Raw genomic sequence first — 55,147 nt, forward strand, 5'->3', positions numbered from 1 at the left:
AGGCCGCGCCGCCGGCCGCCAGGGCCGCCGCCCCGCAGCCGGTGATCGACACCTGGCGGGTGGCGGCGGACGGCGGCGCGGTCGTCTCGGGCAGCGCCGCGCCGGGTTCAACGGTCGAGGTCATCGTCTCGGGCGCCGCCGTGGCCAGCGGCACGGCCACCGCCTCGGGCGACTTCGCGCTGCTGTTCACCCTGCCGCCGAACCCCGAGCCCAGCCTGATGTGGCTGTCGATGACCCTGCCGGGTCAGGCCCCGGTGGCCTCGGCCCAGATGGTCGCGCTCGGGCCGATCGCGGGGCCGCAGCCGCCCCCCGTCGCAGCGCAGGAGGGGCCCGCCGAGACCCAGGTCGCCACCGCCGAGCCGCCCGCTGCCCCGCCGGCGCTGCTCTTGTCCGATCAGGGCGCGGTCGTGTTGCAGGATCCGGCCGCCCCCGTGCCGGGTTCAGGCGGGAAGGTCCCGGTCATGATCGACACGATCACCTACACGCCGGACGGCGCGGTCCGGATCGGCGGGCGCGCCACGGGGGGGGCCGCGCTGCGGCTCTACCTCGACAATGCCGAAAAGGTGACCCTTTCGGTGCCTGCGTCAGGCCAATGGCTGACCACGCTGCCCGACACGCCGCCCGGAGTCTATACCCTGCGCGTTGACCAGCTGGACGGCGCGGGCAAGGTCACGTCGCGGTTCGAGACCCCGTTCAAGCGCGAGACGCTCGAGGCCCTTGCCGCCGCTGCGGGAGCGGCGGGTCCGCAGACCGCCGCCGAAGCGGCCCCGATGACCGCCGCCGCAGCCCTTCCCGAACCGGGCGCCGCAGCACTCCCGGAAGCCGCCGCCGAAAGCACGCCCGCCGAAAGCCCCGCCGAGGCGGCCCCGCAACCTGCGCCTGCACGGATCGCCAGCGCCGATCCGCTTGCCGACCCCGTGGCGGCGACCGAGCCCGAGCCCTCGGCGCCCGACGCCCCGAGGACCCCGGTCCTCGCGGTCGAGCCCGCCGCCGCTGCCAAGGCCCCGGCTGTCGCGCAGGCCGATGCCCCTGCCGCCGCGCCGGCCCCCGTCACCATCACCGTGCAGCCCGGCTTCACGCTCTGGGGCATCGCGCAGGAACGCTATGGCGACGGTGTGCTCTATGTGCAGGTGTTCGAGGCGAACCGCGACAAGATCAAGAACCCGGACCTGATCTACCCCGGTCAGGTCTTTTCGGTCCCCGAACTGACCGCGCCCTGACCCCCCGCGACGCCATGCGTGCAGGCCGCCCGCACCTCCGGGTGGTCGCAGCAGCAATGGTTCAGGACATAGGCCATGGTCGATCCGATTGCGCGCACATCCACGCTGTAGAACACGTTCCGCGCCGCCTTGCGCGACCGCAGAAGCCCGGCCTGTTCCAGCGCCGCCAGATGGAACGAAAGCCGTGGCGCGGCTATGCCCAGGGTCTCGGCGATCTGGCCCGCAGCCATGCCTTCCTCACCCCGCGGCGTGAGCAGCCGGATCAGATCCAGCCGGGTTTCGTGCGCAAGGGCCGAGAGGGCGGCGAGGGCTTTACTTCGGTCCATGGTTCAACTATTCAAGAAGCCTTGAAATGACCATAACCGAACCGGGCCCGCCGCGCAATCGCTGACAGGCTCCTGGGAAAGACGATGCGCCGCACGACCTCGACCGCGACTTCCGCCGATGCCTCCACCGCCAGCGCCCCGGCCCTGACCACGATCCGCCGCGTGGCGCCCTATCTCTGGCCCGACGGCCAGGCCTGGGTGAAGCGGCGCGTGGTGCTGGCGATGCTGTTCCTGCTGGCGGCAAAGCTCGTCTCGGTGGCCACGCCCTACATCTACAAGCTGGCGGTGGACAGCCTGTCGGGCGAGGCGGGCTCCGACCCGCGCGCGCTGATCGGCCTGGGTGCGGTGGGTCTGGTGGTGGCCTACGGCCTGGCGCGGCTGGGCGCGGTCCTCTTCGGCGAACTGCGCGATGCCGTTTTCGTCCGCGTCGGCCAGCGCGCGATCCGCCGACTGGCGATCGAGACCTTCACCCATATCCACCAGCTGTCCCTGCGCTATCACATCACCCGCAAGACCGGGGGCCTGTCGCGCATCATCGAACGCGGGGTGAAGGGCGTCGATTTCCTTCTGCGCTTCATGCTTCTGTCCATCGGGCCCCTGATCCTGGAACTGACCATGGTCTCGGTCATCTTCGCGCTGGTGTTCGGCTGGACATATGCCGCCGTCGTCGTCGTCACCATCGCACTTTACGTCTGGTTCACCTTCACCGTCACCGAATGGCGCGTGAAGCTGCGGCGCGAGATGAACGACCAGGACACCGACGCCAACCAGAAGGCCATCGACAGCCTCCTGAACTTCGAAACCGTCAAATATTTCAACGCCGAGAGCCGCGAGGCCGACCGCTACGACGGCGCGATGCGTCAGTATGAGACCGCCGCCGTCAAGACCGGCCTGTCGCTTTCCTTCCTGAACGTCGGACAGGCCGCGCTCATCACCACCGGCCTCGTCATCGTCATGGGCATGAGCGCGCTGGGCGTCCGCGCAGGCACGCTGACCGTGGGCGATTTCGTCATGGTCAACGCCTACATGATCCAGATCACCATGCCGCTGAACTTCCTCGGCACCGTCTACCGCGAGATCCGCCAGGCGCTGGTGGACATGGGCGAGATGTTCGGCCTTCTCGGCCAACCGGCCGAGATCGTCGATGCCCCCGACGCCAAGCCCCTGAAGGTCACGGCGGGCGAGATCACCTTCGACAACGTCTACTTCGGCTATGAAAGCACCCGCGAGATCCTGAAGGGGGTCTCGTTCACCCTCAAACCCGGCCAGAAACTGGCGCTGGTCGGCCATTCCGGCAGCGGCAAGTCCACCATCGCGCGGCTTCTCTTCCGCTTCTACGACGTGACCTCGGGATCCATCCGCATCGACGGGCAGGACATCCGCGACGTGACGCAATCCTCGCTCCACGCCCAGATCGGCGTCGTGCCGCAGGACACGGTGCTGTTCAACGACACGATCCGCTACAACATCGCCTATGGCCGCGCGAACGCCACCGAGGACGAGATCATCGCCGCCGCCAAGGCCGCCCGCATCCACGATTTCGTCATACGACTGCCCGAAGGCTATGACACCAGGGTCGGCGAACGGGGCCTGAAACTCTCGGGCGGGGAAAAGCAGCGTGTGGGCATCGCCCGGACCCTGCTGAAGAACCCGCCGATCCTGATTCTGGACGAGGCGACCTCGGCGCTGGACACCCAGACCGAACGCTCGATCCAGGAAAGCCTGGCCGAGATGGGGCAGGGCCGCAGCGTCATCACCATCGCGCACCGGCTGTCCACCATTGCCGATGCCGACCAGATCCTCGTGCTGGACGAAGGCCGGGTCGTCGAAGGCGGCACCCATGACGAACTCCTTGCGCTGGGCGGCGTCTATCATGCCATGTGGCAACGCCAGGTGATGGAAGGCGAGATCGAGGTCGAGGATACCCCGGCCGAGGCCCCGCCCGTGCCCGTCGCGCTGGCAAAGGCCGCGGCCGGGGCCTGAGGGCCGTCGCACTCTGCCCGCCGTCCGGACCGGGCAGGGCTTGGCAACGCGCGGCCTTTGCCTGTAAGACGGGGCAAACGACAAGCGAGGCACCGCGTTGAGCAATCCCGACAGCTTCATCGAGGAAGTCACCGAAGAGGTGCGCCGGGATCGGCTGTTCGGGCTGTTCCGCAAGTACGGCTGGATCGGCCTTGTGGCGATCCTGGCCCTCGTCGGCGGCACGGCCTGGACCGAATGGCAGAAATCCCGCGACACCGCGCGCGCCCAGGCCTTCGGGGATGCGCTGATCGACGCGCTGGACCATGGCCTGCCCGAGGAACGGCGCGAGGCGCTGGCCGCCGTGCCGGTCCGGGGCCAGCAGGCCGCGATCCTGAACCTGATCCTCGGCTCCGATACCGCAGGGGACAAGGCCGCCGCCCTGGCCGCGCTTGACGCCGTGGCCGGTGATCCGACGCTCTCGCCCGCCTACCGCGACCTTGCGGTCCTGCGGCGCGTTCTGCTTGGCGGGGCCGACCTTCCCCTTGCGGACCGTCGCGCCGCGCTGGACGGCATCGCCCAGGTCGGGCGCCCCTACCGGACGCTGGCGGTCGAACAGCTGGCCTATCTGCTGATCGAGGAGGGCAAGCCGGACGAGGCCATCGCCACCCTGACCACGCTGATGCAGGACCAGGAGGCCTCGGCTGCGCTCCGGGCGCGGGCGGGCCAGGTGATCACGGCGCTGGGCGGCGCGCTGCCCGAGGCTTCGGACGGCGGTTGAGACGCGGATGGGCACTAAGGCAAGCGAAAGGTCCTTTCAGGTGGCAGTCATGAAGGTCAGACGGATGGGCGGCAGGCTGATGACCGGCGTCGGGCTTCTGGCGCTTCTGGCAGCTTGCGGCGACAAGGAAGTGATCCTGCCCGGCGAACGCTTTCCGGTGCGCGCCGATCTTGCGGCCAGCCTGCCCGTCGAGGGCCAGCCCGCACCCACCGCGCCTGCGGCGCCCGAGAACCGGAGCGTCGCGATCTCGCTGGGGCCGCAGACCGGCGGCGACTGGACCCACCGGGCCGGCAATGCCCGCCACCTGATGCCGCATGCCGCGCTGTCGGCCACGCCGCAGCGGGTCTGGTCCGCCAATATCGGCTCCGGCTCCAGCCGCAGGAACCGCATCGCGGCGGCGCCGGTCGTCGCCGATGGCCGCGTCTTCACCATCGATTCCGGCACCATCGTCACCGCCACCTCGACCGGCGGGGCGACGCTCTGGACCGCGGACCTCACCGCGCCTTTCGACCGGGGCGGCGGCCAGTCGGCCGGGGGCCTTGCCACGGCGGGCGGGCGGGTCTTTGCCACCACCGGCTACGGCGAACTCGTCGCGCTGGATGCAGGCACCGGCGCGGTGGTCTGGCGCCAGCGCGTGGACGCTCCGATCAGCGGCGCCCCGGCAAGCGACGGCAACGCGGTCTATGTCGCGGGCCGCGACGGCTCGGCCTGGGCGGTGGATGCGAAGGACGGCAAGGTGATCTGGCAGGTCGTGGGGACGCCCGGCAAGGCCGCTTATGTCGGCACCGCCGGCCCCACCATCGGCGACCGTGCGGTGATCTTCCCTTCGTCCGGCGGTGATCTCCTGGCGGTGCTGAAGATCGGCGGCGGCACCAAGGTCTGGCAGGCTTCGCTGGCGGGCAAGCGGCTGGGCCGGGCCTATGCGTTGACCCCCGACGTGACCGGCGACGCCGTGATCGCGGGCAAGACGCTTTATGCCGGCTCGGGCTCGGGTCGCACGGTGGCGATGTCGGCCTCCTCGGGCGAACGGATCTGGTCGGCGGGCGAAGGCGCGCTCGGCCCCGTCGCCGTCGCGGGCGGCTCGCTCTTCCTGGTGAACGACGAGGCCCGGCTCGTCCGCCTCGACGCCGCCAGCGGAGAGGTGATCTGGTCGGTCGAAATGCCCTATTTCACCAAGGACAAGGTCAAGCGCCGCAAGGGCATCTTCGCCCATTACGGCCCGGTGATGGCGGGCGGGCGGATCATGGTGGTCTCCTCGGACGGCCTGTTGCGCGCCTTCGACCCGACCGACGGCACGTTGACCTATACCGCCGAAATCCCCGGCGGCGCGGCCGCGCAACCCGCGGTGGCGGGCGGCACGCTGTATGTCGTGGGCGGCAACGGGCAACTTCACGCTTTCCGTTAGGGGCGAACCCGTGTATCGGGGGCGCTTCGTCTGGAACGGACCTGAGACATGACCTTCACCCTCGCCATCGTGGGCCGCCCCAATGTGGGCAAATCGACGCTGTTCAACCGGCTCGTCGGGCGCAGGCTGGCGCTGGTGGATGACCAGCCCGGCGTCACCCGCGACCTCCGCGAGGGCGATGCAAAGCTCTTCGACCTCCGCTTCACCGTGATCGACACCGCGGGCCTGGAAGAGGTGACGGACGACTCCCTGCAAGGCCGGATGCGCCGCCTGACCGAACGCGCGGTGGACATGGCCGATGTCTGCCTGTTCCTGATCGACGGGCGTGTCGGCGTCACACCCTCGGACGAGGTCTTCGCCGACATCCTGCGCAAGAAGGCCGCCCGTGTCCTTCTGGGCGTGAACAAGGCCGAAGGCAAGGCGGGCGATGCCGGCGCGCTGGAAGCATACTCCCTCGGCCTGGGCGAGCCCATCCGCCTCTCCGCCGAACATGGCGAGGGGATGGACGACCTCTACCGCGCGCTCAAACCCTTCGAGGCGGAATTCGCCCCCCGCGAAGCCGAGATGCTGCCGGAAACCGACACCGACATCTCGGAAGCAGACGCAGAGCTCGAGGTGGACGAGAACGCCCACCGTCCCACTGCCGCGAAGCCCCTCCAGATCGCCGTCATCGGCCGCCCCAACGCCGGAAAATCCACGCTGATCAACAGGATCCTCGGCACCGACCGGATGCTGACCGGGCCGGAGGCCGGGATCACCCGCGACGCGATTTCCGTCCGCGCCGACTGGATGGGCACGCCGATCCGCATCTGGGACACCGCCGGCATGCGCAAGAAGGCAAAGGTGGTGGACAAGCTGGAGAAACTCTCGGTCGCCGACGGGTTGCGCGCTGTCCGCTTCGCCGAGGTGGTGGTGGTCCTCCTTGACGTCGAAATCCCCTTCGAAGTGCAGGACCTGCGCATCGCCGATTTCGCCGAAACCGAAGGCCGCGCCGTCGTGGTGGCGGTGAACAAATGGGACCTCGAGGACGACAAGCAGGAAAAGCTGGCCGAACTGAAAGAGATGTTCGAACGCCTTCTCCCGCAGCTGCGCGGCGCGCCCCTTGTCACCGTTTCAGCCAAGACGGGCAGGGGGCTTGACCGGTTGCACGACGCGATCCGACGGGCGCACGATGTCTGGAACCGCCGCATCCCCACGGCCAAGCTGAACACCTGGCTGGGTGCCATGACCGAAGCACACCCCCCGCCCGCCCCGGGCGGCCACCGGATCAAGCTGCGCTACATGACCCAGGCCAAGACCCGGCCGCCGGGCTTCGTCATCAAATGCTCGCGCCCCGACGAGCTGCCGGAAAGCTACAAGCGCTATCTGGTCAATGGGTTGCGCGACCATTTCGACATGCCGGGCACGCCGATCCGGCTGTTCCTGCGCAGTCAGGGCGACCAGAACCCGTTCAAGGACCGCAAGTTCCACACGCCAAGCCGCCTGCGCAAGCACAAGGAAAAGAACACCGGCCAGTAGGGGCGCAAAAGTTTTCGAAAACTTTTGCAAAATCCTTCGAAGGATTTTGGCCCCACCTCACCCCTTGCGCGCCATCCACCCCAGCGCGCCCAACATCACCGCCGCGCCCCCCGCCGCCGTGCCTGCGACCAGCATGTTGTCCGCCCAGTTCACCACGATCACCCCCACCAGAGCCCAGACCACGGTCAGCCCATAGACCGGCATCCGGGGCTTCTGCCCCTGCACCGCCAGCGCGATCCCCAGCACCAGCCCCAGCATCGCCAGCGCCGAAGCCGTGTTCGACAGCACCCCATGGCCCGCGATCAGCACCCCCGTCGACACCGCCGCCGCCGCCGTCAGCCAGCCCGCGAATATCGCGAGCGGCCCCGACAGCAGCCACCGATCCGGCTCGGTCGGCGCGCGCAGGAAGGCCATCAGCGCGCCTGCCGCCATGATCCAGATCGTCACCGTGCCCCAGACCGCACTTTGCCCCGCGATCCACAGCCAGACCACACCGACGCCGATTGCCACGGTCAGCGGCAGGCGCGAAGGCGCCCAGACCGGGTCCTCGGCCCGCTTCCACAGCCCGAAGACGGCATGAGCGATCAGCCACAGATAGATCACCGACCAGATCGCGAAGGCATAGCCCGCAGGCTGGATCGCCGGACGCCCGATATCCACCGGAAACAGCGCCGGGTCATAGCCGGTGAACGGAGGCGTCACCAACGGCGCAAGCCCGAAGGCAATCGTCGCCAGAAGCAGGATCAGGGGGGCAGGTCGGGGCATCACTCACTCCGGTAAAGGGCAGGGCGCAGCGAAAACGGTCAGCCCCGCCAATGGGTTCCCGGATGTCAGACCAGCACGCCGTCCGACGTGATCCGGGTCTTGCCTCCCAGATAGGGCCTCAGCGCCGAAGGCAAGGTCACGCTGCCATCGGCCTCCTGTCCGTTCTCCAGCACGGCGATCAGGCAGCGCCCGACAGCCAGGCCCGAGCCGTTCAGGGTGGCCACGAACTCCGGCTTGCCGCCTGCCGGGCGATAGCGCGCATTCATCCGCCGCGCCTGGAACTGGCCGCAGGTCGAAACGCTGGAAATCTCGCGATAGGTGTTCTGCCCCGGCAGCCAGACCTCAAGGTCATGGGTCTTCTGCGCCCCGAATCCCATGTCGCCGGTGCACAGGAAGATGGTCCGGTAGGGCAACTCCAGCCGCTCCAGCACGGCTTCCGCGCATTTCGTCATGCGTTCGTGTTCCGCCAGCGCGGTTTCCGGCGTGCAGATCGTCACCATCTCGACCTTCTCGAACTGATGCTGGCGCAGCATCCCCGTGGTGTCCTTGCCCGCGCTGCCCGCCTCGGACCGGAAGCACTGCGTGTGCGCCGTCAGCCGGATCGGCAGCGCCGCCTCTTCCAGGATGTCCCCGGCGACCGAGTTGGTCAGCGTCACTTCCGAGGTCGGGATCAGCCACCAGCCGTTCGTCGTCTGATAGCTGTCCTCGGCGAATTTCGGCAGCTGGTTGGTGCCATACATGGCCTCTTCCTTGACCAGGACCGGGGTCCAGGTCTCGGCCAGCCCATGCTCGGAGGTGTGCAGATCCAGCATGAACTGCGCCAAGGCCCGGTGCACCCGCGCCACCGCGCCGCGCATCACCACGAAGCGGCTGCCCGACAGCCTGGCCGCGGTGGCGAAATCCAAACCCCCCCTCGCCGCCGGAATCTCGAAATGCTCCAACGGCTTGAAGTCCATGACCCGAGGCGTCCCCCAGCGCCGGATTTCCACGTTGCCGCTTTCGTCCGGCCCCTCCGGCACCTCGTCCAGCGGCAGGTTGGGGATCCGCATCAGGGCATCGCGCAGCCGGGCATCCTCGGCCGCCGCTTCCTCGGTCAGCCGCGCGCCTTCGGCCTTCTTCTCGGCCACCAGCGCGCGCAGCCGCTCGAACTCCGCGTCATCCCCGCGCGCCTTGGCCGCGCCCACCTCTTTCGAGGCCGCATTCTGCGCCGCCGCCGCGGTTTCCGCCGCCAGGATCCTTGCCCGCCGCGCCTCGTCGATGGCCAGCAGCTCTGCCGACATCGGCGCCAGGCCCCGACGCGACAGCGCCTTGTCGAACGCGGCCGGGTTCTCGCGGATGAAGCGGATGTCGTGCATGGGCGGGCCTCTCTGACTGTTCCGCCGGCGCTTATGCCCGATTACGCGGCAGGGGGGAAGGCAGGCCAGCCGCGCGCGCCCTCTGGCAAAGCCGCGCGAAAGGCCTTACATGAGCCGACAATCGCAAACGGGGCGGCACAAGACGCCTCCCGATCCGGCCAGAGAGGATGTCCATGTTCGCCACCCCCGCCTTCGCGCAAGCCGCAGGTGCCGCCCCCGGCGGTGCCGCCGTCTTCGCGCAGTTCCTGCCGATCATCCTGATCTTCGTGATCTTCTACTTCCTGCTCATCCGCCCGCAGCAGAAGAAGATGAAGGAACACCGCGCCATGGTCGATGCGCTGCGCCGCGGGGATGAGGTCATCACCGCGGGCGGGATCATCGGCAAGGTCTCCAAGGTCCAGGACGACGGCAAGGTCGAGGTCGAGATCGCCGATGGCGTCAAGGTGAAGGTCGTCAAGCACACCATCACCCAGGTGCTGAACAAGACCGAACCCGCCGCAAGCTAAGGCCTGACCCATGGAACCGATGGCGCTCTGGAAGCGGATCCTCGTCCTGCTCGTCTGCGGCTGGGGAATCGTCGCCGCCACCCCGAACCTGTTCTACGACCGGGTGGAGCGTCACAATGACGCCGTGGTCGCCATCGAACGCGCCGGCGGCGCCGCCACCCCGGAACAGGAGGCCGCCCGCGCCGCCTGGCCGGACTACCTGCCCTCGGCGCTGGTGAACCTGGGCCTCGACCTGCGCGGCGGGGCGCATCTGCTGGCCGAGGTCCGGGTCGAGGATGTGTACAAGGCCCGGATGGATTCGCTCTGGCCCGAAGTGCGCGACCGGCTGCGGTCGCTGCGCGATCAGGTCGGCGCGGTGCGGCGCGCGCCCTCGCCCGACGACGTGCTGCGCGTGACGCTGGAGAACCCCGCCGGCATGGCCGCCGCGGTCGAGGCGGTGCGCGGCCTCGGCACCGGCGTCATGTCGCTGACCGGCCTGGGGCAAAGCACGCTGGAGGTGACCGCCGAAGGCAGCGACATCGTCGTCCGCCTGTCGGATGCCGAAAAGCAGGCCACCGACCAGCGCACCATCCAGCAGTCGCTGGAGATCATCCGCCGCCGCGTGGACGAGGCCGGGACCCGCGAACCCACAATCCAGCGCCAGGGCGAGGACCGGATCCTGATCCAGGTGCCGGGCATCGGCTCGGCGCAGGAGCTCAAGGCGCTGATCGGCCAGACCGCGAAACTGTCGTTCAACGCCGTCGTCAGCCGGACCACCGATGCCGCCGCCTCGCCGGGCCCGCGCAACGTCCTTCTTCCCTCGATGGACGAGCCCGGCATCTACTACATCGTCGAGGACGCCCCCGTGGTCTCGGGCGATGATCTGGTGGATGCACAGCCCACGTTCGACCAGAACGGCCGCCCGGCGGTCAGCTTCCGCTTCGACACCACCGGCGCGCGCAAGTTCGGCGACTACACCGCCGCCAACATCGGCGCCCCCTTCGCCATCGTGCTTGACGGCGAGGTGATCTCGGCCCCCGTGATCCAGAGCCACATTCCCGGCGGGTCCGGCATCATCACCGGCAATTTCAGCGTCGAGGACTCGACCCGCCTTGCCGTCCTTCTGCGCGCCGGCGCCCTTCCGGCCGAGATGACCTTCCTCGAGGAACGCACCATCGGCCCGGAACTCGGCGCCGATTCCATCGCCGCCGGCAAGGTTGCGGCCATGGTGGCGGGCGTGGTCGTCGTGCTGTACATGATCGCCAGCTACGGGCTTTTCGGCCTCTTCGCGACCGTGGCCCTTGTCGTCAACATGGCGCTGATCTTCGCGGCGCTGTCGTCGGTGGGCGGCACGCTGACCCTGCCGGGCATCGCCGGGATCGTGCTGACCATCGGCATGGCGGTGGACGCCAACGTGCTGGTGTTCGAACGCATCCGCGAAGAGCTGCGCAACAACAGGAACCCCGGCCGCGCCATCGAACTGGGCTATGAACGGGCGAAAAGCGCGATCGTGGACGCCAACATCACGACCTTCATCACCGCGGTGGTGCTGTTCACCGTGGGCGCCGGCCCGGTGCGCGGCTTTGCGATCACGCTTGGCATCGGCATCATCACCTCGGTGTTCACGGCGCTCTTTGTGACGCGGCTCTTCATCGAACTCTGGTATCACCGGCGCCGCCCGGCGACCGTCGTCGTGTAAGGGGATCAGAACCATGGCATTCCGGCTTCGCGTCGTCCCCGAAAAGACCAACATCGACTTCTTCCGCGCCCAGTGGCTGACCTTCGGCGGCTCGATGGCCCTGACGGTCCTGTCCATCCTGGTCTGGATCTTCATGGGGCTGAACTTCGGCATCGACTTCCGCGGCGGCACCACCATCCGGACCGAGGCGACCCGGTCCGTCGATGTCGGGGCCTACCGTCAGGCGCTGTCGGGGCTCGATCTCGGCGATGTCGCCATCACCGAGGTCTTCGACCCAACCTTCGCCGCCGACCAGTTCGTCGCGCAGATCCGCATCGCCCCCCTGGACGGGGAAGAGGCGGTCACACCCGAAGTCCTGTCCCAGGTCGAACAGCGGCTGAAGGCGGTCGATCCCTCGCTCACCTTCGCCTCGGTCGAATCCGTCGGCCCCAAGGTCTCGGGAGAGCTGATCTGGAAGGCGATCACCGCCATGGTCGCGGCCTCGGTCTGCATCCTGATCTACATCTGGCTGCGCTTCGAATGGCAGTACGCCGTCGGCAGCGTGGTGGCGCTCCTGCACGACATCTTCATCGTCATCGGCATCTTCGCGCTGTTCCAGATCAAGTTCGACCTGACGATCATCGCCGCGCTGCTGACCATCCTCGGCTATTCGATCAACGACACCGTGGTCGTCTTCGACCGGCTGCGCGAGAACCTGTTGAAATACAAGTCGATGCCGCTGAAGGATGTGATGAACCTCTCGGTCAACGAAACGCTCAGCCGGACGATCATGACCTCGGGCACCACGCTGATGGCGCTGGGGGCGATGCTGATCTTCGGCGGCGACGTGATCCGCGGCTTCACGCTGGCCATCTTCATCGGGGTGGTGCTGGGCACCTATTCCTCGGTCTTCGTGGCCAAGAATCTGGTGCTGTTCATCGGGCTCGACCGCGGCGACAAGCCGAAGAAGGCGGGCAAGAACGAATTCGCCGACGTGGACGCCTGAGCTGGGGGGGGGGGCGATGCGCCTGACCGAAGTCACCTACGGCAGCGCCAAGGCGATCGAGGGCTACGGCCCCGGCTTCTTCCGTGTGGCCGGCCATGTCCTGCGCGGCCCCTGCCTGATCACCCCCTGGGACGCCGGCCCCTGGGGCGGTCTGGCAGACAGTGCGGCACCCCTCGCGCTGGCCGGCAGGATCGACGTCCTCTTCGTCGGCACCGGCACGGCCATCGCCCATGTGCCCGCCGCCTTCCGCGAGGCCCTGGAAGGGCAGGGAATCGGGGTCGAGATCATGGCCTCGCCCACCGCCGCCCGCACCTACAACGTGCTTCTCGGCGAAGGCCGCCGTGTCGCCGTGGCGCTGATGCCGGTCGAATAGCCGCCCGCCCCCGCACCTCCGCGCGCGCCCGCGCCTCTCATCCTTGCCCGACGATCCCCGCCGAAGGCATCCGCGGCCGATGCCGCCGACGAACGCCGTCCCTGTCCGCGCCTCCCCTCCCCCTTCGTGGGGAGGGGATGGGGGAGGGGGGCGCCCTGCCAGCTCCGGGCCAGCCTCGGAAACAGGGGGCGAACCACCGAACGGGCCGAAGGGTCGCTCCCCCGGCCCATCCGATGCGGGTTAACCGAAGGTAAACGCCCACAGCCAACCCCTTGATTTGCTTGACGCCGAAACGCGCGCCGCGCGCGGCGACCCCTCAGCCCCCCGCGATCTGCCGGGCCTTCTGGACCAGCACCTCCGCCTGCCGGATCGAGGCGTAATCGATCAGCCGCCCGTCCAGCGAGACCGCCCCCTTGCCCTCGGCCGCGGCCTTTTCCATCGCCTCCAGGATCCGCTTCGCCCGGGTCACCTCGGCCTCGGAGGGGCTCATCACTTCGTTGGCCAGCGCGATCTGGCTGGGGTGGATCGCCCATTTCCCCTCGCAGCCCAGCACCGCGGCCCGCTTAGCTGCCGCCCGATATCCCTCCGGGTCGTTGAAGTCGCCGAACGGCCCGTCCAGCGGCCTGAGCCCGTTCGCCCGCGCCGCGACCACCAGCCGGGCCAGCGCATAGTGCCACATGTCCCCCCAGTGAACCGCGCGCGAGCCATCCTCCAGCCTGTCGGTCAGCACCGCATAATCCGGGTTCACCCCGCCGATGTTCGTCGTCCGCGCCCGGGTCGAGGCCGCATAGTCCGCCACCCCGAAATGCAGGCTTTCATTCCGCTTCGACGCCGCGGCGATCGCGCTGACGTTCTGCATCCCCAGCGCCGTCTCGATGATGTGCTCGAATCCGATCCGCTTCCTGTAACCCTTGGCGTCCTCGATCTGCGTGACCAGCATGTCCACCGCATAGACATCCGCCGCCGTCCCGACCTTGGGGATCATGATCAGGTCCAGCCGCTCGCCGGCCTGTTCGACCACATCCACCACGTCGCGATACATGTAATGGGTGTCGAGGCCATTGATCCGGACCGACATGGTCTTCTTGCCCCAGTCGATCTCGTTCAGCGCCCTGATGACGTTCTTGCGTGCCTGGGCCTTGTCGTCGGGCGCGACCGCATCCTCCAGGTCCAGGAAGATCACATCCGCCTCCGAGGCGGCAGCCTTCTCGAACATCTGGGGGGCGCTGCCCGGAACGGCCAGCTCGCTGCGGTTCAGGCGCGCGGGGGCCTGGGTAATGACGTGGAAAGACATGTTCGGGCTCCGATGAAGGAGCTGCACCCGCCCTACCCATCGGCGAAGCAAGCCCCCGCCGTCAAGCCCCAAAATGCCTCACATCTCGCCCCGCGACGCCCGGTTGGCGTAGAAGAAGGCAATCGCCTGCGCCCGGTTCTTCACGTCCAGCTTCTCGAACAGGTTCGACAGGTGGAACTTGACCGTGTTCTCGCTGATCTCCAGATCGCGGGCGAGTTCACGGTTCGTCAGCCCCTTCGACAGCGCCTCCAGCAGCGTCCGCTCGCGCGGGGACAGCGCCTCGATCGGGTCCTGCTTCAGGCCGCGGATATCGAGGAACGGGAACACCATCTGCCCCTTGGCCACCGCAACGCAGGTCTCCAGCAGCCGCTCCACCGGGTCGGACCGCGACACGAACCCCGCCGCCCCGGCCGCCATCGCCTTGCGCGGGACGTCGCCCGTATCCTCGGCGTAGACCACCAGCCGCGGCGGATTGACTTGCGTCCGCAGCACGTCGATCAGCCGCGCCCCCCCAAGCGCGGGCAGGTTCCAGTCGATCACCCCCACCTGCACCGGCATCCGCATCGCCATGCCCAGGAAGCCCTCGGCCGTCGCCGCCGTCGCGACCAGCGAGAATCGGCGGTCCTTCTCGAAGATTTCCGACAGCGCGGTCAGCATCAGCGGGTTCGCGTCCCCCAGCATGAGCGTTACCGCTATCATCCGCGGATTGTCGTCCCAGGATGCCATCAACCCCTCCCTCCCTACCCATTCAGGTGGGGATTTTCGGTATACAGTGGCATATCAACCACTTTGGGTAGGTATTGTCCCACCCGAACAGGTATCCGAAAGCAGGATATAGGAAGGTTGTAAGCTTTGTCCATTGCCGCTTTGTTAGGCACAAGGACCACAGTCCGAGGCAGACCGCGACCCTTTCTTCCGCTGCACCCGGAAGCGTCGCAGGTCCCGCCCGGACGGTCCAGACCATCGGCCTTGGGAGGGGCGCCGCATGACCGAAACCGAGCTTTATCCGCAACTCGTCATCCCCGAGACCCTGGCCGCCGGCCCCGGTCCGGGCAACACCGACCCGCGGGTGCTGGCGGCCTTCTCCAACGCGGGGCTTTCCGACCACATGCAGGCCGACGTCCTGCGCGGCATGATCGAATGCAAGCACATGCTGCGCCGGCTCTGGGGCACGAAGAACACCTACACCTTCGGCGTCGCCGGCACGGGGTGGAGCGGGCTTGACGCCCTGTTCTCGGCCATCCTGCCGGGCGACAGGGTTGTCTGTTTCGTCAACGGCACCTTCAGCGGCATCGACGCGCTGACCGTCCGCACGAAGGCCGCGACCCGCGACGACCTGAAGGCCAATGCACTGGACCCCAGGCCCGCCAATGTCACCGTGATCGAGGTCCCGCACGGCCAGTCGGTCACGGCTGAGATCATCGAGAAGGCGCTTGCGGAACACAAACCCACCTGGGCCACCATGGCGCATTGGGAAACCGGCTCGGGTCGCATCAACGACATCCGGGGCCTCTCGGATGCCTGCCTGCGGCACAACGTGATGGGCCTTGTCGATGCCGTCTCCTCGCTTGGCGTCGAGGACTTCGCCATCGACGACTACCCAGGCGTCGCCGGCTGGGCCTCCTGCCCGCAGAAGGGCGTTCTCTGCCTGCCTCTGACCTATGCCCCGGTCAGCTTCACCGACCGCTACATCGCCCACCTGCGCCAGAACGGCTGCTACAGCTTCGTCCACAACCCGATCTTCGAGGCCCGGCACTGGGGCATCGTGGACGGCAAGGACGTGGCCGCGGGCACCTACCACCGCACTCATTCCGCCTATGCCGTTGCCGCCTTTCACGAGGCGCTGCGCATCAACCTCCAGCACGGCCGCGCTCGCAGGGCCGCCGACTATGCCCATCACGAGGCCGCCCTGCGCGCCGCCGTCACGGCCCTGGGCTGCGAGGTCACGTCGAACATGACCAGCCTCGTCGTCCTCAACCTGCCCGGTGCGCTGGCGGGGCGTGAAAAGGAACTGGTGGCCAATGCCCGCGCCAGGGGCTTCGGCATCTGGCCGACGCTGTCGGAACCCGTCCAGATCCGCATCGGCATCCTGAACCAGCTGAGCCAGGCCGCGATCACCGACATCGTGACGCGTTTTGCCGCCGAGATGAACGCGATGGGCGCGGGCGTCGATGTGGGCCTGGCCCTGACCGCAATCGAACGGCACTACGCCGCAGCAATAGCCGCAGAATAAGCGCGCAAGGGAGGAAGCAATGGACATTCACGAATACCAGGCCAAGGAAATCCTGGCCCGCTTCGGTGTCGCCGTGCCTGCGGGCGCGCTGGCCTACAGCCCCGAACAGGCCGCCTACCGGGCGCGCGAACTGGGGGGCGACCGCTGGATCGTCAAGGCCCAGGTCCACGCCGGGGGCCGCGGCAAGGCGGGGGGGATCAAGCTCTGCAATTCCGAGCATGAGATCCACGAAGCCTCCGAGGCTATGTTCGGCCAGAAGATCGTGACGCATCAGACCGGCCCCGAGGGCAAGGGCATCTACCGCGTCTATGTCGAGAACGCGGTGGATTTCACGCGCGAGATCTATCTGGGTTTCGTCCTCGACCGGACCTCGCAGCGGGTGATGATCGTCGCCTCTTCGGAAGGCGGGATGGAGATCGAGGACATTTCGGCCTCGCGTCCCGAGTCCATCGTGCGCTCCACCGTGGAACCGGCCGTGGGTCTTCAGGAATTCCAGGCCCGCGAGATCGCCTTCAAGCTGGGCATCCCGGCGGCGCTGACGCAGGCGATGGTCCGCACCCTGCAAGGCTGCTACCGCGCCTTTCGCGACCTTGACGCGACGATGGTGGAAATCAACCCGCTGGTCGTCACCGCCGACAACCGGATCCTCGCCTTGGACGCGAAGATGACCTTCGACACCAATGCGCTGTTCCGCCATCCGCAGATCGCGGAACTGCGCGACAAGTCGCAAGAGGACCCGCGCGAAAGCCGCGCCGCCGACCGGGGCCTGAATTACATCGGCCTGTCGGGCAACATCGGCTGCATCGTGAACGGTGCGGGCCTTGCCATGGCGACGATGGACACGATCAAGCTGGCCGGGGGCGAGCCCGCGAACTTCCTCGACATCGGCGGCGGGGCGACCCCGGACCGGGTGGCCCGGGCCTTCCGGCTGGTCATGTCGGACAGGAACGTGCAGGCGGTGCTGGTCAACATCTTCGCCGGCATCAACCGTTGCGACTGGGTGGCCGAGGGCGTCGTGCAGGCCCTGACGGCCGAGCCGGTGGACGTTCCGGTCATCGTCCGCCTTTCCGGCACCAATGTCGAGGAAGGCCAGAAGATCCTTGCGCAATCCGGCCTGCCGATCCTTCGCGCCAACACGCTGATGGAGGCCGCCGAGCGCGCCGTGACCGCCTGGAAGAACGACCGCAAGCAGATGATGAGGGCCGTGTGATGAGCATTCTTCTTGACCGCAGCAGCCGTGTCGTCGTGCAGGGCATCACCGGGCGCATGGCGCAGTTCCACACCAGGGAAATGCTCGACTACGGCACCCAGGTCGTCGCGGGCGTCGTGCCGGGCAAGGGCGGGGAGACGGTCCTGGGCGTCCCCGTGTTCAACACGATGAAAGAGGCCGTCGCCGCCACAGGCTGCGACACCAGCCTTGTCTTCGTCCCGCCGCCCTTCGCGGCTGACAGCATCATGGAAGCGGCCGACGGGGGCATCCGCTATTGCGTCTGCATCACCGACGGGATCCCGGCCCAGGACATGATCCGGGTCAAGCGCTACATGCTGCGCTATCCCCGCGAACGGCGCATGGTGCTGACGGGGCCGAACTGCGCCGGCACCATCAGCCCCGGCAAGGCGCTTCTGGGGATCATGCCCGGCCACATCTACCTGCCGGGCTATGTCGGCATCGTCAGCCGCTCGGGCACCCTGGGGTATGAGGCGGCCCAGCAGCTGAAGGACGGCGGGATCGGTGTCTCGACTTCGGTCGGCATCGGCGGCGACCCGATCAACGGCTCGTCCTTCCGCGACATCCTGGAACGCTTCGAGGCCGACCCCGACACCCATGTCGTCTGCATGATCGGCGAGATCGGCGGCCCGCAGGAGGCCGAAGCCGCTGCATACATCCAGAACCACATGACAAAGCCCGTCATCGCCTATATCGCGGGCCTGACCGCGCCGAAGGGCCGCACCATGGGACATGCGGGGGCGATCATCTCGGCCTTCGGGGAAAGCGCGTCGGAAAAGGTGGAAATCCTGACCGCCGCCGGTGTAACCGTGGCCGAGAACCCCAGCGTGATCGGCGAGACCGTCGCGAGGGTCATCGCCAGGCGCGCCGCGTGAAGGAAGGGGAGGGGGGATGACGAACAAGCCCAGGGTTCTGGTCACCCGGCGCTGGCCTGCCGCCGTCGAGGCGCAGATGGCCGCGCAGTTCGACGTCGATCTCAACCGGGCGGACAGGCCGCTGACCGAGGCCGAGCTGCGCGACGCCATGACCCGCTACGACGCCATCCTCCCCACCGTCACCGACAGGCTTCCGGCGACCGTTTTCGACCCCAGCCCCCGAACGAAGATCCTTGCCAACTACGGCGTCGGCTTTTCCCACATCGACACCCAGGCCGCGAAGGCGCGCGGCATCACCGTCACCAACACCCCCGACGTGCTGTCGGAATGCACCGCCGACATCGCGATGACGCTGCTTCTGATGGTGGCCCGCCGGGCAGGGGAGGGGGAGCGCGAGTTGCGCGAAGGCCGCTGGACCGGCTGGCGCCCGACGCATCTGATCGGCACCAAGGTTTCGGGGGCCACCCTCGGCATCATCGGCTTCGGCCGCATCGGCCAGGCCATGGCCCAACGCGCGCATTTCGGCTTCGGCATGAAGATCCTCGTCCAGAACCGCTCGCCTGTCCCGACCGAAGTCCTGGACCGCTACAACGCCACCCAGGTCCCCACGATCGAGGACCTGCTGCCGCAATGCGATTTCGTCTCGCTGCACTGCCCCGGCGGGGCCGCCAACCGCCACCTCATCAACGCCCGCCGGCTGGACCTGATGAAGCCCACGGCCTTCCTGATCAACACCGCGCGCGGAGAGGTGATCGACGAACACGCGCTGGCACAATCGCTGTGGTTCGGCACCATCGCGGGTGCGGGTCTCGACGTGTTCGAACGCGAGCCTTCGGTCCCCGACGCGCTGCTGAACACCGACAACCTTGTCCTTCTTCCCCACCTCGGCTCTGCCACCCGCGAAACGCGCGAGGCGATGGGCTTTCGCGTCCTGGAAAACCTGACCGCCTTCTTCGACGGCCGCGAACCGCAGGACCGGGTGGCGTAAGGCTGGTAGGCCCGGAGGGACTCGAACCCCCAACCAAGGCGTTATGAGCGCCCTGCTCTGACCGATTGAGCTACAGGCCCGTAGCCTGGTCCTGCCTAGCAGAACCGGGCGAAGCGTCAAGTCGGCCCCGCGTTGCACGCCTGCCGGCAATCGTCTATGCGGGCGGCAAGTCGATTCCGCGAAAAGGGGCAGGCAGATGACCAAGGGCCACAACGGGCTGACCTATGCCGATGCGGGCGTGGACATCGACGCCGGGAACGCTCTGGTGGATCGCATCAAGCCCGCCGCGAAATCCACCAGCCGGTCGGGGGTGATGGGCGGCCTCGGCGGCTTCGGCGCGCTGTTCGACCTCAAGGCGGCAGGCTACCAGGACCCGATCCTTGTGGCGGCGACCGATGGAGTCGGCACCAAGCTGCGCATCGCCATCGACACCGGTCACGTCGACACGATCGGCATCGATCTTGTCGCGATGTGTGTCAACGATCTGGTCTGCCAGGGGGCGGAACCCCTGTTCTTCCTTGACTATTTCGCCACCGGCAAGCTGGAGGTCGAGGAGGCCGCCCGCATCATCGCCGGCATCGCCAGGGGCTGTGCCGACAGCGGTTGCGCCCTGATCGGTGGGGAAACCGCAGAGATGCCGGGCATGTATCACAAGGGCGACTTCGACCTTGCGGGCTTCGCGGTCGGCGCGATGGAGCGCGGGCAGGACCTGCCGCGCGACATTCAGAAGGGCGACATCCTCCTCGGCCTCGCCTCCTCGGGCGTCCATTCCAACGGCTACAGCTTCGTGCGCAAGGTGGTGGAACTTTCCGGCCTCGGCTGGGACGCCAAGTCCCCCTTCAGCGACGGCACGCTCGGCGAGGCGCTTCTCACTCCGACCCGCCTCTATGTCAAACAGGCGCTCGCCGCCGTCCGCGCCGGTGGGGTCCACGGCCTTGCCCACATCACCGGCGGGGGCCTGACCGAGAACCCGCCCCGCGTCCTGCCCGAAGGCCTCGCCTGCGAAATCGACCTTGGCGCTTGGCAACTCCCGCCGGTCTTCCGCTGGCTCGCCACCACCGCGAACATGGCGGAACCCGAGCTTCTCAAGACCTTCAACTGCGGGATCGGCATGATCCTCGTCGTCGCCGAGGACCGGGCGGATGCCCTGACCGACCTTCTCGGCACGATGGGCGAGACCGTCACTGACATGGGCCGGATCGTCGAAGGGCAGGGGGTCATCTACAGGGGCAAGCTTCTGTGAAGCGCGTCGCCATCCTGATTTCCGGGGGTGGCTCCAACATGCTGGCGCTGGTCCGCGACATGGGGCAGGGCGGCCATGCCGAACCCGTCCTTGTCGCGTCGAACGACCCTGCCGCCGGGGGGCTTGCGAAGGCCGCGGCGCTTGGCATCCCCACCGCCGCCGCCGACCATCGCGCCTTCCCCAGCCGCGAGGCCTTCGAGGCTGCGCTTTCCGAACGGATCGAGGCCGTGCGGCCCGACATCCTCTGCCTCGCGGGCTTCATGCGCATCCTGACCCCCGGCTTCGTTCGCCGCTACGACGGCAGGATGCTTAACATCCATCCCTCGCTTTTGCCGAAATACCCGGGGCTCCACACCCACGCCCGCGCGCTTGCTGCGGGCGACACGGAAGCCGGCTGCACCGTCCACGAAGTCACCGCCGACCTCGACGCAGGCCCCATCCTCGGCCAGGCGCGCGTGCCGATCCTGCCCGGAGACACTCAGGAAACCCTCGCCGCCCGCGTCCTGACGCAGGAACATCGGCTCTACCCCGCTGTCCTGCGCCGCTTTGCCGCCGGGGACCGCACCCCTGTCCTCTTACCCTGACGGCCCGTCCGGCCGCGTCAGCACGAAGGCCGCGCCGATCCCGATCAGCACCGACTGCACGACCAGTGCGCTCCAGGGCAGGCCGGCCAGCAGCGACAGACCCCAGACCGCCGCCATGCTGCCCGCCGCCAGCCGCTTGGCGCGGCGCGAGATCGCGCCGTGCTCTTCCCAGTTGCGGATCGGCGGGCCGAAGGTCCGGTGGTTCAGAAGCCAGTGATGCAGCCGGGGCGAGGATTTGGCAAAGCACCCCGCCGCCAGCAGCAGGAAGGGCGTGGTCGGCAGGACGGGCAGCACCACGCCCAGAAGCCCCAGGCCCAGGAACAGAAACCCCGCCGCCAGCCAAAGCGTGCGCATCACCCACCCCGCGTTTCGTTCGCCACTTGCGCACGGCCAGGCGCCAGGCTCAACCCCGCCCCTTTCCTTTTCCCGCCCGACGCCCTAGAACAGCCCGGCATTGGCGGGATGACCCCGCGACGAAAGGACGGCCCATGCGCACGATCGCCACGACCGAAGACCTCGCCGCCTATTGCGCACTTGCCAAGTCCCAGCCCTATGTCACCCTCGACACCGAATTCCTGCGCGAACGCACCTACTGGTCCAAGCTCTGCCTGATCCAGATGGCGCTGCCCGGGGCAGGGGAGGCGGTCCTGATCGACCCGATCGCGGGGCCGGAGATGTCGCTGGAACCCCTCTACGACCTCTTCCGCCACGAGACGACCGTCAAGGTCTTCCACGCCGCGCGGCAGGACCTGGAGATCTTCTTCGTCGAAGGCGGCGTCTTTCCGAAACCCCTCTTCGACACGCAGATCGCCGCCATGGTCTGCGGCTTTGGTGAACAGGTCGGCTACGAGACACTGGTCAAGAAGATCGCCAAGGCCGACCTCGACAAGACCTCTCGCTTCACCGACTGGTCGCGCCGCCCGCTGTCGGACGCGCAAAAGGAATACGCGCTGGCCGATGTGACGCATCTGCGGGTGATCTACGAGTGGCTTGCCGCGCAGCTGAAGAAGAACGGCCGCGCCGAATGGGTGGCCGAGGAACTGGCGATCCTCACCGATCCCGCGACCTATACCATACACCCCGACGACGCCTGGCAGCGGATCAAGACCCGCACCACCTCTGGCCGTTTCCTCGCCGTGGTCAAGGCGCTCGCCCGCTTCCGCGAGGCCTATGCGCAAGGCCAGAACGTGCCGCGCAGCCGGGTGATGAAGGACGACGCGCTTCTCGAACTCGCCTCCACCCGCCCCACCACGGCCGAGGAACTGGGCCGCTCCCGTCTCCTGATGCGCGAAGGCCGCAAGCCCGAGATCGCCGAAGGCATCCTTGCCGCAGTGAAGGAAGGGCTGGAGATGAAGCCCGAGGACATGCCCCGGGTCGAGGCCTCGCGCGAACAGATGCAGGTGAACCCGGCGCTGGCCGACCTTCTTCGCGTGCTGCTGAAGGCCAAGTCGGAAAGCCTGGGCGTCGCGCCCCGCCTGATCGCCTCATCGGCCGACCTCGATCTGATCGCCGCCGGCGAGCGCAATGTCCCGGCGCTTTCCGGCTGGCGGCGCGAAGCCTTCGGCGATGACGCCCTGCGCCTCTGCAAGGGCGAGATCGCCCTGTCGGCCAAGGGCAACGAGGTGCGCGTCGTCCGGCTCTGACCTCCCGGAAACCGGACTTCGACCGAAGTCCGGACCGGAGCCTTTCAGGCTCCGCACCGATTTCCGCATGGAAATCGGCTATCGGCGCGAGGCGCGGGCGTTCGTGGCCCCCTGCACCACGATCTCGCGCACGTTCTCCAGCTTGAAGTTGGAAATGTAGATCGCCACATCCACCTGCCGCGACTGCGGCGTCCCGGCCGCGGTCTTCTCGATCGGCGGAAAGACCCGGAACTCGTAGACCAGCGTCCCGCCCTCGGTTACCGGCTGCGGCACCAGCTCCGCGTTCCAATAGCCTTGCACCGGCATCTGGCCCCGCGCCCGCACGATGGCCCCGCCCGGCATCGGCTCCACCGCCATCGACAGCACCACCTCGGCCAAGAGCCGCCCATCCGCCTTCGCCTCGGGCAGCACGATCGTCTCGCGCGGTTCGGACTTGCGGAACCAGTTGAACGGGTTCAACCGGCTCTGCCGCAGGCCACCACAGCCGGCGACGGCAAGCGCAAGGCCAAGGACGACGTAACGGCGTGACAGGGACATGGGGCAAGCTTCCTGATGCGTTGCCCCTTGGGTAGCCGATGGCACCGCGTTTGAAAAGCGCATCTTGGACTGGACTGTCCCGGCCCCGCGCCTTACCTCACCCACACCAGACGGAGCAGACCATGGCCAGCCCAGCCTTCGAAGAAATTGCCGAGACATTCGACTTCCTCGACGACTGGGAGGACCGCTACCGCCATGTCATCGAACTGGGCAAGGCCATGCCGCCCCTGGACGACAGCTTCAAGGTCCCGGCGCTGAAGGTGCAGGGCTGCGCCAGCCAGGTCTGGCTGCGCCCGATGGTCGAGGATGGCAAATTCGACTTTCAAGGCGATTCCGATGCCATGATCGTCCGCGGCCTGATCGCCATCCTGCACGCGCTCTATTCCGGCGTCCCCGTGGCCGAGGTCGGCAAGATCGACGCCACCGCGGAACTGGGTCGCCTTGGCCTGAACGAACATCTCTCCAGCCAGCGTTCGAACGGCCTGCGCGCCATGGTCCAGCGGATCCGCGACGAGGCCGCTAGCCGCGCGTGACCGTCACCCGGTCGGGATAGAACGCCAGGTGCCCCGCGATCTCGGCCACGTCGGGTTTCGGCGTCTCGTAGCTCCAGACCGCATTGGCCAGCATCCCGGCATCGCCCTTGATCGAGTAATAGCTCGCCTTGCCCTTCCACGGGCAGGACGTCGCATGATCCGTCCGCATCAGCCGGGTCATGTCGATATCCTCGCGCGGAACATAGATCACCGGGGGATAGGATCCTTCGCGCAGCTCCAGCGCCCGCGCGCTGGTGCCCAGCAAAGTGGTGCCCGCCCGCACCGTGACCGGCCCCTCAACCCTGGCAATGCGGATGTGATCGGCCATTCCTGCCTCCTCAGATCGGGGCGCAAGCCTGCGTCAGCCAGTCAAGGGTAGCACCGGAAACCCGATTGCCAAGTTTTTCCAGCACCTCTGCGTGATAGGCGTCCAGCCAGCGGCGTTCCCCCTTAGACAGCTCCTCGCGCAGGATCAGGCGGCGGTCGAAGGGCACGAAGGTCAGCGTCTCGAAGGCCAGCTGCGCCCGGTTGTCGCCCAGAGGAGGCGCCGCCTGCACCACGATCAGGTTCTCCAGCCGGATGCCGAAGGCGCCCTCGCGGTAATAGCCCGGCTCGTTCGACAGGATCATGCCCGGCTCCAGCGGCACCTCCGAGACGCGGGAAATCCGCTGCGGCCCCTCATGCACCGACAGGAAGGCCCCCACGCCATGCCCCGTGCCGTGGTCGTAATCCTGCCCCGCGACCCACAGGTTGAACCGTGCGAGCGCGTCGATATCCCGCCCCGCCAGCCCCTTCGGGAACCGCACCCGGCTGATCGCGATCAGACCTTGCAGGACCCGCGTATAGCACTCCCGCGCCTCCTGCCCCGGATCGCCGATGGCCACCGTCCGGGTGATGTCGGTCGTCCCGTCCGCATACTGCGCCCCCGAATCGACCAGCAGCAATTCGTTCTGCGCCACCGGCCGATTGGTCTCCTCGGTCACGCGGTAATGCATGATGGCCCCGTTCGGCCCTGCCCCGCAGATCGTGTCGAAACTGATGTCATGCAGCGCGTTCGTCGCCCGCCGGAACCCTTCCAGCGCCTGCACCACGGAAATCTCGGTCAGCCCCCCGGACGGCGAGGCCTCGTCCAGCCAGCGCAGGAACTCCACCATCGCCGCCCCGTCGCGCAGATGGGCTTCCCGCGTGGCCGCGATCTCGGCGGCGTTCTTGCAGGCCTTGGGCAGGCGGCAGGGATCATCGCCCCAGGCGACCTCCACCCCCGCCCCCTTCAGGATCTCCGACACCGCCAGCGGCGCCGTGGTCTTGTCCACCCGCACCGGCCCGGCAAGGCCCTTCAGCGCCTCGGCAAATCCTTCGACCGGATGCACCGCGACCTCCGGCCCAAGATGCGCCCGCACCGCCTCGTCCAGCTTGGCCGGCGCCACGAACAGATCGACCCGCGCGTCGTCGTGCAGAACGGCAAGCCCATGCAGCACCGGGTTCTTCGGCACATCCGCGCCCCGGATGTTCAACAGCCAGCACAGCGAATCCGGCAGCGTGATGACCGCCGCCCTTTGCCCGGCCTTTCGCAACGCCTCCGCCAGCCGCGCGCGCTTGTCGGCATGGCTTTCGCCCGCAAGCGCGACAGGATGCACGAAAGCCTTGCCCGCAGGCGCCGCGGGCTGATCCGGCCAGATCGTATCAACAGGATTTTCGCTGACAGAAGAAACGGTTACGCCAGTGCCTTCAAGCGATCTCTGAAGTCTCTCCACCTCATCCGCCGTATGCAGCCAGGGGTCGAATCCCACCACTCCTGCCGTCAGCCTTTCCTTGACCCAGTCGCCCGGCTTCACCTCCGGCCAGGGCACCGGCGTGAAGACCGACAGGTCCACCTGAGCCTTCACCTGCGTCCGATAGCGCCCGTCGATGAACACCCCCGCCGCATCCGGCAGCACGATGCAGAACCCCGCCGAGCCGGTGAACCCGGTCAGCCATTGCAACCGCTCGTCCCGCGGGGCGACATATTCGCCCTGGTGCACGTCCGCCCGCGGCACGATGAAGCCCTGTAGCCCCATCGCCGCCAGCTTCGCGCGCAGCGCAAGCAGCCGGGGCGGGCCCTGATCGGGCGAGGCGTGACTGTCGAAGCTCTGGAACATGCCGCGGCCTTTCATCTGTCCACAAATATCCTCGGGGGTGAGCCCCGGACCCTGTCCGGGGCGAGGGGGCAGAAGGCCCCCTTACCCTGCCCGCCGCATCCCCAGCGCCCGGGCGCGTTTCTTCGGGTCCACCTCGAACAGCGCGGCCAGCTGTTCCGTCATCGCGCCCGCCAATTGCTCCACATCGGTGATCGTCACCGCCCGCTGGTAGTACCGCGTCACGTCATGCCCGATCCCGATGGCGATCAGCTCCACCGCGCGGCGCCGTTCCACCATGGCGATCACGTCGCGCAGGTGTTTCTCCAGATAATTCGCGGGGTTGACGGACAAGGTTGAATCGTCCACCGGCGCCCCGTCGGAAATCACCATCATGATCTTCCGCTGCTCGGGCCGCGCCATCACCCGCCGATGCGCCCATTCCAGCGCCTCGCCGTCGATGTTCTCCTTCAGAAGGCCCTCCTTCATCATCAGCCCAAGGTTCGGCCGAACCCGCCGCCAGGGCGCATCCGCCGACTTGTAGATGATGTGCCGCAGGTCGTTCAGCCGCCCCGGCATCTGCGGCCGCCCCTGCGCCAGCCAGCGCTCGCGGCTCTGTCCGCCCTTCCAGGCCCGCGTCGTGAACCCAAGGATCTCCACCTTCACGTTGCACCGCTCCAGCGTCCGCGCCAGCACATCCGCACAGATCGCCGCGATCGAGATCGGCCGCCCCCGCATCGACCCCGAATTGTCCAGCAGCAGCGTCACAACCGTATCGCGGAACTCGGTGTCCTTCTCCCACTTGAAACTCAGCGGAGTCGTCGGGTTCGCCACCACCCGCGCCAGACGGCCGGCGTCAAGGATGCCCTCCTCCTTGTCGAACTCCCAACTGCGGTTCTGCTGCGCCTGAAGTCGCCGCTGCAACTTGTTCGCCAACCTGCTGACCGCCCCCTTCAACGGCTCCAGCTGCTGGTCCAGATAGGCGCGCAGCCGCTCCAGCTCCGCCGGTTCGGCCAATTCCTCGGCCTTGATTTCCTCATCGAAATCCGTCGTATAGACGACATAATTCGGGTCCGCGTCCGAATGCGGCGCGGGCGGAGGCGGCTCCAGCGGCGCCTCGCCTTCGGGCAGCTCCGCCTCGTCGCCCTGCTCCATGTCGGCGCTGTCCTCCATCGTGACCTGCGCCTGGGACTGGTCCTGCTGCTCCTCCTGGCTCCGCTCGGGCGAGGCCTCGGACTCGTCGCTCTCGTCCTGTTCCTCCCCCGCCGAATCGGGCGCGTCCTGATCCTCCTCGGCCTGATCGTCGCCCGCATCCTCGGGTGCATCCGGGTCGTCGCCCAGCTGGTCGCCATAGCCGAGGTCCGCGATCACCTTCCGCGCCAGCCGCGCGAAGGCCGCCTGATCGCCCAGCACATCGTCCAGCCCGGTCAGCGTCTCGCCCGCCTGCTCCTCGACGAAGCCGCGCCAGAGGTCCGCCGCATGTTCCGCTGACTTCGGCAGCGCGCGCCCCGTCGCCCTCTGCCGCACCAGATAGCCCGCCGCCACCGGCAGCGGCACCTCCGAGGCGGTCGTCACCTGGCCATAGCCCTTGCGGTCCGCCTCATGCGCGATCTTCGCGTCGATGTTCCCGGCCGTCCCCGGCATGTCGCGCGCGCCTACCGCCTCGCAGCGCGCGTTCTCCATCGCCTCGAAGATGTCGCGCGCCAAGGGCCCGGTCGGCGCATAGCGCGCCGCCACCGCAGCGTCGTGATACTTCCGCCGCAGCGCAAAGGCATCCGCCGTGCCGCGCGCCAGCAGCACCTCGTCCCGTGTCATCCGGCGGCTGACCTGCGGCAGGCGCACGCCCTCCTTGTTCATCCCCGCCGGATCGACGGAATAGGTGACCGTCATCTCCGGGTCATCCGCCATGGTGCGGGTGGCCTCGGCCAGGGCCTTCTTGAACGGATCGGCGGGGTTGTCGGTGGGCTTGGTCATGCCCCAGATAAAGCACTCCGCGCCCCCGGCGGCAAGCGTCGCCGTGCGTCGGCGCACAGACGCGGCGCGGGATTGGAGAGTTGGCACCACCCCCCGCAACCCCAGATAAAACACACCGAATTCAAACCCATCCGGAAGGAACCTCTCCCATGGCCAACAAGCCCAGGATCGCGCTCATCATCGGCTCGACCCGCCAGCACCGCTTTGCCGACATCCCGGCCGCATGGATGAAGGCCCAGGCCGATGCCCGCGGCGACATGGATGTGGAAATCGTCGACCTGCGCGATTTCAACCTGCCGATGTTCGATGAACCGGCGTCGGACGCCTACATGCCGTCGTCGAACCCCGCCGCCGTGGCATGGCAGAAGAAGATCGCCGGGTATGACGGCTACATCTTCGTCGTCGCCGAATACAACCACTCGATCACCGGCCCGCTGAAGAACGCGCTTGACCAGGCCTATACCGCCTGGGCCCGCAAGCCGATGGCCGCGATTGCCTACGGTTCGATGGGCGGCGCCCGTGCGCTGGAGCATCTGCGCCTGATCGCCGTCGAACTCCAGATGGTCCCGACCCGCAATGCCGTCCACATCGGTGGCGCCGACTTCTGGAAGGTGCATCCCGGCATGGGCGGCTCGGGCAACCTGGCCGACATCGAAGGGGCGCTGCTGCCGTCGGCCAAGGCCACGCTGGATGACCTCGCCTGGTGGGCGAAGGCGACGATGGCCGCCCGCGCGGCCTGAGGCTGCGTCAGGATTGACCGATCGGGTCGGCGCAGCCTTGCAGAAGCTGCGCCGATCTAGTTTCTGCCCCGTGATCCCTTGCGAAATACGCCCGGTCCGGCAGCGCCTTCCGCGCCACCTTCGCCTCGATCCGCCAGGTCAGCGCCCTTGCGGCCTCACCCGACCGCGCAACAGGGGACGGGCCGCCTCGGGCTCCGTCGCAGCCCAAGGCAGGAAGACGGCAAGAAACTCTCCGATCCGCGCGCCATTTCGGCAGAAGGCCCGCGGAATCGCGCATTTCAGGGCGGAGGGGAAAGCCTGCCGGGTGGCCCCCTCAAAGCATCCGGCACCAATCCGGGCGTCTTCCCCCCGAATAGGGCACCGCATAGCCGCTCGCGATCATCTGGCGCGCGACGTCCTGTCCGGCGACCTCAAGCCGGACCAACTCGCGCCCGTAACGGTCATGCCCCTCGAACCGGGCCGCCGTGATCGGGCCGGACCGCAGCACCTGCCGCAGGATCGCCGTCGCCTGCTGGCCCGCCGCCAGTTCCTGGCCGCATCTTGGAGTGTAGACCTCGGGGGTGTCAAAGCCCAGAAGCCGAGCCTTGACCTCGCCGGTGCCCGGGCAGGCCATATGGATCGTGTCGCCATCGGCGATATAGGTGACGCGACAGCCGGTATCGACGGCGCCAGATGGGGCCCGCGGGGTCGGAGCAGAGGTCGCCACGCAGCCCGCAAGTCCGACTGCCAGGATTGCGAGAAAGGCTTGGGCGAACCAAGCCCGCCGCATCATTTCATCGCCATGCTCGCCGCCGACTCCGGCAGCTCTTCCGCAAAGCAGCGCTGGTAGAACTCGGCCACGGTCTGCCGCTCCAGCTCGTCGCACTTGTTCAGGAAGGTCAGCCGGAAGGCATAGCCCACATTGCGGAAGATTTCCGCATTCTGCGCCCAGTTCAGCACGGTGCGTGGCGACATCACGGTGGACAGGTCGCCATTCATGAAGGCCGTCCGCGTCAGATCGGCAACCGTCACCATCTGCGAAATCACCTTGCGGCCCTTCTCGGTGTTGTAATGCGGGTTCTTCGCCAGCACGATCGCCGTCTCGGCGTCATGGCTCAGATAGTTCAGCGTCGCCACCAGCGACCAGCGGTCCATCTGTGCCTGGTTGATCTGCTGGACCCCGTGATAGAGGCCGGTCGTATCGCCCAGACCCACCGTGTTCGACGTGGCGAACAGCCGGAACCAGGGGTTCGGCGTGATGATCTCGTTCTGGTCCAGCAGCGTCAGCTTGCCGTCATGCTCCAGCACCCGCTGGATCACGAACATCACATCCGCCCGACCCGCATCATATTCGTCGAAGACGATGGCGACGGGGTTGCGCAGCGCCCAGGGCAGGATGCCCTCGTGGAACTCCGTCACCTGCTTGCCGTCGCGCAGCTTGATCGCGTCCTTGCCGATCAGGTCGATCCGGCTGATGTGGCTGTCCAGGTTCACCCGCACGCAAGGCCAGTTCAGCCGCGCCGCCACCTGCTCGATATGGGTCGATTTCCCGGTGCCGTGATAGCCCTGGATCATCACCCGGCGATTGTAGGCAAAGCCCGCCAGAATCGCGAGCGTCGTGTCCGGGTCGAACTTGTAGGTCGGGTCGATCTCGGGCACCCGATCGGTGCGGTCGGCGAAGCCCTTCACACGCATGTCGGTGTCGATCCCGAACACCTCGCGGACCGAGATCTCCTCGGTCGGTTTCATCACCTGATCCAGCATCGCCATCGCTCACCTTAAGCCGCGGGCCGCCCCATTGCGCCGCACCGGCCATCCTTGGAACATATTCCCTGGGGGTTCAAGGGGAAGGGCGGGACGCGACGGCGCCACGCCGCTTTTCGCCGCCGTCAGTCGCGGAAATAGCGGCTGTCCTTCAGCTGGTCCCAGGCCCAGACCACCTCCTGCAACTGCTCTTCATGGCTGCGGTCCCCGCCGTTCATGTCTGGATGCAGGACCTTGATCAACCCCTTGTATACCTTTCGGATTTCCGCCTTCGACATGGTGTCGCGCGCGTCCAGGATCTCGATCGCCTTGCGCTCGGTCGGCGGCAGCCTGCGCGTCGCGGCCGAGGTGGTCCGTCCGGGATTCTGCGTCGCCTTCTCCCCCAGAATCGCCATTGGGTCGTTCACCCCCAGCCGCGCCCAGGCGTTGCCGTCGCCCTGCCGGCTGAAGGGCTTTGTCTCCCTCTCCCAGACCCGGCTGCGGTCCAGGAACTTCTGGAACTCCTCGTCCGTGGTGCCCTGGAAGAAGTTCCATTTCAGATTGTATTCCCGGATATGGTCCTTGCAGAACCAGAAATACTCATCCAGCAGCTCAGGCGATTTCGGGGCGCGATAGACGCCCTTCTCCTTGCAGCCCGGATAATCGCAGGGCCGGTCCACCGTGTCGAAGGCGCCCGACATGCCGCGCCTGCCGGCCGTCTTGCGCTTCTTGGCCGCCGCGGCGCTGATGTTGAACTCGAAGGGCGGGCGACTGGACATGCGTTTGGGGCCTTTCCGACTCGGGGCCACGAGTTTAGGGCTTTTTCGGCAAGTTGGAAGGGCAGGGGACGCTGACATGGCCGTGAAGGACGAGATCGAGGACCGCCTGACCGCCGCATTCCACCCTTCGCTGCTGAAGGTGGTGAACGAAAGCCACAGGCACGCGGGCCACGCGGGCGATGACGGTACGGGCGAAAGCCATTTCCACATCACCATCCGGGCCGAGGCCTTCCGCGACATGCCCCGCCTCGCCCGCCACCGCGCGGTGCAGAAGGCGCTGGGCGATCTGAACAACCGCATCCACGCCATCGCGCTCGACATCGGCTAGCACGGGGCCGCCCTTGCCTTGCGGTCCCCGTCTGACCCAGATATGTTATAGTATAACATATCAAGGAGCCAGCGATGCCCGACCCCCGCCTCCCCGACACCCGCCTTCCCGTCACCGTCCTTTCCGGCTTTCTCGGCGCCGGCAAGACCACGCTTCTGAACCATGTCCTGAACAACCGCAACGGCCGCCGCGTCGCCGTCATCGTCAACGACATGTCCGAGGTGAACATCGACGCCGACCTGATCCGCGACGGGACCGATCTCAAGCGGACCGAAGAGAAGCTCGTCGAGATGACGAACGGCTGCATCTGCTGCACCCTGCGCGACGACCTCCTGACCGAGGTGCGTCGCCTCGCCGCAGAGGGCCGCTTCGACTATCTCCTGATCGAATCCACCGGCATCGCCGAACCCCTGCCGGTGGCCGCGACCTTCGACTTCCGCGATGCGGCGGGCAACAGCCTGTCGGATGTCGCTCGGCTTGACACGATGGTCACGGTCGTCGATGCGATCAACCTGCTCAGCGACTTCTCCAGCCACGATTTCCTGGCCGACCGCGGCGAATCCCTGGGCGAGGGCGACAGCCGCACGCTGGTCAACCTGCTGACCGACCAGATCGAATTCGCCGATGTGGTGATCCTGAACAAGGTCACGGACGCCGGCCCCGCCCGGACAGAGGCCGCCCGCAAGATCATCAGGTCGCTGAACCCCGACGCCCGCCTGATCGAGACGGATCACTCCCGTGTCGATCCCTCGGCGATCTTCGACACGGGACTCTTCGACTTCGATCGCGCGCATGAACATCCGCTCTGGGCCAAGGAGCTTTACGGCTTCGCCCAGCACACCCCCGAGACCGAGGAATACGGCATCACCTCCTTCGTCTACCGCGCCCGCGCGCCCTTCCATCCGGGCCGGATCCACGCGGTCCTGAACGGCGATCTGCCCGGCGTGATCCGTGCCAAGGGCCATTTCTGGCTGGCGACCCGGCCCGACTGGGTGGCCGAATTCAGCCTCGCGGGCGCCGTCTCCTCGGTGACACCGCTTGGCGGCTGGTGGGCCAGCGTGCCCCGCGACCGCTGGCCGACCCACCCCGACGCCCTGGCCGAGGTGGCGTCGAAATGGCAGGAGCCGTGGGGCGACCGGCGCCAGGAACTGGTCTTCATCGGCAGCGGGATGGACGAGGCGGCATTGCGCGCCCGCCTCGACGCCGCCCTCGTCCCGGCCCGCGCCTTCACGCCCGAGGCCTGGACCGGCTTTTCCGATCCGTTCCCCCTCTGGCGGCGTCAGGCGGCATGACCCGGAACCTCCGCTCGCCCCGTGCCCGCTGGCGCCAGACCGATCCCATGGCCGCCTATGACCGGCTTCCCCGCGATCTCAGGCTCTGGCTGGCCGGGGCCGCACTCCCCTGGAGCGCGGCCTCGGTCCTTCGTCTCTGGCAACGTGCCCTGCGCGAAACCGGCTGCCCCGAAGCCGCCAGGGCCCGCCTGACCCGGGCCGAGGCGCAGACTCTCGCCCGCGAGGCGGCAAATGTCTGGGGCACCGCCTATCCGGGTGGACCCATCCGACCCGCCCCGACTCCCGCCCCGACACCTGGCCGCACGCCCTGACTTGCCCATGTGGCAAATACTCTCCGGGGGTCCGGGGGTGGAAACCCCCGGCGCCCGAGCCGGTTGGCGCTCTGCGCCAGAGGCGAGACAGAAGGCTTGCGCCGTCAGGCGCTCAATCCGATCGACGCCCCGACCCGGCAGCGAGGGCGACGGTCCATGACCGCCGAGGCCCCGGGGCCTGCCGACCGCGCCGCGCGTGGACCCTCACCCCGCCTTGACCCGCAGCCGCCAGGCGTGGAGCAGGGGTTCGGTATAGCCCGAAGGCTGCTCCCGCCCCTTGAAGATCAGATCGCAGGCCGCCTGGAACGCTGCCCCCTGAAAGGCCGGGGCCATCGGCCGGTAGGCCGGAGCGCCCGCATTCTGCCGGTCCACCACCGCGGCCATCTTCCGCATCGCCGCCATCACCTCGTCCCGGCTCACCACCCCGTGATGCAGCCAGTTCGCGATGTGCTGGGCCGAGATCCGGCAGGTCGCCCGGTCCTCCATCAGCCCCACATCGTAGATGTCCGGCACCTTGGAACAGCCCACCCTCTGGTCGATCCACCGGACCACATAGCCCAGGATGCCCTGCGCATTGTTCTCGACCTCGCGCATCACCTGCTCCCGGCTCCAGGCCCGGAAGCTTGCCAGCGGGATGTCCAGGATCCCGTCCACATGCGCCCGCCGCCCGCCCCTGGCCAGCCGCGCCTGCACCGCGAAGACGTCGACCTTGTGGTAGTGCAGCGCATGCAGCGTGGCGGCGGTGGGCGAGGGCACCCAGGCCGTATTCGCCCCGGCGCGGGGATGGGCGATCTTCTCGTCCAGCATCGCCGCCATCTGGTCCGGCATCGCCCACATCCCCTTGCCGATCTGCGCGCGTCCTGACAACCCGCATTCCAGCCCGATATCGACGTTCAGGTTCTCATAGGCCGTGATCCAGGACTTCCGCTTGATGAAGTCCTTCCGGCTGAACGGCCCGGCTTCCATCGAGGTGTGAATCTCGTCCCCGGTCCGATCCAGGAATCCGGTATTGATGAATGCCACCCGCCCCTTCGCCGCCCGGATGCACTCCTTCAGGTTCACCGAGGTCCGCCGCTCCTCGTCCATGATCCCCAGCTTCGCGGTGTTGCGGGGAAGGCCCAGCACATCCTCCACCCGCGCCATCACGGCGTCCGCAAAGGCCACTTCCTCCGGCCCGTGCATCTTGGGCTTGACCACATAGACCGACCGCATCACCGAGTTCCGCATCCCCTCGGTCTTCCTCAGGTCATGCAGCGCGATGGCCACCGTCACCATCGCGTCCATCAGCCCCTCGGGCACTTCCGACCCATCCGGCAACAGGATCGCGGGGTTGGTCATCAGATGGCCCACGTTCCGCACCCACATCAGCGCGCGGCCCTTCAGGGTAAAGGGGCGACCCTCTGGGTCCAGATACTCCCGATCCGGGTTGAGCCGCCGTTCGACCGTCCGGCCTCCCTTCTGGAACACCTCGGACAGGTTGCCCTTCATCAGCCCCAGCCAGTTGCGGTAGGCGCCGACCTTGTCCTCGGCATCCACGCAGGCGACCGAATCCTCGCAGTCCATGATCGCCGTCAGCGCGCTTTCCAGCTGCACATCCGCCAGCAGCGCCTGATCGCGCGAGCCGATGAAATGCGCCCGGTCGAACACCAGTTCGACATGCAACCCGTTGTTGCGCAGCAGCACGGCATCCGGGGCCTTGGGATTGCCCCGGTAGCCTACGAACTTCTCGGGCTGCACCAGCGGCAGGTCATCGACCAGAAGCTGGCCGTCCTTCACGTGATAGCGCCGCACATCGGCGTGGCTCGTCCCGGCAATCGGAAACGCCTCGTCCAGGAACACCCGCGCCCGGGCGATCACCCGGGCCCCCCGGCCCCGTTCATAGCCGCCCAAAGGGGGCAGGGACCCCATGGCGTCCGTCCCGTAAAGGCAGTCATACAGGCTGCCCCAGCGCGCATTGGCCGCGTTCAGCGCGTAGCGCGCGTTGGTGATCGGCACCACCAGCTGAGGTCCCGGAACCCTGGCGATCTCGGGATCGACATTCGTGGTCTCGATGGTGAAGGCAGGACCTTCGGGCAGCAGATACCCGATCTCGGCCAGGAAGGCCTTGTAGGCCGCGTGGTCGTGCGGCTGTCCGCGCCGGGCGATGTGCCAGGCGTCGATCTGCGCCTGCAACGCATCCCGCCTGGCCAGCAGCGCCCGGTTCTGCGGCGCGAAGTCGGCCAGCAGCCCGGCGAAGCCCGACCAGAAGGCCCCGGCCTCGATCCCGGTGCCGGGCAGCGCCTCGTCCTCAAGAAAGCGGGCCAGAACCGCATCCACCTTCAGCCCCGCACGATCCAGACGTTCGGTCATCCTGTCCCTCCGCAAGCGCACGGCCGCTTTGTATGCCTTGGCACACAATAGGCGAGGGCGGAGGCGCGGGCAAAGGAAAGCGGGCGCGGAATTTCAAGCAAAGCCGAAAATCACCTGTCGGGATTAGCGGAAGATCAAAAACTTCGCCAATCAGCTAACTTTTGCTTTCCAAACTCGGTCAGGCGTATATGGTTAGCGATATGGCTAAGCATGAATCCCATCTCGACCTACTGTTCCACGCGCTGTCCGATCCGACCCGGCGCATGATGCTGAACCGGCTGGCCAAGGGGCCTGCGCCGGTGACGGAACTGGCCGGTCTGTCGGGGTTCAGGCTGCCGACGATCCTGCGCCACCTTTCCGTGCTGGAGGAGGCGGGGCTGGTGTCAACCCGGAAGAACGGCCGCGTCCGGTCCTGCGCCTTCCAGCCCAAGGCGCTGGAGCCGATGACCGATTGGCTGGTCGAACAGCGTCGGGTCTGGGAGGCCCGTCTGGAGCGCCTGGACGACTCTGTGATGAACCTGATGAAGGACCGCGAGAAATGACCGCCGAAACCCTGCCCGACTTCGACCCCGAACTGGACCTTGTCCTGACCCGAGAGGTCAACGCCCCGCGCGAAATCCTCTACATGTGCTGGACCACGCCCGAACACCTTGTGCACTGGTTCGTCCCGAAACCGCACAAGGTGACCGCCTGCGATCTGGACGTCCGCGTCGGCGGCCGCTGCAACACGACCTTCCTGGTGGACGGCAACGAGATGCAAAACCACGGTGTCTATCTGGAAGTCGTTCCGAATGAAAAGCTGGTGTTCACCGATGCCTATACCGAAGGCTGGAAGCCGACGCCCGAACCCTTCATGACCGCGATCCTGACCTTCGAGGATATCGGCAACGGGCGGACGAAATACACCGCCATCGCGCGCCATCGCAATGCCGACACGGCCAGGGCGCACAAGGACATGGGCTTTTATGACGGTTGGGGTACGGTGGTCACTCAGCCTGAGGAATACGCTCATGGCCTGAAGGGATGACCGGCTCTCCCCTCGCAACGCTGAGTTGCGAGCGTCAGGTCGCGGTCCCCGTCGGCACGCTCTGTCAGGCCGGGATCGCCCGTGCCGCCCTCGGCCTTTACGCCGCGCAGGGAAGGGCCGGATTGCGGGCGCTGCCAGCCGAAGCCGGTGGCATGCGGGGTCTGGCAAAAGCGGTTGGGGCGGTGACCGGGCCGAAGCGGAGGGGTTCGAACAGGATGTCGCAGCGGGGATCGCGGGGCATCGGGCGGCCTTGATGACGGGACCGTCGGCAGGACGGGCCGGAAAGCAGCGTCAAGCCGCACGGTTGCCGGGGCGGCATCCGGTCGGGATCAGGGTTTGGCCCTGGCGGCACCGCCGCGCGCGCTGCGGCAGCGGTCGGAACAGTGGCGCACCTCGTCCCACACCTTCGCCCACTTCTTCCGCCATGCGAAGGGCCGACCGCAGGTGGCGCAGGTCTTCTGCGGCAGGTCGGCCTTCTTCCGCATCCGCGCCATGGTCAGAGGTCCAGCGACAGCTGGCCCGCCGGTGCGGGCCGGGGGCGGCGCTGCGGGCTGCGGTCGTTCACGAAGCGGGGGTCGGCGCGGCTGGCGTGACGACTGACGATGGCGGCGATCTCGCCCCGGTCGGCGCGGCGGCGCAGGCCGAAGATCGCATCGCGCGCCGCCCGCTGCGCGGCGGCGGGGTCGACGATGGGCGCCGGATAGCGCCTGCCCAGCAGGGTGCCCGCGCCCTCCCAGGCCCAGGGGGTCTGAAGGAAGCGATCCGGCACCGCGGCCAGTTCGGGCACCCAGGCCCGGGTGAAGGCGCCGGTCGGGTCCTGGTCAAGGCCCTGCTTGACCGGATTGTAGATCCGCGGCGTGTTGATCCCGGTGGTGCCCGACTGCATCTGCACCTGCGGCCAGTGGATGCCGGGCTCGTAATCGGTGAAGCGGCGGGCCAGGATCGCGCCGGTCGCCCGCCAGTCCAGCCAGAGGTGATAGGAGGCCGCCGCCATCACCATACTGCGCATCCGGAAGTTCAGCCAGCCGGTCGCCCGCAGATAGCGCAGGCAGGCGTCCAGGAAGGGCAGGCCGGTCTCGCCCGCCTCCCAGGCGGCCAGCCGCGCGGCGTCGGGGTCGCGCGGGCGCAGGCTTTCGGCCGCGCGATGCAGGCAGCGGGTCTCGATCGCCGGTTCGTCCTCCAGCTTCTGGATGAAATGGTCGCGCCAGGCCAGCCGCGCCTGGAAGCTGGCCAGCGCCCCGCCCCAGCGGCCGCCGGGCCGTTCGGCAGCCCGCGCGACGGTCGCCTGCACGACTTCGCGGACCGACAGGGTGCCTAAGGCCAGATGCGGCGACAGGCGGGAACAGGCGCGCTCGGCCGACAGGGGCGAGGACATGGCCGTGCGGTAGGGCTCGGCGCGCCGGGTCAGGAAGCTGTCCATCAGGTCAAGCCCACGGGCGCGGCCGCCAAGCTGGCGGTGCGGGCAGGGGTCGGCGGCAAGCTTAAGCGCCCGGGCCGAGGGGATGGGGCCGGGCTCGACCCCTTCGACCGGGCAGAGCGCCGGGGCGGGCAGGGTGGGGCCGGCCATGAAGGCATCCCGCCGGGCCGACCAGGCATCGCGCGACGGCAGCCGCCGCACCACGCCCGACTGCGGCAGTTCCACCCAGTCGATCCCCGCACCGCGCGCCCAGCCGGCCACCCGACGGTCGCGTGCGAAGGTCCAGGCATTGCCCGTTTCTTCATGGCTGACGATGCGGGTGATCCGATGGCGACGGCAGAGGCTGGCCAGCACCTCGACCGCATCGCCCGTGCGCACCACCAGCGGCGCGCCCGCCCCGGTCAGCGCGACCCGCAGATCGGCCAGGCTTTCGGCCAGGAATTCCCATTGCCGGGCCGAGGCATCGGGCTCTGCCCACAGCTCCGGCTCCACCACATAAAGCGGCAGCACCGGCCCCAGACCCGCCGCGAGCGACAGTGCCGGATGGTCGTGCAGGCGCAGGTCGCGCTTGAACCAGACGAGAACATTCATGGAACATAGATGTAGCGGTGTCGGCGGATTCGTAAAGCGGCAAAAGACTGTTACCGGCCGCCCCCTTGCGTCCGGTGCGTTTGGCCCTAGCCTGCCGGGTCAAAGGAGCCCTTCATGTCCGAGCAGAAGACCGTCTATCTGGCCGATTACCTGCCCTACAGCCACCTCATCGACAAAGTGGACCTGACCTTCCGGCTGCACCCCACGGCAACCCGAGTCCTTGCCCGGCTGAACATCCGCCCCAACCCCGCGCGCAAGGACCGCGATCACCTGCGCCTCGATGGCGAGGGGTTGAAGCTTGTCTCCTGCCGTCTGGATGGCCAGGCGATCACGCCGACGCTTGATGCGCGGTCGCTGACCATCGCCGCGCACGAGCTTCCCGTTGGCGCCTTCACGCTGGAGACCGAGGTCGAAATCGCGCCCGAAGGCAACACGGCGCTGGAAGGCCTATACATGTCGAACGGCATGTACTGCACCCAATGCGAGGCCGAGGGCTTCCGCAAGATCACCTACTACCCCGACCGGCCCGACGTGATGAGCCGCTTCAAGGTGCGGATCGAAAGCGACCTGCCGGTGCTGCTGTCGAACGGCAATCCTGCGGGCCAGGGACAGGGCTGGGCGGAATGGGACGACCCCTGGCCGAAACCGGCCTACCTCTTCGCCCTGGTCGCCGGCGACCTGCGCGCCCATTCGGCGAAGTTCGTCACCGCCTCGGGCCGTCCCGTCGATCTGAACATCTGGGTCCGCCCCGGCGACGAGGACCGCTGCGCCTATGCGATGGACAGCCTGATCCGGTCGATGCGCTGGGACGAACAGGTCTATGGCCGCGAATACGACCTGGACGTGTTCAACATCGTCGCGGTGGACGACTTCAACATGGGCGCGATGGAGAACAAGGGGCTGAACATCTTCAACTCGCGCTATGTCCTTGCCTCGCCGGACACCGCCACCGATGACGATTACGCGCGGATCGAGGCGATCATCGCGCATGAGTATTTCCACAACTGGACCGGCAACCGCATCACCTGCCGCGACTGGTTCCAGCTGTGCCTGAAAGAGGGGCTGACCGTCTTTCGCGACCATCAGTTCTCGGCCGACATGCGGTCGCCCGCGGTGCGCCGGATCGAGGATGTGGTGACGCTGCGCAGCCGCCAGTTCCGCGAGGATGACGGGCCGCTGGCGCATCCGGTGCGCCCCGAAAGCTTTGTCGAGATCAACAACTTCTACACCGCCACGGTCTACGAGAAGGGGGCGGAGGTCATCGGGATGCTGAAATCGCTGGTCGGGGATCAGGCCTACCAGCGCGCGCTTGACCTGTATTTCGACCGCCATGATGGCGAAGCCGCCACCATCGAGGACTGGCTGAAGGTCTTCGAAGATGTGACCGGGCGGGACCTGTCGCAGTTCAAGCTGTGGTATACCGAGGCCGGCACGCCGCGTCTGAAGGTCGAGGAAGCCTGGAACGACGGCATCTATACCCTGACCTTCACCCAGAAGAACCCGCCCACCCCCGGCCAGCCGGTGAAGCAGCCCAAGGTCATCCCGATCAAGGTGGGGCTTCTGAACCCCAATGGCGACGAGGTGGTGCCGACGATCATGCTGGAGATGACCCGCGCGAAGCAGTCGTTCCGCTTCGAGGGGCTGGCGGCGAAACCCGTCCCCTCGATCCTGCGCGGCTTTTCCGCCCCCGTGGTGCTGGAGCGCAAGGCCCCGCCCGAGGAACGCGCCTTTCTGCTGGCGCATGACACCGACGCCTTCAACAAGTGGGAGGCGGGGCGGGCCCTGGCCAAGGAGGTCATGGCCGCGATGGCGCTGAAGGGGGCCCCGGTCTCTCCGGCCTGGCTGGATGCGCTGGCCGCCGTGACCTTCGACGACACGCTGGACCCGGCCTTCCGCGCGCTGTGCCTGCGCCTGCCGGCCGAGGACGACATCGCCCAGACCATTCACGCCATGGGCCGGATCCCGGACCCGGCCAGGATCCACGCCGCCCGGCGCGAGATGGCCGGGGCCCTGGCAATCCGGCTGGGCGAGGGATTGTCGCGGCTTTACAGGGACCTGGACGACAATGCACCCTTCTCGCCCTCGGCAGCGCAGGCGGGGCGGCGGGCCTTGAAGATCGCGGCGCTGGGCCTTCTGTCGCGGCGCGACGGCGGCCGGCTTGCGGCCTCGGCCTTTGCCCGCGCCCGCAGCATGACCGAAGAGGTGGGCGCGCTGTCCGCGCTGCTGGAGGTGGGGCAGGGGCAGGCGGAACTGGTCAGCTTCGCCGCGCGCTGGGGCCGGGACGCGAATGTGATGGACAAGTGGCACGCGCTCCAGATCGCCCATGCCGAGCCGGCCGAAGCGGCCGCCGTGGCGGCGCGGCTGATCGGGGCGCCCGGCTTCGACTGGAAGAACCCCAACCGGTTCCGGACCGTCATCGGGGCCCTGGCTGCCAATCACGCAGGTTTCCACCACCGCTCGGGCGCAGGTTACCGTCTGGTCGCCGACTGGCTGCTCAAGCTCGATCCCCTGAACCCGCAGACGGCGGCCCGCGTCTCGACCGCCTTCGAGACCTGGCCGCGCTATGATGCCGCGCGGCGCAAGCGGGCCCGGGCCGAGCTGGAGCGGATACTGGCGGCCCCCGACCTGAGCAGCGATCTGCGCGAGATGGTCGAAAGGATGCTGGGGGCAGGCTGAGCGCGGTCCGGCCTGCCACAAAGTTGCCGTTCTGTCCGGTTATCGAGCCGCCTGTCCGGCAGGGGGTGAGGCATGCCATACATCATCGCGCTTCTGGGTCTGATGGCAGGCTCGTATTTCTGGATCATCCATGGCGGGGCGACCGCCGATGCGATGCGCCGGCTGACTGGCCAGGTGCAGGCCAGGATCGCCGCGGCTCGCCGGTTCGCGCTGCGCCGCAGGGCCGGCATCCCTTTCGTCAATTCGCTTGACAAAGCCGATGTGTAGGGCGCCGGTGCCGGGACGCTGGTCGAGGTCGCTGCATCCCGCCGGATCGGCAGGTGCCGGTCAGCCGGCCTTGCAATAGGGCTGCGCGCGGGTCCAGGCCGCCATCGCCATGCGCTTTTCCTCGGACCGCAGCGGCGCCCAGTCGCGACCGATGCCCCGGTCGCCCGCGCCGGCGACCATCCCGTCCCTGGCGACCTGGGTCGACATGATCTCGACCGCACATTCCAGGTTCGCCTCGCCATCCTTCAGCGCAATGGGCGAGGTTGCCTCGCAGCCATAGTTGGCCGCCGACCGCGGAGAAATCTGCATCAGCCCGATCCAGCGACCGCCGCCGCCCGAAGCCTTCTCGTTCCAGGTGCTTTCGTATCTGGCGACGGCCGACAGCAGGCCTGCCCAGAAGGCGCGGCGTTCCGGCACGGTCGCGCTGGCGTAGCCCGGGCACCAGGTCTCGATGTCGGCGGGCACCCGTTCGGACAGGACCGGATCCTTGGTTGACAAGGCGACAAGCGTCGATTCGGTCCATTCTTCTGCTTCAGGATGGTGGTCCCACTGCATCGGCGGCGCGACGAATCCCATCGGCTCTGCCGGCTCGGTCTTCACGCAAGCCACCAGCGAAGCCGCTGCGAACAATCCGATCATTCCACGAGCCAGCATGGCAAAGTCACCCGAAGATCACTGCATTTCCCTTTTTTCGCCCTGATCCGGCGGCAGGTTTCCTGCAAGGCAGGCGCTCCCTGCCGGGGGGCGAGTCGATGCTAGTTACACCTTCACTCATGCTTGTGAAAACCCGGTCGGGTCGCGGTCAGCAAGAAGATGCCGCCGCCCTGCGTGCGCAGCTGGGTGCGGCGAGCCCGATGCCGGACGGGCTGACGGCGGACCAGGTGATCGCCCGGCTTGACGCGCCGGTGATGCGGATCGGCGCCGAACGGACCGAATGGGACTGCGTGCGCGACGATCATGCCGCCATGGCGGCGGCCGGCGAATGGACCGATCTGCTCGAGGCGCTGCGCTATACCGACCAGGAACGGGTGATGGCCTCGGGCGGCCGCCGGGTTGCGCCCCTGATCAGCGAGGGGATGCGGGCCGGCCTGTCCGCCGCCATCGCGGCCGGGGACTGGACGGCCGCAAAGGCCGAACTTGCCGCGCTGGAAGCCCTGTTTGACCGGCACTCCGAGGATTACTGCGCCGCCCAGGTGCTGGCGCAGGGCCATATCGACATGGCCTCTGCCCGTCGCAGGTCCGTCCCGGACGGTCAGATCTCGCGCGATGCCTGGGAGGAAGGGGCCGCGCATTACGAACGGGCCGAGGCGCTGGTGACAGAGTTCGACCCGATCGAGGAGATGTCGCCGCTTCTGGCCGCCACCCGCTATGCGCTGCTGCCGGGGATCGAGGACGGTGTCGCGGTCTGCCGCGAATGGTACGAGGACTGGGTCGATCTTGATCCCGAAGATGCCGAGGCCCATGCCGCCCATGCCGTGAACATGCTTCCGGGCTGGCACGGCACGCTGTCCGGTTTCGAACGCGAGGCGCGCCGCGCCGTGCGCATGACCGAAGGCGTGACCGGCAAGGCAGCCTATGCCGTCTACCATTTCACGGCGATGAAGGTGCTAGGGGACCTGTCGCCGACGGTGGACCTGGAATATTTCTGCGAGGCGATTGCGGATTACCAGTCCGCGACCGGATGCCAGCATCGGGCCAATGTCTCGGCGCATCTTCTGTCGGGCCTGGCCATGGAGTTCCGCAAGGAAGGCGCCTCGGCCGCCTATGCGCTGACCAAGGTCCGCGCCGCGCTGTCCGATGTGCTGTGGAACCGTCTGCGCGAGATCCAGATGGATTGCTGGACCACGGGGCCCGAAAGCCTGGCCTTTGCCCTGGCCGAGGTCTTCGGCCCGGCGCTGAAACGCGGCGCAAGGATCGTGCGGCGTGGCGAGGGTCTTGGCACTCTGGTGCGCCGCAGCTGACAGATCCTCTGCCCGCAGCCCGCTGCCCGGTCGTCCGCTGCCCAGTCGCCTATTGCCCTGTCGCGCCGCGCGGCCTAAACCGGCCGGCAGGACCGCAGCCGGAGGCGAGACATGCTTGACCTGACCTATACCGCGCCGACCCCCAAGGTGATTGCCGGGGCCAGGCACGACTGGGAACTGGTCATCGGGATGGAGATCCATGCCCAGGTCTCGTCCAACGCCAAGCTCTTCTCGGGCGCCTCGACCGCATTCGGGGCGGAACCCAATTCGAATGTCTCCTTCGTCGATTGCGCGATGCCGGGGATGCTGCCGGTCATCAACGAATTCTGCGTCGAACAGGCGGTGCGCACCGGGTTGGGTCTGAAGGCGCGCATCAACCTGGTCTCGGCCTTCGACCGCAAGAACTATTTCTATCCCGACCTGCCGCAGGGCTATCAGATCAGCCAGCTTTACCACCCCATCGTGGGCGAGGGCGAGGTGATCGTGGAGATGGGCCCCGGCATCGCCCGCCGGGTGCGGATCGAACGGATCCATCTGGAACAGGACGCCGGGAAATCCATCCACGACATGGACCCGAACCTGAGTTTCGTCGATTTCAATCGGACGGGTGTGGCGCTGATGGAGATTGTCAGCCGCCCCGACATCCGGGGGCCAGAGGAAGCGGCTGCCTATGTGACCAAGCTGCGCCAGATCCTGCGCTACCTTGGCACCTGTGACGGGAACATGCAGAATGGCAACCTGCGGGCCGACGTGAACGTTTCGGTCTGCCGGCCGGGCGCTTATGAGAAGTATCAGGCCACCCAGGACTTCAGCCATCTCGGCACGCGCTGCGAGATCAAGAACATGAACTCGATGCGCTTCATCCAGGCCGCCATCGAATACGAGGCGCGGCGCCAGATCGCCATTCTGGAGGACGGCGGCGAGGTGGTGCAGGAAACCCGCCTCTACGACCCCGACCGGAACGAAACCCGATCGATGCGCTCCAAGGAAGAGGCGCATGACTACCGCTATTTCCCCGACCCAGACCTGTTGCCGCTGGAAATCGAACAGGCCTGGGTCGATGACATCGCCGCGCGGATGCCGGAACTGCCGGATGCCAAGAAGGCGCGTTTCATGGCCGATTACGGCCTGACCGACTATGATGCGAACGTGCTGACCGCCGAACTCGACGCAGCGAACTACTTCGACGCGGTGGCCCGGGGCCGCGACGGCAAGATGGCCGCGAACTGGGTCATCAACGAACTGTTCGGCCGGCTGAAGAAGGAAGGCCACGACATCAGCGAAAGCCCGGTCTCGGCCGCGCAGCTGGGCGGGATCATCGACCTGATCGCCGCCGGAACGATCAGCGGCAAGATGGCCAAGGACCTGTTCGAGATCGTCTATACCGAAGGCGGCGACCCGGCGCAGATCGCCGAGGCGCGCGGGATGAAGCAGGTCACCGACACCGCCGCCATCGAGGCGGCCGTGGACGAGATCATCGCCGCCAACCCCGAGCAGGTGGCAAAGTCCAAGGCCAACCCGAAGCTTGCGGGCTGGTTCACCGGCCAGGTCATCAAGGCCACGGGCGGCAAGGCGAACCCGGCAACGGTCAACGCGCTGGTGGCCAAGAAGCTTGGGCTGTAAGCCTGGGACCAGGAATTCTCGAAAGGTCTTGCAAGATCCTTCGAAGGATCCTGGGTTGCCCTGTTGCCCATCGGGCGCGCTTCTGCCGGAAAAGCTTTCCGTGATTTGCGGCAGGCCGCAGAATCTTCTATGTGTTTCCCCGGACAGTGCGGGAGCAACCCGATGCAGCGTTTCGAGTTCAAGGTCATTCCGGCCCCCAGGCGGGGCGAAAAGGCGCGGGGGGTGAAGACCACCGAGGACCGCTTTGCCCATGCGCTGGCCAATCTGATGAACCAGCTTGGCGCCGAAGGTTGGGACTATGTGCGCGCCGATACGCTGCCCTGCGAGGAACGCGTGGGCTTTACCGGCACCAGGACGACCTTCCAGAATGTCCTCGTCTTCCGCCGCCCGCTGGTCGAGGCGGCCGCGCCGCCGTCGCCCTCCTCCCGGCTTCTTCTGGAAGAGCCGATCCCGACGGCAAAACGCCTAGGACCGGCGGACTTGCCGACACCCGGCAAGGCGCCTGCCCTCGGGCCAGCCAAGCCCGATCTCGCGGCGGAATAGTCAGCCTGCGGCCTTCAGCGCCAGGGGCAAACATTCCTCAAGAATATCAAGCGTCTGGTCATCTCCCAGGCTGATCCGGATGCACCTGTCCAGGGGCGGCACCCCCGGCATCCGGATGAACACCCCCAGCGCCGCCAGCTCTGCCAGTACGCGCCGCGCGTGGTCTCCATCCCGGCCGCAGTCGATGGTGACGAAGTTGGTGGCCGAGGGCAGGGGCCTGAGGCCGTTCGCCAGCGCAATCCCGGCCAGCCGCACCCGCGCCGCAACCGTCCGCTCCCGCACGCCTTGCAGCCAGGCCTGATCGGCAAGTGCAGCCAGAGCGCCAGCCTGGGCTACCCGGCTCATCCCGAAATGATCGCGGATCTTGTCGAAGGCCAGCGCAAGATCGGGGTTGGTGATCGCATAGCCCACCCGAGCGCCGGCAAGCCCGTAACCCTTGGAAAAGGTCCGCATCCGGATGACCTGCGGATGATCCGCAGCAATCACCGGCACCGTGCCGGGCGGCGCAAGGTCGGCATAGGCCTCGTCCAGGATCAGCAGGCTCGCCTCCGGCAGGTTCGCCACCATCTCCTCGACCACCGCCGCCGGATGATGCGACCCCATCGGGTTGTCCGGGTTGGCAAGGTAGATCAGGCGCGCCCCGGTCAGGCGCGCGGCCTCCAGCAAGGCCTCGGGGTCCTCGTGATCGCCCCGGTAGGGTACCCGCGTCAGCACGCCCCCATAGCCGGCCACATGGAAATTGAAGGTCGGATAGGCGCCAAGGCTGGTCACCACCTTCGTGCCCGGTTCCAGCACCAGCCGACACACCAGCCCCAAAAGCCCGTCGATCCCCGGTCCTACGGCGATATGCGCGGGCGTCACCCCATGATGGGCCGCAAGCGCCTGTTTCAGATCGTGGTTCTCCGGGTCGCCATACATCCAGGCGCCCTTTGCGGCCTCCTGCATCGCGGCCACGGCGTGCGGGGAAGGCCCGAACAGGCTCTCGTTCGCCCCGAGCCTTGCGCGGAACGGCACGCCCGTCTGCCGCTCCAGAGCCTCGGGGCCGGTGAAGGGCACGGTCGAGGGCAGGGCTGCAGCGTGGGATGTCAGGAAACGGCTCATGTCCGCGAAGCTGGCACGCAGGCAAGACCCACGCAAGACCTCAGCGCAGGAACTTCCTGCGGCTTTCTTCGGCGATGGCCTGCCGCATCTCCAGCCGGGCAAGCTCGGCCATCGCGGCCTTCCGCTCGGCCTGATCCGTCAGACCCGCGAGAACCTTCCGCTGCGCGATGACCTGCTTCTTCAGCGTGATCTCCTCGGGCAGGACCCCGGCTTCGGCCATGATCCTGAACCCCACGGCATCGCCGGGGGAGACGAAGGCATCGCCTCGCCGGTCGGGCAGGGGCTTGCCTTCCCCCTCCAGACCCTGCAACCGGCCCTTCATGCGGGCCTTCTGGATCTGGCGTTCGGCCAGGCGGGACAGCCAGGACATGCGGCACCTCCATCCGGAAGATGGCCCCAGGGACCAGAGGTCGCACGGGGGCCGTCTGCCCCCCTCGGCCTTCGGCCTCACCCCCCGAGGCATCCGACCGTCGGACCCTGGCGCCTCAGCCCAGATCAGACAGCCGCCGCAGGGCCTCCTGAAGTTTCGCGGCTTCCTCGACCCGCGCCTCGAGGTTCGACTGCGCCTCCATCACCACATCCTCGGGCGCGGATTTGACGAAGTTCGGGTTGTCGAGCCGGCCTTTCAGCCCGCCGATCTCCTTTTGCAGCCTGTCGCAAGCTTTCTGGAGGCGGGCCTTCTCCTCGGCAATGTCGATAAGCCCCTCCAGCGGAATGGCGAAGGCCGCGCCCTCGGCCGCCACGGCGATGCTGGCCTTCGGGGCCGCGCCTTCGGTGACGGTGTCGATCCGCGCCAGCCGCTTGATCAGCACCTCATTGCGCTGAAACGCGGCGCGGGCCTCGTCGGTCAGCGAGGTCGCCACCAGATCCGCCTTCAGCCCCACCGGCACATGCACCTGCGCGCGGGCCGAGCGGATGTCGTCGATGAGCGTGGTGACGAAGGTCATCTCGCGTTCCGCCGCGCGGTCGATCAGCGTCGCGGGCAGCTCTGGCCAGTCGGTGTGCACCAGAAGCTTCGCCCGGCGTCCGGTCGTCCCCCAGAGCTCTTCGGTGATGAAGGGCATGAAGGGGTGCAAAAGGATCATCGACTGATCCAGCACCCAGGCCATGGTCTTGCGGGTTTCCTCGGCATCGGGGCCGTCGAAGAGCGGCTTGGCGAATTCGACATACCAGTCGCAGACCTTGCCCCAGACGAACTTGTAAAGCGCATCGGCGGCGGTGTCGAAGCGGAAGTTCTCAAGCGACTCGTTCACTTCGGCGAGCGTCTTCGCCGTCTCGCCGATGATCCACTTGTTCGCCGTGGCCCCTGGGCTGGGGGCGGGGCCGGTCGCGTGACCTTCCCAGACGCCATTCATTTCGGCAAAGCGGCAGGCGTTCCACAGCTTGGTGCCGAAGTTCCGGTACCCTGCGATGCGCTGGGTATCGAGCTTCAGCACGCCGCCGAGGCTTGCCATCGCGGCGTTGGCGAACCGCAGCGCATCGGCGCCGTATTCGTCGATGATCTCCAACGGGTCGATGACGTTGCCCAGGGACTTCGACATCTTCTTGCCCTTGGCGTCGCGGACCAGGCCATGCAGATAGACGGTGCGGAAGGGCACGTCGTTCACCACAGCCAGCTGCATCATCATCATCCGGGCGACCCAGAAGAACAGGATGTCCTGCCCGGTCACAAGGACCGAGGTGGGGAAGTATTTCTTCAGTTCTTCCGTGGGTTCGGGCCAGCCGAGCGTGCCGATCGGCCAGAGGCCGGAGGAGAACCAGGTGTCGAGGACGTCGGGGTCGCGGGTGAGCTTGCGGCCGGGCGCCATGGCCTGCGCGGCGGCTTCGTTTTCGGCGCAATACTGGTTGCCGTCCTCGTCGAACCAGACAGGGATCTGATGTCCCCACCAAAGCTGGCGGCTGATGCACCAGGGTTCGATGTTTTCCAACCAGTGGTAATAGGTCTTCTCGCCCGAGGGCGGGATGATCTTCGTCCGGCCCGAGCGCACCGCCTCCAGCGCCGGTTCCACGATCTTCGCGGTATCGACGAACCACTGGTCGGTCAGCATCGGCTCGATCACCACCTTCGACCGATCGCCGAAGGGCTGCATGATGGGTTTGGACTCGACGTAGGGGATCATCTCGACCCCGTCCCGGGCTTGACCCGGGACCTCGTCCGATGCCGCAGCGCCTGGCTCGGCCAGAGGCCCCGGGTCAAGCCCGGGGCGGGGTTTCGCGGGCGGGGCGGGCACCATCACCGCCAGCCCCTCAGCCGTGATCGCCTCGACCACGCGCTTTCTTGCCTCGTACCGATCCAGTCCGCGCAGATCGTCCGGCACCAGGTTCAGCGCGTCGATCTCGGCCTCGGACAGGGTGAACGGCTGCTCCGCGATCCCCGGCGTCGCATAGCCCTTGGCCACCAGCCAGGCCCGCGACATCCGCTGCGCCACCTTCGCCGCCTCAGCATAGGGCACTCCGTCCGCCCGCATGTGTGCCCGGGTGTCCATCAGCCGGTAGCAGGGAATGCCCGCGCGCCTGGCCACCGCATAGTCGTTGAAGTCATGCGCCCCGGTGATCTTCACCGCGCCCGAGCCGAAAGTCGGGTCCGGATACTCATCCGTGATGATCGGGATCAACCGGCGATGCTCTTTCGGCCCAACCGGAATTTCGCAAAGTTTCCCGACGATTGGCGCATACCGTTCATCCGATGGATGAACCGCCACCGCCCCGTCGCCCAGCATCGTCTCGGGCCGCGTCGTGGCGATGGAGATATAGTTGCGCACCTCGCGGAAGGTGACGTTGCCGTCCGCGTCCTTCTCGACATATTCGTAGGTTTCGCCCCCCGCGAGCGGATACTTGAAGTGCCACATGTGGCCGGGGACTTCGATGTTCTCGACCTCAAGGTCCGAGATCGCCGTCTCGAAATGCGGGTCCCAGTTCACCAGCCGCTTGCCGCGGTAGATCAGGCCCTTGTTGTAGAGATCGACGAAGACCTTGATGACGGCGTCGTGGAAGTTGCCCTCCTCGTCCGCAGGGGCACCCGGGGCACCCGACATCGTGAACGCCTCGCGGTCCCAGTCGCAGGAACAGCCCAACCGCTGCAACTGCCCGATGATCGTGCCCCGCGATTTCTGTTTCTGTTGCCAAACCCTTGCGGTGAATTTCTCGCGTCCCATCTCCCTGCGCGAGGGCTCGCCGTTCGCGGCCATCTCGCGTTCGGTCACCATCTGGGTCGCGATCCCCGCATGGTCCGTCCCCGGCTGCCACAGCGTGTCGTCGCCCTTCATGCGGTGCCAGCGCACCAGGATGTCCTGCAGCGTGTTGTTGAACGCATGCCCCATATGCAGGCTGCCGGTGACATTCGGAGGCGGGATCATCACCGAAAACGCCGGACGTCCCGGCTTGGCATTGGCCCCGGCCCCGAAGGCCCTGGCCTTCAGCCAGCGCTGCGAGATGCGGGCTTCGGCCTCGGCGGCGTTGAAGGTCTTTTCCATCGGCATGTGGCAATCCCCTTGCGTCCGGGCGGGTATTAGCCTGACCCGCACGGAAGGGGAAGCGTCAGAAGGGCGGCAGACCCATCAGGGCCCGGGCAAAGCACCAGCCGACCAGCGCCGTGAACCCCGCCGCCGTCGCCCAGACCGCTGCCCGGCTGCCCGTCAGCCCGGCCAGGGGAACAACATGCATCGCATGGGTCGCCAGGAAATGCGCCAGGCGCAGGTCGCCCACCTCCCGCGACCAGCCCATCAGCGGCATCCGCGCACCGGTCACTGGCGTGCCCACCAGATGCCCGGTCCCCGATGACATCGTTCCGGCCACCGGCACGGTGAGGACAAAGGTCAGAACCAGACCCAATGCCAGCGCCAGCATCGGGGGGTCTGCCCGGTGGCGCCAGAACACCACGCCCATCGCCAGCGACAGCGAGGTCAGCACCACCGCCGCAAGACCCATCAGCGGGTAGATCACCCCCCAGAGCCCAACGGTGTTGAAATGCGAGGCGGTGCCAAGCGCCGCCGCCCCGCCAATCCACAGCAGCTCGGCGATGATGCAGGCCGCCACCGCGCCGATATAGATCCGCCAGCGACGCGAGGTGAACGTGCCCTCGGGCAAAAGCATCGCGTAGATCGCCAGCGACCCGGTATAGACCACCAGCGCCAGGTGGAACTTCAAGGGCTTCAGCCAGATGCTGTCGCCCTGGAACATGCGCCCGTCCAGCCCGTAGGCGGCCATCACCGGCAGGGCGGTCAGGGCCACGAGCAGCGTCAGGCGCATCAGGTGCGGGTTGGGGGATGAGGCGGCCCAGGCGCGGGGCAGGGCAGGGATGGCGGTCATGGCAGAACCTTTCGGGTCAAAGTGAAACGCAGGATGCCAAAGGCCAGAAGGCCTGCGGGACCGAAAAGGAAGGTCAGCACCAGGCAGGGGATCACCGCCCAATGCGCGATGCCCTCGGCCCGCGCGGTGCGGACCTCCCAGGCGCCAAGTAACAGGTCGAAGGCCAGGTAATGCAGCCAGCCGGCAAGTGCTGTGTGCGGGTGGGTGAACAGAGCCATCACCTCGGGCAGCGACCCGAAGCCGCCCGGTGCCTCCCACCAGAAGGCCAGGACCAGACCGGCATAGGCCAGTGACAGGACCAGCGGCACTGTGGCCGCCGCCACCGACTGCGCCAGTCGCGGCGCAAGCGGCGCGGCAAGAAGCGCCAGCCAGCCAAGCAGGGCCATGGGATTCGCAATCTGGAACAGGGCGTCGGCGGGCATCTTTTCCCTTCCCATCTTTACATTGTCAGGATTACAGCGCAGCCCACCCTGCCGTCAAGAAAAATCTTTACGTTGGAAAGATGACCGGCTAAGCACTCAGAATGTCACAGAAACCCTATCATCACGGCGATCTCCGGGCCGCACTTCTGGCGGCGGCCGAGGCCGAACTTGCCGAAAAGGGGGTCGAGGGGTTCTCGCTCCGCTCCGTCGCCAAACGCGCCGGGGTCAGCCATGCCGCCCCCGCGCATCATTTCGGCGATACTGGCGGGCTCCTGACCGCGCTGGCGGTTGAGGGCTTCACCCGGTTCCAGGACACGCTGGACGCCCGCGAACAGGGCGCGACGGACGACCGGGACCGCGCGGTCCGCGCGGGACTGGGCTACCTGGAATTTGCGCTGGCGAGGCCGGCTCTGTTCCGCCTGATCTTCTCTTCGGCGCGACCCGATTATGCCGCGCCCGAACTGACGGCGGCAGCCAGCCGGGCCTACGACCATCTGGTCGGGCTGATCCGGGCGCTCGGCGGCGACGAGACCGATGTCATCGCCCTCTGGGCCACCAGCCACGGGATCGCCGATCTCTCGGCGGGCCACAAGATGCGGACGCTCCAGGGCAAATCCCTTGCCGAACGCGAGGCGATGATCCGCAGCGTCCTGTTGCGCTGCCTTCCCGCGGCGGCACCGGAATTCTCACGAATTCCGGACCGGAGCCTTTGAAGGCTCCGGACCGATTTCCGCGGGGAAATCGGCGGGGGATCAGACCGGCAGCCCGGCATCGGCCTTGGGCTGGGCCATCACGATCTGGCTCTGCACGCGCGCCACGGCCGGGTTCGGCAACAGCCGCTCGTGGATCAGCGCGTTCAGCGCGGGCAGGTCCTCGCACCAGACCCGCAAGAGGTAATCCGCCTCGCCCGTCAGCGTCCAGCAGGCCACGACCTCGGGCAGGGTGGCGATCAGGCGCAGGAACTCCCGCGCGGCCTCGGGCGAATGCGCGGCCATCTGCACCTGGACGAAGGCCTGCACCGTCAGCCCCAGCCGAGCCGGGGAAAGCCGGGCGACATAGCCGGTAATCAGCCCCTCTGCCTCCAGCCGCGCGCGGCGGCGGGCGGCCTGGCTGGCCGACAGGCGCAGAAGGTCGCCCAGCTCCTGCGCGGTGATCTGGGCATTGGCCTGCACCGCCGCCAGCAGGCGCGAATCGATCTCGTCCAGCATGCGTGAAACTCGCGGAATTGAAAACATAGGCGCAATGGACGCGCATCATATTCGAAAAACAAGCCAAAAAATGCGCGCCGTCTGCGGTCATGCCATGGCATCTTTACAGGGTAGTCCGTGCCAGCCTCAGGAGCCGCCCATGGGACCCTTTCCGCATTCAGCCCCGCGCGCCGTGATCTCGGCGGAGAATCCGGCCGGGACCGACGGGTTCGAGTTCGTCGAATTCGCCCATCCGAACCCCGACGAGCTGCGCGCCACCTTCGCCCGGATGGGTTACACGCTCACCGCCCGGCACAAGACCAGGGCGATCGAGCTCTGGCAGCAGGGCGACATCACCTACATCCTGAACGACGAGCCCGGCAGCCACGCCCGCCGCTTCGTCGAGGATCACGGCCCCTGCGCCCCGTCGATGGGCTGGCGGGTGGTCGATGCCGTGCATGCCTTCGCCCATGCCGTGAAGAACGGCGCGCAACCCTTTGACGGACCTGGAAAAGCGCTGGACCTGCCCGCCATCGTCGGCATCGGCGGTTCTCTGATCTACTTCACCGACCGCTACGGCGATGCGACCCCCTATGACGCCGAGTTCGACTGGGTGGCGCCGCCGAAACCGAAAGGGGTGGGGTTCCACTACCTCGACCACCTGACCCACAACGTCCATCGCGGCAACATGGACAAGTGGTTCGACTTCTACGGCCGCCTGTTCAACTTCCGCCAGATCCGGTTCTTCGATATCGAGGGCAAGTTCTCGGGTCTGCATTCCCGCGCGCTGACCAGCCCCTGCGGCCGGATCCGTATTCCGGTGAACGAGGACCGGGGCGAGACCGGGCAGATCGTCGAATATCTCAAGCGTTACAACGGCGAAGGCATCCAGCACATCGCCGTCGGGACCGATGATCTTTATGCGGCGGTCGATGCGATTGCCGAGGCCGGGGTGAAGTTCATGCCCAAGCCGCCGATGGCCTATTACGAGATGTCCAAGACTCGCGTCGCGGGCCACACCGAACCTCTGGACCGCATGGCCAGGCACGGCATCCTGATCGACGGCGAGGGTGTCGTTGACGGCGGCGAGACCAAGATCCTGTTGCAGATCTTCTCAAGGACGATGGTCGGCCCGATCTTCTTCGAATTCATCCAGCGCAAGGGCGATGAGGGTTTCGGCGAAGGCAACTTCCGCGCGCTGTTCGAGTCGATCGAACAGGACCAGATCGAACGCGGTGTGCTGAAGGCTTCGTGACGCCTCCTGGTTCGACTGCGTCTCCTCGTCGGCCTTTCGCGGAACAGCGTCGGACGCGCTGGGGTTCAGCGTGCGGCGATATGTGCGGCGAGCCTTTCGGCATCCTTCCAGGCGCCCCAGATGAAGGCCGATCCGCGGCAGGACAGCCAGGGCAACCCGATGAAGTAGAGCCCGGGCACCTCGGAGACCCCATCCTGGTGGCGGGGACGCCCGTCTTCGCGGCAGATGTCCATGTCGATCCAGCCGAAATCCAGGCGGAAGCCGGTGGCCCAGATCACCGTGCGGATGCCGGCCTCTGCCAGATTCAGGGTAAGCCGGGGGTGGGTCACGCAGTCCGGCAGCGGAAGCAGCCTTCGCGCCTCGGGCTCTTCGGGCAGGTCCAGCCCGTGGGCGGCGACATAGGCATCGGCCTCGTCCAGCACCGAGAGGTAGTTCCGATCTCCCGCCTCGATGTTGCGGCGCAGGTCATCGGCAAGGTGCAGCACTCCGTCGCGGCAGTCTCCAGCCCGGCCCAGCAGCGTGACGCCAAGACCTGCAAGGCGGCGGAAGTCCATCGTGTGCCCGCCATAGGCGCCCGAGACGGCGATGGTGACATGTTCGGTCCCCGGCGTGGGCGCCTTCATGTCCCACTTGCCAAGCTTGCCCAGCCACCAGACGAAATCCTTGCCGCGATAGCGGCGCGGCGGGCGGTCGTGCGGGCCGATGGACAGATAGGTGCGGCGGCCCGCCCGGACCAGTTCCTCGGCGATCTGCGCCCCCGAGGACCCGGCGCCGACGACCAGCACCGCGCCTGCGGGAAGCGCGTCTGGATTGCGGTAGCGGCAGGAATGCAGCTGGGTGATCGTGGGGTCGGAAATGACGGTCGGGATCACCGGAACCTGGAAGGGGCCGGTGGCGACGACCACGTTGCGGGCCAGGATCGGCCCGCCGCCGGTCGCGGCGCGAAAGCCGCCCTCCGCGCGCTCCAGCCGTGTCACCTCGACCCCGGTGCGGATCGGCAGGGCGCGGTCCTCGGCGAAGCGCTGGAAATAGTCGGCGACGGCCTCTTTCGGGGCGAAGGCTTCGGGGTCGATCCCCTCGAACTCGGCTTCGGGAAAGCGGTCATGCCAGGCGGGGCCGTTGGCCACCAGG

The 55,147-nt window shown here is 67.5% G+C and carries 53 protein-coding genes, 1 tRNA gene and 1 pseudogene (1 of these 55 cut by a window edge); 30 read left to right on the top strand and 25 right to left on the bottom strand.

Features of this window, described 5'->3' with window-relative positions; translation table 11 throughout:
- The coding region (locus G8O29_RS15705; RefSeq protein WP_166404178.1) for an Ig-like domain-containing protein at positions 1-1,220 on the top strand (1,220 nt) is incomplete at its 5' end.
- On the opposite strand, the gene G8O29_RS15710 is transcribed toward G8O29_RS15705, so the two are convergent.
- Positions 1,184-1,546 carry an ArsR/SmtB family transcription factor gene (locus tag G8O29_RS15710; protein ID WP_166404179.1) on the bottom strand — a complete coding sequence of 121 codons (363 nt, stop codon included), beginning with the start codon at positions 1,544-1,546 and terminating at the stop codon, positions 1,184-1,186. The two genes, G8O29_RS15705 and G8O29_RS15710, sit on opposite strands and share 37 nt — an antisense overlap.
- An 84-nt stretch (positions 1,547-1,630) precedes the next feature.
- On the opposite strand from G8O29_RS15710, the pseudogene G8O29_RS15715 reads away from it, so the two are divergent.
- The 4 genes and pseudogenes from G8O29_RS15715 to der form a co-directional block, all read left to right on the top strand.
- Positions 1,631-3,427 (top strand): annotated as a pseudogene (locus G8O29_RS15715) (ABCB family ABC transporter ATP-binding protein/permease); the annotation flags it as partial.
- Positions 3,428-3,626: 199 nt separating this feature from the next.
- Complete coding sequence (locus tag G8O29_RS15720; protein WP_166404181.1) at positions 3,627-4,286, top strand: hypothetical protein; 660 nt, start codon at positions 3,627-3,629, stop codon at positions 4,284-4,286.
- Between the two features lie 49 nt (positions 4,287-4,335).
- Positions 4,336-5,691, top strand: coding sequence for an outer membrane protein assembly factor BamB family protein (locus tag G8O29_RS15725; protein ID WP_242679139.1), 1,356 nt, complete (start codon positions 4,336-4,338; stop codon positions 5,689-5,691).
- A 48-nt stretch (positions 5,692-5,739) separates the two neighbouring features.
- Positions 5,740-7,209, top strand: a complete 1,470-nt coding sequence (der, locus tag G8O29_RS15730) for a ribosome biogenesis GTPase Der (protein ID WP_166404182.1) — start codon at positions 5,740-5,742, stop codon at positions 7,207-7,209.
- A gap of 57 nt (positions 7,210-7,266) precedes the next feature.
- On the opposite strand, the gene G8O29_RS15735 is transcribed toward der, so the two are convergent.
- Together G8O29_RS15735 and serS are read right to left on the bottom strand one after the other, a co-directional pair.
- Positions 7,267-7,974 carry a TspO-related membrane protein gene (locus tag G8O29_RS15735; protein WP_166404183.1) on the bottom strand — a complete coding sequence of 236 codons (708 nt, stop codon included), beginning with the start codon at positions 7,972-7,974 and terminating at the stop codon, positions 7,267-7,269.
- Positions 7,975-8,039: 65 nt separating this feature from the next.
- Positions 8,040-9,329, bottom strand: a complete 1,290-nt coding sequence (serS, locus tag G8O29_RS15740) for a serine--tRNA ligase (protein WP_166404184.1) — start codon at positions 9,327-9,329, stop codon at positions 8,040-8,042.
- A gap of 173 nt (positions 9,330-9,502) precedes the next feature.
- Here serS and yajC point away from each other — a divergent pair, with 173 nt between their 5' ends.
- From yajC to G8O29_RS15760, 4 genes are read left to right on the top strand one after another with little or no spacing between them, the layout of a single operon-like run.
- The gene (gene yajC, locus G8O29_RS15745; RefSeq protein ID WP_166404185.1) at positions 9,503-9,835 is read left to right on the top strand and encodes a preprotein translocase subunit YajC; all 333 of its coding nucleotides are present in this window, start codon (positions 9,503-9,505) and stop codon (positions 9,833-9,835) included.
- Positions 9,836-9,845: 10 nt separating this feature from the next.
- Complete coding sequence (secD, locus tag G8O29_RS15750; protein WP_166404186.1) at positions 9,846-11,513, top strand: protein translocase subunit SecD; 1,668 nt, start codon at positions 9,846-9,848, stop codon at positions 11,511-11,513.
- A 13-nt stretch (positions 11,514-11,526) separates the two neighbouring features.
- A complete protein-coding gene (gene secF / locus G8O29_RS15755) occupies positions 11,527-12,498 on the top strand; it encodes a protein translocase subunit SecF (protein ID WP_166404187.1) in 972 nt (323 codons plus the stop codon).
- A gap of 16 nt (positions 12,499-12,514) precedes the next feature.
- On the top strand, positions 12,515-12,871 hold the full coding sequence (locus tag G8O29_RS15760) for an Mth938-like domain-containing protein (RefSeq protein WP_166404188.1): 357 nt from the start codon (positions 12,515-12,517) through the stop codon (positions 12,869-12,871).
- Between the two features lie 316 nt (positions 12,872-13,187).
- On the opposite strand, the gene G8O29_RS15765 is transcribed toward G8O29_RS15760, so the two are convergent.
- Positions 13,188-14,165 carry an HpcH/HpaI aldolase/citrate lyase family protein gene (locus G8O29_RS15765; protein WP_166404189.1) on the bottom strand — a complete coding sequence of 326 codons (978 nt, stop codon included), beginning with the start codon at positions 14,163-14,165 and terminating at the stop codon, positions 13,188-13,190.
- Positions 14,166-14,243: 78 nt separating this feature from the next.
- Positions 14,244-14,846: a response regulator transcription factor gene (locus G8O29_RS15770; protein WP_166404232.1), complete on the bottom strand. Its 603-nt coding sequence runs from the start codon at positions 14,844-14,846 to the stop codon at positions 14,244-14,246.
- A gap of 304 nt (positions 14,847-15,150) precedes the next feature.
- On the opposite strand from G8O29_RS15770, the gene G8O29_RS15775 reads away from it, so the two are divergent.
- The 4 genes from G8O29_RS15775 to G8O29_RS15790 are packed head-to-tail and all read left to right on the top strand — an operon-like array spanning position 15,151 to position 19,489.
- A complete protein-coding gene (locus G8O29_RS15775; protein WP_166404190.1) occupies positions 15,151-16,398 on the top strand; it encodes a pyridoxal-phosphate-dependent aminotransferase family protein in 1,248 nt (415 codons plus the stop codon).
- 19 nt (positions 16,399-16,417) lie between these two features.
- Positions 16,418-17,608: a malate--CoA ligase subunit beta gene (locus tag G8O29_RS15780; protein ID WP_166404191.1), complete on the top strand. Its 1,191-nt coding sequence runs from the start codon at positions 16,418-16,420 to the stop codon at positions 17,606-17,608.
- Entirely contained in the window at positions 17,608-18,501 is an 894-nt protein-coding gene (gene sucD / locus G8O29_RS15785; RefSeq protein ID WP_166404192.1) for a succinate--CoA ligase subunit alpha, read from the top strand. The genes G8O29_RS15780 and sucD overlap by 1 nt, the downstream gene beginning before the upstream one ends.
- A gap of 16 nt (positions 18,502-18,517) precedes the next feature.
- Entirely contained in the window at positions 18,518-19,489 is a 972-nt protein-coding gene (locus G8O29_RS15790) for a 2-hydroxyacid dehydrogenase (RefSeq protein WP_166404193.1), read from the top strand.
- A 3-nt stretch (positions 19,490-19,492) separates the two neighbouring features.
- On the opposite strand, the gene G8O29_RS15795 is transcribed toward G8O29_RS15790, so the two are convergent.
- Positions 19,493-19,569, bottom strand: a tRNA-Ile gene (locus tag G8O29_RS15795).
- 116 nt (positions 19,570-19,685) lie between these two features.
- Here G8O29_RS15795 and purM point away from each other — a divergent pair.
- Positions 19,686-20,732, top strand: coding sequence for a phosphoribosylformylglycinamidine cyclo-ligase (gene purM, locus G8O29_RS15800; protein WP_166404194.1), 1,047 nt, complete (start codon positions 19,686-19,688; stop codon positions 20,730-20,732).
- The gene (gene purN / locus G8O29_RS15805; RefSeq protein ID WP_166404195.1) at positions 20,729-21,316 is read left to right on the top strand and encodes a phosphoribosylglycinamide formyltransferase; all 588 of its coding nucleotides are present in this window, start codon (positions 20,729-20,731) and stop codon (positions 21,314-21,316) included. Before purM ends, purN begins: the two co-directional genes overlap by 4 nt.
- Here the strand turns inward: purN and G8O29_RS15810 are convergent.
- Positions 21,308-21,670 carry a YbaN family protein gene (locus tag G8O29_RS15810; protein ID WP_166404196.1) on the bottom strand — a complete coding sequence of 121 codons (363 nt, stop codon included), beginning with the start codon at positions 21,668-21,670 and terminating at the stop codon, positions 21,308-21,310. The genes purN and G8O29_RS15810 overlap by 9 nt on opposite strands.
- A 134-nt stretch (positions 21,671-21,804) precedes the next feature.
- Between G8O29_RS15810 and rnd the strand changes: the two genes are divergently transcribed.
- Positions 21,805-22,959: a ribonuclease D gene (rnd, locus tag G8O29_RS15815; protein ID WP_166404197.1), complete on the top strand. Its 1,155-nt coding sequence runs from the start codon at positions 21,805-21,807 to the stop codon at positions 22,957-22,959.
- 78 nt (positions 22,960-23,037) lie between these two features.
- Here rnd and G8O29_RS15820 read toward each other — a convergent pair whose 3' ends face one another.
- On the bottom strand, positions 23,038-23,496 hold the full coding sequence (locus G8O29_RS15820; RefSeq protein WP_242679140.1) for a hypothetical protein: 459 nt from the start codon (positions 23,494-23,496) through the stop codon (positions 23,038-23,040).
- A 122-nt stretch (positions 23,497-23,618) separates the two neighbouring features.
- On the opposite strand from G8O29_RS15820, the gene G8O29_RS15825 reads away from it, so the two are divergent.
- Positions 23,619-24,029 (top strand): SufE family protein, encoded by a 411-nt coding sequence (locus G8O29_RS15825; RefSeq protein WP_166404198.1) that lies wholly within the window; start codon positions 23,619-23,621, stop codon positions 24,027-24,029.
- On the opposite strand, the gene G8O29_RS15830 is transcribed toward G8O29_RS15825, so the two are convergent.
- The 3 genes from G8O29_RS15830 to cobT all read right to left on the bottom strand — a co-directional run bounded on the left by G8O29_RS15830 (position 24,016) and on the right by cobT (position 28,117).
- Entirely contained in the window at positions 24,016-24,357 is a 342-nt protein-coding gene (locus G8O29_RS15830; RefSeq protein ID WP_166404199.1) for a DUF427 domain-containing protein, read from the bottom strand. The genes G8O29_RS15825 and G8O29_RS15830 overlap by 14 nt on opposite strands.
- A gap of 10 nt (positions 24,358-24,367) precedes the next feature.
- Entirely contained in the window at positions 24,368-26,167 is a 1,800-nt protein-coding gene (locus G8O29_RS15835; protein ID WP_166404234.1) for an aminopeptidase P family protein, read from the bottom strand.
- A gap of 81 nt (positions 26,168-26,248) precedes the next feature.
- Complete coding sequence (gene cobT / locus G8O29_RS15840; RefSeq protein WP_166404200.1) at positions 26,249-28,117, bottom strand: cobaltochelatase subunit CobT; 1,869 nt, start codon at positions 28,115-28,117, stop codon at positions 26,249-26,251.
- A 149-nt stretch (positions 28,118-28,266) separates the two neighbouring features.
- Here cobT and G8O29_RS15845 point away from each other — a divergent pair, with 149 nt between their 5' ends.
- Complete coding sequence (locus G8O29_RS15845; RefSeq protein ID WP_166404201.1) at positions 28,267-28,857, top strand: NADPH-dependent FMN reductase; 591 nt, start codon at positions 28,267-28,269, stop codon at positions 28,855-28,857.
- Between the two features lie 313 nt (positions 28,858-29,170).
- Here G8O29_RS15845 and G8O29_RS15850 read toward each other — a convergent pair whose 3' ends face one another.
- From G8O29_RS15850 to G8O29_RS15860, 3 genes are all read right to left on the bottom strand, one after another.
- Positions 29,171-29,563 carry a thermonuclease family protein gene (locus G8O29_RS15850; RefSeq protein ID WP_166404202.1) on the bottom strand — a complete coding sequence of 131 codons (393 nt, stop codon included), beginning with the start codon at positions 29,561-29,563 and terminating at the stop codon, positions 29,171-29,173.
- A 62-nt stretch (positions 29,564-29,625) separates the two neighbouring features.
- Positions 29,626-30,600 carry a cobaltochelatase subunit CobS gene (cobS, locus tag G8O29_RS15855; RefSeq protein ID WP_207623907.1) on the bottom strand — a complete coding sequence of 325 codons (975 nt, stop codon included), beginning with the start codon at positions 30,598-30,600 and terminating at the stop codon, positions 29,626-29,628.
- A 125-nt stretch (positions 30,601-30,725) separates the two neighbouring features.
- A complete protein-coding gene (locus G8O29_RS15860) occupies positions 30,726-31,358 on the bottom strand; it encodes a J domain-containing protein (protein WP_166404204.1) in 633 nt (210 codons plus the stop codon).
- A gap of 76 nt (positions 31,359-31,434) precedes the next feature.
- On the opposite strand from G8O29_RS15860, the gene G8O29_RS15865 reads away from it, so the two are divergent.
- The 3 genes from G8O29_RS15865 (at position 31,435) to G8O29_RS15875 (ending at position 33,289) form a co-directional block, all read left to right on the top strand.
- Positions 31,435-31,686: a BolA family protein gene (locus tag G8O29_RS15865; RefSeq protein ID WP_166404205.1), complete on the top strand. Its 252-nt coding sequence runs from the start codon at positions 31,435-31,437 to the stop codon at positions 31,684-31,686.
- 74 nt (positions 31,687-31,760) lie between these two features.
- Positions 31,761-32,978: a GTP-binding protein gene (locus G8O29_RS15870; protein WP_166404206.1), complete on the top strand. Its 1,218-nt coding sequence runs from the start codon at positions 31,761-31,763 to the stop codon at positions 32,976-32,978.
- Complete coding sequence (locus tag G8O29_RS15875; RefSeq protein WP_166404207.1) at positions 32,975-33,289, top strand: DUF6525 family protein; 315 nt, start codon at positions 32,975-32,977, stop codon at positions 33,287-33,289. Before G8O29_RS15870 ends, G8O29_RS15875 begins: the two co-directional genes overlap by 4 nt.
- A 204-nt stretch (positions 33,290-33,493) precedes the next feature.
- On the opposite strand, the gene G8O29_RS15880 is transcribed toward G8O29_RS15875, so the two are convergent.
- Entirely contained in the window at positions 33,494-35,638 is a 2,145-nt protein-coding gene (locus G8O29_RS15880; protein ID WP_166404208.1) for a malate synthase G, read from the bottom strand.
- 200 nt (positions 35,639-35,838) lie between these two features.
- On the opposite strand from G8O29_RS15880, the gene G8O29_RS15885 reads away from it, so the two are divergent.
- Positions 35,839-36,180 (top strand): ArsR/SmtB family transcription factor, encoded by a 342-nt coding sequence (locus G8O29_RS15885; protein WP_166404209.1) that lies wholly within the window; start codon positions 35,839-35,841, stop codon positions 36,178-36,180.
- Positions 36,177-36,665 (top strand): SRPBCC family protein, encoded by a 489-nt coding sequence (locus G8O29_RS15890; RefSeq protein WP_166404210.1) that lies wholly within the window; start codon positions 36,177-36,179, stop codon positions 36,663-36,665. Before G8O29_RS15885 ends, G8O29_RS15890 begins: the two co-directional genes overlap by 4 nt.
- 329 nt (positions 36,666-36,994) lie before the next feature.
- On the opposite strand, the gene G8O29_RS15895 is transcribed toward G8O29_RS15890, so the two are convergent.
- Together G8O29_RS15895 and G8O29_RS15900 are read right to left on the bottom strand one after the other, a co-directional pair.
- Positions 36,995-37,159 carry a DUF2256 domain-containing protein gene (locus G8O29_RS15895; protein ID WP_166404211.1) on the bottom strand — a complete coding sequence of 55 codons (165 nt, stop codon included), beginning with the start codon at positions 37,157-37,159 and terminating at the stop codon, positions 36,995-36,997.
- Between the two features lie 2 nt (positions 37,160-37,161).
- A complete protein-coding gene (locus tag G8O29_RS15900) occupies positions 37,162-38,673 on the bottom strand; it encodes an FAD-binding domain-containing protein (RefSeq protein WP_166404212.1) in 1,512 nt (503 codons plus the stop codon).
- Between the two features lie 114 nt (positions 38,674-38,787).
- Between G8O29_RS15900 and pepN the strand changes: the two genes are divergently transcribed.
- Together pepN and G8O29_RS15910 are read left to right on the top strand one after the other, a co-directional pair.
- Positions 38,788-41,349, top strand: coding sequence for an aminopeptidase N (gene pepN / locus G8O29_RS15905; protein WP_166404213.1), 2,562 nt, complete (start codon positions 38,788-38,790; stop codon positions 41,347-41,349).
- A gap of 72 nt (positions 41,350-41,421) precedes the next feature.
- Complete coding sequence (locus G8O29_RS15910; protein WP_166404214.1) at positions 41,422-41,616, top strand: hypothetical protein; 195 nt, start codon at positions 41,422-41,424, stop codon at positions 41,614-41,616.
- 60 nt (positions 41,617-41,676) lie between these two features.
- Here the strand turns inward: G8O29_RS15910 and G8O29_RS15915 are convergent, their stop codons facing one another.
- A complete protein-coding gene (locus G8O29_RS15915) occupies positions 41,677-42,255 on the bottom strand; it encodes a transglycosylase SLT domain-containing protein (protein ID WP_242679141.1) in 579 nt (192 codons plus the stop codon).
- Positions 42,256-42,389: 134 nt separating this feature from the next.
- Between G8O29_RS15915 and G8O29_RS15920 the strand changes: the two genes are divergently transcribed.
- The 3 genes from G8O29_RS15920 (at position 42,390) to G8O29_RS15930 (ending at position 45,743) form a co-directional block, all read left to right on the top strand.
- A complete protein-coding gene (locus G8O29_RS15920; protein WP_166404216.1) occupies positions 42,390-43,577 on the top strand; it encodes a hypothetical protein in 1,188 nt (395 codons plus the stop codon).
- Positions 43,578-43,688: 111 nt separating this feature from the next.
- Entirely contained in the window at positions 43,689-45,200 is a 1,512-nt protein-coding gene (gatB, locus tag G8O29_RS15925) for an Asp-tRNA(Asn)/Glu-tRNA(Gln) amidotransferase subunit GatB (RefSeq protein ID WP_166404217.1), read from the top strand.
- 162 nt (positions 45,201-45,362) lie between these two features.
- Positions 45,363-45,743 carry a DUF4177 domain-containing protein gene (locus G8O29_RS15930; RefSeq protein ID WP_166404218.1) on the top strand — a complete coding sequence of 127 codons (381 nt, stop codon included), beginning with the start codon at positions 45,363-45,365 and terminating at the stop codon, positions 45,741-45,743.
- Here the strand turns inward: G8O29_RS15930 and G8O29_RS15935 are convergent, their stop codons facing one another.
- The 5 genes from G8O29_RS15935 to G8O29_RS15955 form a co-directional block, all read right to left on the bottom strand.
- A complete protein-coding gene (locus G8O29_RS15935; RefSeq protein WP_166404219.1) occupies positions 45,744-46,844 on the bottom strand; it encodes a pyridoxal phosphate-dependent aminotransferase in 1,101 nt (366 codons plus the stop codon).
- 40 nt (positions 46,845-46,884) lie between these two features.
- Positions 46,885-47,214, bottom strand: a complete 330-nt coding sequence (locus tag G8O29_RS15940) for a DnaJ family domain-containing protein (protein ID WP_166404220.1) — start codon at positions 47,212-47,214, stop codon at positions 46,885-46,887.
- Between the two features lie 115 nt (positions 47,215-47,329).
- Positions 47,330-50,323, bottom strand: a complete 2,994-nt coding sequence (locus G8O29_RS15945) for a valine--tRNA ligase (RefSeq protein WP_166404221.1) — start codon at positions 50,321-50,323, stop codon at positions 47,330-47,332.
- 58 nt (positions 50,324-50,381) lie between these two features.
- The gene (locus G8O29_RS15950) at positions 50,382-51,152 is read right to left on the bottom strand and encodes a hypothetical protein (RefSeq protein WP_166404222.1); all 771 of its coding nucleotides are present in this window, start codon (positions 51,150-51,152) and stop codon (positions 50,382-50,384) included.
- Positions 51,149-51,574: an ABA4-like family protein gene (locus G8O29_RS15955; RefSeq protein WP_166404223.1), complete on the bottom strand. Its 426-nt coding sequence runs from the start codon at positions 51,572-51,574 to the stop codon at positions 51,149-51,151. The genes G8O29_RS15950 and G8O29_RS15955 overlap by 4 nt, the downstream gene beginning before the upstream one ends.
- Positions 51,575-51,675: 101 nt before the next feature.
- Here G8O29_RS15955 and G8O29_RS15960 point away from each other — a divergent pair, with 101 nt between their 5' ends.
- Positions 51,676-52,287 (top strand): TetR/AcrR family transcriptional regulator, encoded by a 612-nt coding sequence (locus G8O29_RS15960; protein WP_166404224.1) that lies wholly within the window; start codon positions 51,676-51,678, stop codon positions 52,285-52,287.
- A gap of 39 nt (positions 52,288-52,326) precedes the next feature.
- Here G8O29_RS15960 and G8O29_RS15965 read toward each other — a convergent pair whose 3' ends face one another.
- A complete protein-coding gene (locus G8O29_RS15965; protein ID WP_166404225.1) occupies positions 52,327-52,782 on the bottom strand; it encodes an Lrp/AsnC family transcriptional regulator in 456 nt (151 codons plus the stop codon).
- Positions 52,783-52,921: 139 nt separating this feature from the next.
- Here G8O29_RS15965 and hppD point away from each other — a divergent pair, with 139 nt between their 5' ends.
- Positions 52,922-54,016 carry a 4-hydroxyphenylpyruvate dioxygenase gene (hppD, locus tag G8O29_RS15970; protein ID WP_166404226.1) on the top strand — a complete coding sequence of 365 codons (1,095 nt, stop codon included), beginning with the start codon at positions 52,922-52,924 and terminating at the stop codon, positions 54,014-54,016.
- 65 nt (positions 54,017-54,081) lie between these two features.
- Here the strand turns inward: hppD and G8O29_RS15975 are convergent, their stop codons facing one another.
- Positions 54,082-55,147: the 3' portion of a flavin-containing monooxygenase gene (locus G8O29_RS15975; protein ID WP_166404227.1), read on the bottom strand. Its footprint extends 146 nt past the window's final position; only the last 1,066 of its 1,212 coding nucleotides appear in the window; the start codon falls outside the window, past its right edge; its stop codon occupies positions 54,082-54,084.

Origin of the sequence: Rhodobacter calidifons, assembly GCF_011174775.1 — a bacterium.
In the GTDB taxonomy this organism is placed as follows: domain Bacteria; phylum Pseudomonadota; class Alphaproteobacteria; order Rhodobacterales; family Rhodobacteraceae; genus Tabrizicola; species Tabrizicola calidifons.

Excerpts from the sequence above, each read along its gene's own strand:
- G8O29_RS15710 (WP_166404179.1), bottom strand. The coding sequence starts at position 1,546 with ATGGACCGAAGTAAAGCCCTCGCCGCCCTCTCGGCCCTTGCGCACGAA.
- G8O29_RS15725 (WP_242679139.1), top strand. The coding sequence starts at position 4,336 with ATGAAGGTCAGACGGATGGGCGGCAGGCTGATGACCGGCGTCGGGCTT.
- der (WP_166404182.1), top strand. The coding sequence starts at position 5,740 with ATGACCTTCACCCTCGCCATCGTGGGCCGCCCCAATGTGGGCAAATCG.
- G8O29_RS15735 (WP_166404183.1), bottom strand. The coding sequence starts at position 7,974 with ATGCCCCGACCTGCCCCCCTGATCCTGCTTCTGGCGACGATTGCCTTC.
- serS (WP_166404184.1), bottom strand. The coding sequence starts at position 9,329 with ATGCACGACATCCGCTTCATCCGCGAGAACCCGGCCGCGTTCGACAAG.
- yajC (WP_166404185.1), top strand. The coding sequence starts at position 9,503 with ATGTTCGCCACCCCCGCCTTCGCGCAAGCCGCAGGTGCCGCCCCCGGC.
- secD (WP_166404186.1), top strand. The coding sequence starts at position 9,846 with ATGGAACCGATGGCGCTCTGGAAGCGGATCCTCGTCCTGCTCGTCTGC.
- secF (WP_166404187.1), top strand. The coding sequence starts at position 11,527 with ATGGCATTCCGGCTTCGCGTCGTCCCCGAAAAGACCAACATCGACTTC.
- G8O29_RS15760 (WP_166404188.1), top strand. The coding sequence starts at position 12,515 with ATGCGCCTGACCGAAGTCACCTACGGCAGCGCCAAGGCGATCGAGGGC.
- G8O29_RS15765 (WP_166404189.1), bottom strand. The coding sequence starts at position 14,165 with ATGTCTTTCCACGTCATTACCCAGGCCCCCGCGCGCCTGAACCGCAGC.
- G8O29_RS15770 (WP_166404232.1), bottom strand. The coding sequence starts at position 14,846 with ATGCTGGGGGACGCGAACCCGCTGATGCTGACCGCGCTGTCGGAAATC.
- G8O29_RS15775 (WP_166404190.1), top strand. The coding sequence starts at position 15,151 with ATGACCGAAACCGAGCTTTATCCGCAACTCGTCATCCCCGAGACCCTG.
- G8O29_RS15780 (WP_166404191.1), top strand. The coding sequence starts at position 16,418 with ATGGACATTCACGAATACCAGGCCAAGGAAATCCTGGCCCGCTTCGGT.
- sucD (WP_166404192.1), top strand. The coding sequence starts at position 17,608 with ATGAGCATTCTTCTTGACCGCAGCAGCCGTGTCGTCGTGCAGGGCATC.
- G8O29_RS15790 (WP_166404193.1), top strand. The coding sequence starts at position 18,518 with ATGACGAACAAGCCCAGGGTTCTGGTCACCCGGCGCTGGCCTGCCGCC.
- purM (WP_166404194.1), top strand. The coding sequence starts at position 19,686 with ATGACCAAGGGCCACAACGGGCTGACCTATGCCGATGCGGGCGTGGAC.
- G8O29_RS15810 (WP_166404196.1), bottom strand. The coding sequence starts at position 21,670 with ATGCGCACGCTTTGGCTGGCGGCGGGGTTTCTGTTCCTGGGCCTGGGG.
- rnd (WP_166404197.1), top strand. The coding sequence starts at position 21,805 with ATGCGCACGATCGCCACGACCGAAGACCTCGCCGCCTATTGCGCACTT.
- G8O29_RS15820 (WP_242679140.1), bottom strand. The coding sequence starts at position 23,496 with ATGTCCCTGTCACGCCGTTACGTCGTCCTTGGCCTTGCGCTTGCCGTC.
- G8O29_RS15825 (WP_166404198.1), top strand. The coding sequence starts at position 23,619 with ATGGCCAGCCCAGCCTTCGAAGAAATTGCCGAGACATTCGACTTCCTC.
- G8O29_RS15830 (WP_166404199.1), bottom strand. The coding sequence starts at position 24,357 with ATGGCCGATCACATCCGCATTGCCAGGGTTGAGGGGCCGGTCACGGTG.
- G8O29_RS15835 (WP_166404234.1), bottom strand. The coding sequence starts at position 26,167 with ATGTTCCAGAGCTTCGACAGTCACGCCTCGCCCGATCAGGGCCCGCCC.
- cobT (WP_166404200.1), bottom strand. The coding sequence starts at position 28,117 with ATGACCAAGCCCACCGACAACCCCGCCGATCCGTTCAAGAAGGCCCTG.
- G8O29_RS15845 (WP_166404201.1), top strand. The coding sequence starts at position 28,267 with ATGGCCAACAAGCCCAGGATCGCGCTCATCATCGGCTCGACCCGCCAG.
- cobS (WP_207623907.1), bottom strand. The coding sequence starts at position 30,600 with ATGCTGGATCAGGTGATGAAACCGACCGAGGAGATCTCGGTCCGCGAG.
- G8O29_RS15860 (WP_166404204.1), bottom strand. The coding sequence starts at position 31,358 with ATGTCCAGTCGCCCGCCCTTCGAGTTCAACATCAGCGCCGCGGCGGCC.
- G8O29_RS15865 (WP_166404205.1), top strand. The coding sequence starts at position 31,435 with ATGGCCGTGAAGGACGAGATCGAGGACCGCCTGACCGCCGCATTCCAC.
- G8O29_RS15870 (WP_166404206.1), top strand. The coding sequence starts at position 31,761 with ATGCCCGACCCCCGCCTCCCCGACACCCGCCTTCCCGTCACCGTCCTT.
- G8O29_RS15875 (WP_166404207.1), top strand. The coding sequence starts at position 32,975 with ATGACCCGGAACCTCCGCTCGCCCCGTGCCCGCTGGCGCCAGACCGAT.
- G8O29_RS15880 (WP_166404208.1), bottom strand. The coding sequence starts at position 35,638 with ATGACCGAACGTCTGGATCGTGCGGGGCTGAAGGTGGATGCGGTTCTG.
- G8O29_RS15885 (WP_166404209.1), top strand. The coding sequence starts at position 35,839 with ATGGCTAAGCATGAATCCCATCTCGACCTACTGTTCCACGCGCTGTCC.
- G8O29_RS15890 (WP_166404210.1), top strand. The coding sequence starts at position 36,177 with ATGACCGCCGAAACCCTGCCCGACTTCGACCCCGAACTGGACCTTGTC.
- G8O29_RS15895 (WP_166404211.1), bottom strand. The coding sequence starts at position 37,159 with ATGGCGCGGATGCGGAAGAAGGCCGACCTGCCGCAGAAGACCTGCGCC.
- G8O29_RS15900 (WP_166404212.1), bottom strand. The coding sequence starts at position 38,673 with ATGAATGTTCTCGTCTGGTTCAAGCGCGACCTGCGCCTGCACGACCAT.
- pepN (WP_166404213.1), top strand. The coding sequence starts at position 38,788 with ATGTCCGAGCAGAAGACCGTCTATCTGGCCGATTACCTGCCCTACAGC.
- G8O29_RS15910 (WP_166404214.1), top strand. The coding sequence starts at position 41,422 with ATGCCATACATCATCGCGCTTCTGGGTCTGATGGCAGGCTCGTATTTC.
- G8O29_RS15915 (WP_242679141.1), bottom strand. The coding sequence starts at position 42,255 with ATGATCGGATTGTTCGCAGCGGCTTCGCTGGTGGCTTGCGTGAAGACC.
- G8O29_RS15920 (WP_166404216.1), top strand. The coding sequence starts at position 42,390 with ATGCTTGTGAAAACCCGGTCGGGTCGCGGTCAGCAAGAAGATGCCGCC.
- gatB (WP_166404217.1), top strand. The coding sequence starts at position 43,689 with ATGCTTGACCTGACCTATACCGCGCCGACCCCCAAGGTGATTGCCGGG.
- G8O29_RS15930 (WP_166404218.1), top strand. The coding sequence starts at position 45,363 with ATGCAGCGTTTCGAGTTCAAGGTCATTCCGGCCCCCAGGCGGGGCGAA.
- G8O29_RS15935 (WP_166404219.1), bottom strand. The coding sequence starts at position 46,844 with ATGAGCCGTTTCCTGACATCCCACGCTGCAGCCCTGCCCTCGACCGTG.
- G8O29_RS15940 (WP_166404220.1), bottom strand. The coding sequence starts at position 47,214 with ATGTCCTGGCTGTCCCGCCTGGCCGAACGCCAGATCCAGAAGGCCCGC.
- G8O29_RS15945 (WP_166404221.1), bottom strand. The coding sequence starts at position 50,323 with ATGCCGATGGAAAAGACCTTCAACGCCGCCGAGGCCGAAGCCCGCATC.
- G8O29_RS15950 (WP_166404222.1), bottom strand. The coding sequence starts at position 51,152 with ATGACCGCCATCCCTGCCCTGCCCCGCGCCTGGGCCGCCTCATCCCCC.
- G8O29_RS15955 (WP_166404223.1), bottom strand. The coding sequence starts at position 51,574 with ATGCCCGCCGACGCCCTGTTCCAGATTGCGAATCCCATGGCCCTGCTT.
- G8O29_RS15960 (WP_166404224.1), top strand. The coding sequence starts at position 51,676 with ATGTCACAGAAACCCTATCATCACGGCGATCTCCGGGCCGCACTTCTG.
- G8O29_RS15965 (WP_166404225.1), bottom strand. The coding sequence starts at position 52,782 with ATGCTGGACGAGATCGATTCGCGCCTGCTGGCGGCGGTGCAGGCCAAT.
- hppD (WP_166404226.1), top strand. The coding sequence starts at position 52,922 with ATGGGACCCTTTCCGCATTCAGCCCCGCGCGCCGTGATCTCGGCGGAG.